The organism is Brachyspira hampsonii 30446, assembly GCF_000316195.1.
Classification (GTDB): Bacteria; Spirochaetota; Brachyspiria; order Brachyspirales; family Brachyspiraceae; genus Brachyspira; species Brachyspira hampsonii_C.
The window spans coordinates 174,634-232,304 of sequence record NZ_JH994111.1; the positions used below are offsets into that span (position 1 = coordinate 174,634).

49 protein-coding genes (1 of these 49 running past the window's edge) are annotated in these 57,671 nt (G+C 27.3%); 36 read left to right on the plus strand and 13 right to left on the minus strand.

Annotation, left to right across the window (positions count from 1 at the left end; translation table 11 throughout):
• Positions 1-847 precede the first annotated feature (847 nt).
• The 8 genes from A966_RS05655 to A966_RS05690 all read left to right on the plus strand — a co-directional run bounded on the left by A966_RS05655 (position 848) and on the right by A966_RS05690 (position 13,765).
• On the plus strand, positions 848-3,856 hold the full coding sequence (locus A966_RS05655; protein WP_008723443.1) for a hypothetical protein: 3,009 nt from the start codon (positions 848-850) through the stop codon (positions 3,854-3,856).
• A gap of 14 nt (positions 3,857-3,870) precedes the next feature.
• The gene (locus A966_RS05660; RefSeq protein WP_008723445.1) at positions 3,871-6,600 is read left to right on the plus strand and encodes a hypothetical protein; all 2,730 of its coding nucleotides are present in this window, start codon (positions 3,871-3,873) and stop codon (positions 6,598-6,600) included.
• Positions 6,601-7,802: 1,202 nt separating this feature from the next.
• Complete coding sequence (locus A966_RS05670) at positions 7,803-8,294, plus strand: hypothetical protein (protein WP_176720003.1); 492 nt, start codon at positions 7,803-7,805, stop codon at positions 8,292-8,294.
• Between the two features lie 44 nt (positions 8,295-8,338).
• Positions 8,339-8,473 (plus strand): hypothetical protein, encoded by a 135-nt coding sequence (locus A966_RS13945; RefSeq protein WP_256093401.1) that lies wholly within the window; start codon positions 8,339-8,341, stop codon positions 8,471-8,473.
• A 141-nt stretch (positions 8,474-8,614) separates the two neighbouring features.
• On the plus strand, positions 8,615-10,663 hold the full coding sequence (locus A966_RS05675) for a hypothetical protein (RefSeq protein WP_008723450.1): 2,049 nt from the start codon (positions 8,615-8,617) through the stop codon (positions 10,661-10,663).
• 22 nt (positions 10,664-10,685) lie between these two features.
• Entirely contained in the window at positions 10,686-11,807 is a 1,122-nt protein-coding gene (locus A966_RS05680; RefSeq protein WP_008723453.1) for a V-type ATP synthase subunit I domain-containing protein, read from the plus strand.
• A 19-nt stretch (positions 11,808-11,826) separates the two neighbouring features.
• Complete coding sequence (locus A966_RS05685) at positions 11,827-12,198, plus strand: hypothetical protein (RefSeq protein WP_008723455.1); 372 nt, start codon at positions 11,827-11,829, stop codon at positions 12,196-12,198.
• Positions 12,199-12,235: 37 nt separating this feature from the next.
• Positions 12,236-13,765 carry an AAA domain-containing protein gene (locus tag A966_RS05690; RefSeq protein ID WP_008723457.1) on the plus strand — a complete coding sequence of 510 codons (1,530 nt, stop codon included), beginning with the start codon at positions 12,236-12,238 and terminating at the stop codon, positions 13,763-13,765.
• An 81-nt stretch (positions 13,766-13,846) separates the two neighbouring features.
• On the opposite strand, the gene A966_RS05695 is transcribed toward A966_RS05690, so the two are convergent.
• On the minus strand, positions 13,847-15,034 hold the full coding sequence (locus A966_RS05695) for an iron-containing alcohol dehydrogenase (RefSeq protein ID WP_008723459.1): 1,188 nt from the start codon (positions 15,032-15,034) through the stop codon (positions 13,847-13,849).
• 218 nt (positions 15,035-15,252) lie between these two features.
• On the opposite strand from A966_RS05695, the gene A966_RS05700 reads away from it, so the two are divergent.
• From A966_RS05700 to A966_RS05750, 11 genes are all read left to right on the plus strand, one after another.
• Entirely contained in the window at positions 15,253-17,271 is a 2,019-nt protein-coding gene (locus A966_RS05700; RefSeq protein WP_008723462.1) for an ankyrin repeat domain-containing protein, read from the plus strand.
• 444 nt (positions 17,272-17,715) lie between these two features.
• Positions 17,716-18,246, plus strand: a complete 531-nt coding sequence (gene hslV, locus A966_RS05705; RefSeq protein ID WP_008723464.1) for an ATP-dependent protease subunit HslV — start codon at positions 17,716-17,718, stop codon at positions 18,244-18,246.
• Between the two features lie 2 nt (positions 18,247-18,248).
• A complete protein-coding gene (gene hslU, locus A966_RS05710; RefSeq protein ID WP_008723466.1) occupies positions 18,249-19,610 on the plus strand; it encodes an ATP-dependent protease ATPase subunit HslU in 1,362 nt (453 codons plus the stop codon).
• A gap of 76 nt (positions 19,611-19,686) precedes the next feature.
• Positions 19,687-20,139, plus strand: coding sequence for a bacteriohemerythrin (locus A966_RS05715; protein ID WP_008723468.1), 453 nt, complete (start codon positions 19,687-19,689; stop codon positions 20,137-20,139).
• An 88-nt stretch (positions 20,140-20,227) separates the two neighbouring features.
• Positions 20,228-22,510 carry an apolipoprotein N-acyltransferase gene (gene lnt / locus A966_RS05720; protein ID WP_039955570.1) on the plus strand — a complete coding sequence of 761 codons (2,283 nt, stop codon included), beginning with the start codon at positions 20,228-20,230 and terminating at the stop codon, positions 22,508-22,510.
• A gap of 34 nt (positions 22,511-22,544) precedes the next feature.
• Positions 22,545-23,717, plus strand: coding sequence for a chemotaxis protein CheB (locus tag A966_RS05725; protein ID WP_008723472.1), 1,173 nt, complete (start codon positions 22,545-22,547; stop codon positions 23,715-23,717).
• Positions 23,714-24,199, plus strand: coding sequence for a hypothetical protein (locus A966_RS05730; protein ID WP_008723474.1), 486 nt, complete (start codon positions 23,714-23,716; stop codon positions 24,197-24,199). The genes A966_RS05725 and A966_RS05730 overlap by 4 nt, the downstream gene beginning before the upstream one ends.
• 15 nt (positions 24,200-24,214) lie before the next feature.
• Positions 24,215-24,628: a hypothetical protein gene (locus tag A966_RS05735; protein WP_008723476.1), complete on the plus strand. Its 414-nt coding sequence runs from the start codon at positions 24,215-24,217 to the stop codon at positions 24,626-24,628.
• 81 nt (positions 24,629-24,709) lie between these two features.
• Positions 24,710-25,564, plus strand: coding sequence for a 4-(cytidine 5'-diphospho)-2-C-methyl-D-erythritol kinase (ispE, locus tag A966_RS05740; RefSeq protein ID WP_008723477.1), 855 nt, complete (start codon positions 24,710-24,712; stop codon positions 25,562-25,564).
• Positions 25,565-25,631: 67 nt separating this feature from the next.
• Positions 25,632-26,618: a hypothetical protein gene (locus A966_RS05745; protein WP_008723479.1), complete on the plus strand. Its 987-nt coding sequence runs from the start codon at positions 25,632-25,634 to the stop codon at positions 26,616-26,618.
• An 18-nt stretch (positions 26,619-26,636) separates the two neighbouring features.
• Positions 26,637-27,482 carry a hypothetical protein gene (locus A966_RS05750; RefSeq protein WP_008723481.1) on the plus strand — a complete coding sequence of 282 codons (846 nt, stop codon included), beginning with the start codon at positions 26,637-26,639 and terminating at the stop codon, positions 27,480-27,482.
• A 3-nt stretch (positions 27,483-27,485) separates the two neighbouring features.
• Here the strand turns inward: A966_RS05750 and A966_RS05755 are convergent, their stop codons facing one another.
• Entirely contained in the window at positions 27,486-28,550 is a 1,065-nt protein-coding gene (locus tag A966_RS05755; protein ID WP_008723483.1) for a mannose-1-phosphate guanylyltransferase, read from the minus strand.
• Between the two features lie 290 nt (positions 28,551-28,840).
• On the opposite strand from A966_RS05755, the gene A966_RS05760 reads away from it, so the two are divergent.
• Positions 28,841-29,449 (plus strand): response regulator, encoded by a 609-nt coding sequence (locus A966_RS05760; protein WP_008723486.1) that lies wholly within the window; start codon positions 28,841-28,843, stop codon positions 29,447-29,449.
• 6 nt (positions 29,450-29,455) lie between these two features.
• On the opposite strand, the gene priA is transcribed toward A966_RS05760, so the two are convergent.
• The 10 genes from priA to A966_RS05810 form a co-directional block, all read right to left on the minus strand.
• Positions 29,456-31,441 carry a replication restart helicase PriA gene (priA, locus tag A966_RS05765; RefSeq protein WP_008723488.1) on the minus strand — a complete coding sequence of 662 codons (1,986 nt, stop codon included), beginning with the start codon at positions 31,439-31,441 and terminating at the stop codon, positions 29,456-29,458.
• Between the two features lie 2 nt (positions 31,442-31,443).
• Positions 31,444-31,809, minus strand: coding sequence for a TraR/DksA family transcriptional regulator (locus A966_RS05770; RefSeq protein WP_008723490.1), 366 nt, complete (start codon positions 31,807-31,809; stop codon positions 31,444-31,446).
• Between the two features lie 41 nt (positions 31,810-31,850).
• Entirely contained in the window at positions 31,851-32,249 is a 399-nt protein-coding gene (gene rpsI / locus A966_RS05775) for a 30S ribosomal protein S9 (protein WP_008723492.1), read from the minus strand.
• Positions 32,250-32,262: 13 nt separating this feature from the next.
• Entirely contained in the window at positions 32,263-32,718 is a 456-nt protein-coding gene (gene rplM / locus A966_RS05780) for a 50S ribosomal protein L13 (RefSeq protein ID WP_008723494.1), read from the minus strand.
• A gap of 134 nt (positions 32,719-32,852) precedes the next feature.
• Entirely contained in the window at positions 32,853-33,104 is a 252-nt protein-coding gene (locus A966_RS05785) for a hypothetical protein (RefSeq protein ID WP_008723496.1), read from the minus strand.
• Between the two features lie 85 nt (positions 33,105-33,189).
• Positions 33,190-34,026: a pantoate--beta-alanine ligase gene (gene panC / locus A966_RS05790; RefSeq protein ID WP_008723497.1), complete on the minus strand. Its 837-nt coding sequence runs from the start codon at positions 34,024-34,026 to the stop codon at positions 33,190-33,192.
• 3 nt (positions 34,027-34,029) lie between these two features.
• Positions 34,030-34,491, minus strand: coding sequence for a hypothetical protein (locus A966_RS05795; protein WP_008723499.1), 462 nt, complete (start codon positions 34,489-34,491; stop codon positions 34,030-34,032).
• Positions 34,492-34,707: 216 nt separating this feature from the next.
• A complete protein-coding gene (locus A966_RS05800; protein ID WP_008723501.1) occupies positions 34,708-37,896 on the minus strand; it encodes an efflux RND transporter permease subunit in 3,189 nt (1,062 codons plus the stop codon).
• 149 nt (positions 37,897-38,045) lie between these two features.
• The gene (locus A966_RS05805) at positions 38,046-39,509 is read right to left on the minus strand and encodes a TolC family protein (protein ID WP_008723503.1); all 1,464 of its coding nucleotides are present in this window, start codon (positions 39,507-39,509) and stop codon (positions 38,046-38,048) included.
• Positions 39,510-39,531: 22 nt separating this feature from the next.
• A complete protein-coding gene (locus tag A966_RS05810; protein WP_232817749.1) occupies positions 39,532-40,194 on the minus strand; it encodes a TetR/AcrR family transcriptional regulator in 663 nt (220 codons plus the stop codon).
• A gap of 358 nt (positions 40,195-40,552) precedes the next feature.
• Between A966_RS05810 and A966_RS05815 the strand changes: the two genes are divergently transcribed.
• The 11 genes from A966_RS05815 (at position 40,553) to A966_RS05865 (ending at position 49,310) form a co-directional block, all read left to right on the plus strand.
• Entirely contained in the window at positions 40,553-40,888 is a 336-nt protein-coding gene (locus tag A966_RS05815) for an STAS domain-containing protein (RefSeq protein WP_008723507.1), read from the plus strand.
• 166 nt (positions 40,889-41,054) lie between these two features.
• Positions 41,055-41,966 (plus strand): F0F1 ATP synthase subunit A, encoded by a 912-nt coding sequence (gene atpB, locus A966_RS05820; protein ID WP_008723509.1) that lies wholly within the window; start codon positions 41,055-41,057, stop codon positions 41,964-41,966.
• Between the two features lie 42 nt (positions 41,967-42,008).
• Positions 42,009-42,230: an ATP synthase F0 subunit C gene (gene atpE / locus A966_RS05825; protein WP_008723511.1), complete on the plus strand. Its 222-nt coding sequence runs from the start codon at positions 42,009-42,011 to the stop codon at positions 42,228-42,230.
• A gap of 26 nt (positions 42,231-42,256) precedes the next feature.
• Positions 42,257-42,760 (plus strand): F0F1 ATP synthase subunit B, encoded by a 504-nt coding sequence (atpF, locus tag A966_RS05830; RefSeq protein ID WP_008723513.1) that lies wholly within the window; start codon positions 42,257-42,259, stop codon positions 42,758-42,760.
• Positions 42,761-42,797: 37 nt separating this feature from the next.
• Positions 42,798-43,346: an ATP synthase F1 subunit delta gene (gene atpH / locus A966_RS05835; protein WP_008723515.1), complete on the plus strand. Its 549-nt coding sequence runs from the start codon at positions 42,798-42,800 to the stop codon at positions 43,344-43,346.
• 25 nt (positions 43,347-43,371) lie between these two features.
• Entirely contained in the window at positions 43,372-44,013 is a 642-nt protein-coding gene (gene atpH / locus A966_RS05840) for an ATP synthase F1 subunit delta (RefSeq protein WP_008723517.1), read from the plus strand.
• 27 nt (positions 44,014-44,040) lie between these two features.
• Complete coding sequence (atpA, locus tag A966_RS05845; RefSeq protein ID WP_008723519.1) at positions 44,041-45,540, plus strand: F0F1 ATP synthase subunit alpha; 1,500 nt, start codon at positions 44,041-44,043, stop codon at positions 45,538-45,540.
• A 4-nt stretch (positions 45,541-45,544) separates the two neighbouring features.
• Positions 45,545-46,378: a beta-1,6-N-acetylglucosaminyltransferase gene (locus A966_RS05850; RefSeq protein WP_008723521.1), complete on the plus strand. Its 834-nt coding sequence runs from the start codon at positions 45,545-45,547 to the stop codon at positions 46,376-46,378.
• A 28-nt stretch (positions 46,379-46,406) separates the two neighbouring features.
• Positions 46,407-47,285 (plus strand): ATP synthase F1 subunit gamma, encoded by an 879-nt coding sequence (atpG, locus tag A966_RS05855; RefSeq protein ID WP_008723523.1) that lies wholly within the window; start codon positions 46,407-46,409, stop codon positions 47,283-47,285.
• A 126-nt stretch (positions 47,286-47,411) separates the two neighbouring features.
• Positions 47,412-48,170, plus strand: a complete 759-nt coding sequence (locus tag A966_RS05860; RefSeq protein ID WP_008723524.1) for an ankyrin repeat domain-containing protein — start codon at positions 47,412-47,414, stop codon at positions 48,168-48,170.
• Between the two features lie 375 nt (positions 48,171-48,545).
• Complete coding sequence (locus tag A966_RS05865; RefSeq protein ID WP_008723527.1) at positions 48,546-49,310, plus strand: ankyrin repeat domain-containing protein; 765 nt, start codon at positions 48,546-48,548, stop codon at positions 49,308-49,310.
• 572 nt (positions 49,311-49,882) lie between these two features.
• On the opposite strand, the gene A966_RS05870 is transcribed toward A966_RS05865, so the two are convergent.
• Positions 49,883-51,145, minus strand: coding sequence for an RNA-splicing ligase RtcB (locus A966_RS05870; RefSeq protein ID WP_008723530.1), 1,263 nt, complete (start codon positions 51,143-51,145; stop codon positions 49,883-49,885).
• Positions 51,146-51,348: 203 nt separating this feature from the next.
• Here A966_RS05870 and A966_RS05875 point away from each other — a divergent pair, with 203 nt between their 5' ends.
• The 5 genes from A966_RS05875 to A966_RS05895 all read left to right on the plus strand — a co-directional run.
• Positions 51,349-52,257: an SPL family radical SAM protein gene (locus A966_RS05875; RefSeq protein ID WP_008723532.1), complete on the plus strand. Its 909-nt coding sequence runs from the start codon at positions 51,349-51,351 to the stop codon at positions 52,255-52,257.
• Positions 52,258-52,426: 169 nt separating this feature from the next.
• The gene (locus A966_RS13570; protein ID WP_176719995.1) at positions 52,427-52,600 is read left to right on the plus strand and encodes a hypothetical protein; all 174 of its coding nucleotides are present in this window, start codon (positions 52,427-52,429) and stop codon (positions 52,598-52,600) included.
• A 45-nt stretch (positions 52,601-52,645) separates the two neighbouring features.
• On the plus strand, positions 52,646-53,443 hold the full coding sequence (locus A966_RS13425; RefSeq protein WP_176719996.1) for a glycosyltransferase: 798 nt from the start codon (positions 52,646-52,648) through the stop codon (positions 53,441-53,443).
• 374 nt (positions 53,444-53,817) lie between these two features.
• Positions 53,818-55,986: a PTS transporter subunit IIABC gene (locus tag A966_RS05890; protein WP_008723533.1), complete on the plus strand. Its 2,169-nt coding sequence runs from the start codon at positions 53,818-53,820 to the stop codon at positions 55,984-55,986.
• 248 nt (positions 55,987-56,234) lie between these two features.
• On the plus strand, positions 56,235-57,671 hold the 5' portion of the coding sequence (locus A966_RS05895) for a methyl-accepting chemotaxis protein (protein WP_008723536.1). Its footprint extends 369 nt past the window's final position; the window shows 1,437 of its 1,806 coding nt (coding positions 1-1,437); it begins with the start codon at positions 56,235-56,237; the stop codon falls past the right edge of the window.

The following is a 57,671-nucleotide window of genomic DNA, read 5'->3' on the forward strand; positions in this document are numbered from 1 at the left end:
GGCTCGATTTTTTTACAGCCAAGGCATAAGACTTGAATAGGGTATCGAGACAAAATTTTTAAACATTCATGGTGTGTTTAATCCCACTTTCCTATATCACCATAAAAAAATCTCGCTTAAATGTGCTGACAACTAAAGTTATCAGCAGCTCGATTTTTTTATCGCCAAGCCAAAGACTTGAATAGGGTATCGAGACCTTTGATGATTTATTTAAATATATAGATGAATCCCGCTTTCCTACATTACCATTATCAATAAAAAATCGCTCGTCAATAATCCATGCCATTCTCTCGAATGTCAGGCACTCGCAATTTTTATCTAGGCACGCAGAGCGCGAGTAGGGTATCGAGACTTAAACAGGTAATAACATTTGAAAGAGAAATCCCGCTTTCCTACATTGCCGAAGGCACGCAGAGCGTAGTAGGGTATCGAGACGCTAGCAGTTAAACATATTGATAATGTTTAATCCCGCTTTCCTACATTACCATTATCAATAAAAAATCGCTCGTTAATAAGCCCCTGCCATTCTCTCGAATGTCAGGCACTCGCAATTTTTTATTTAGGCACGCAGAGCGTAGTAGGGTATCGAGACTGGCTTTTTTTAGCCTTTATATTCTTTTCACATTAATATGTAAATAACATATAAACATGTCAAAGAACTATATACATAATACTATATATTTTTATTTTTGCAAGGATTTTATTAATATACATTTTTTCTGAAATTTTAAAATGTTATATAAAACTTATAAAAATTCTTCTAAAATTATATATTTATGATTTATATTATTGATTTTATCATTTTTATGTATATACTGAAAATACAAGCACATTTTATGGAGATAGTATGGAATATTCTCAAATTCATGATATTAAAGATATTTCTTATTTTATAAGGACAGGTAAAAATAGTTATAAAGTAAAAGTAAAGAAATTATTAACTATACTTGCTACATTTATAATAGAAAATAGTTCTTTTAATAAAGATTCTAAAGATGAAAAAAAATTAGAGGAAAAATATAGTAAGTCAATATATAAAACTCAGTTTGAAACTGTATTTAAATTAAAATATTCAAAATTAGAATGTGCAAGATTAAAATGTACTAAATTAAATTCTAAAGAATGTATGATATGTGATGAAAAAGAAAAATGCAGAAAAAGAGAAGAAGAAAAAAATAATTTTGATAGGGAAGATAAAGAGAATTTAGAAAAAGTGATAAATGCCTCATATAAACAGGCTATTGATTTTATCATGGACTTTAGAAATATTCTTATACATAAAAATGTTAGGGACGATCATTTTGACCATTGTAAATTTAAAGAATTTAATGCAGAATTATTTAATTTCCTAAAATTATGTTTAGATAATGAAATAAATTTAGATGCTAAATATATAGAAAAAATTAAAAAAGAAAATCCAAAATTATCTTTAGAAAAATATAAAAATAAGGATTTATATATAAGAGAAGCATTAAATGTAGACTTTAACGAAATGAAAACATCATTTAAAAATGTACCTTTTGTATATGCTTTAATGATTATAGCTATGTTTACAGAAAAAAAGCATATAAAAGAAATATTAGATTTAATAAAGTTAAAAGGATACATTAATGAATTAGTTTTATCTTTTTCATTAAGAGGCGGATATAAAACACTTGTACCGGGTGTTGAATTTGATGATGATAAATTATATTATAATCAAATAAAATTCAAAGATAAATTTAATAGTGAAGTATTTAATAAATCAGGAAGAATAAAGAAAAATATAAAAGATTTTGATGATAAATATGATACAGTAAATCAAAATAAAAATCAGGCAGATATTTTTTATTTGTATAAAAAGGCTCTTAAATTTTACAGCTACAGCAATAGTTTTCCAAAAATAGTAGAATTGGAAGATATTATCAGAAAAGATAATACAAATAAATTGATAAAAATAAGAAAAGAAAAAATAAATAAAAATGCTAAAAATGAAATAGAAAGAAAAGAAAAAATAGATAAACTAGAAAACTCAAAAGAAGAAATAGAGAAATCTTTAATCAATGTATTTAGAAATGAAGATATCTTTATGAAAGAGGCTTTAAATTTTATTACAGAATATGGTAAGTTTGGAAATTTGAAAAGCTCATTTTTTGAAGATACTTGGTCTATAGTGGGAAATGCTGCTATATGGGCAGTTCCTGTTGATAAATATTATATTGATACTAGAAGAAAAGTAAAGCCTTCTAAAAATGCTGATGGATCTATATACAAAATAGTTTATAATGATATTGATAAAAAAAATATAGATATGATAAAGTATAGTATTAATAAATACAATCTTACAGCTTTGCTTACATCTATAATGATTTCTGATAATGTAATATTTAATAATTTGCAGTCAGCAGCATCTTATTTGCATATAAAAAAAGAATATAAAAATAATAATAAAAAATACAATGTCAGATCATTAGAAGATATTTTAAAAGAAAAAGTAAGTAAATATAGTGTATATCAGAAAACTAAATTTTGTGTAAGGGCTATAAGAAGAGAAATAGTTAAAGATAAACATATACATCAAAGAGATAGTATTGTGCTTCATGATAAGTTAATGATGATTATATCAAAACTTAATGTATATAGTTTTTCATCTCCTTATGAATCAATTAAAAAAGCATTTGACTCTATTCACATAGATATTCCTGATAATATAAAAGCTATACTAAAGATAAATACTCTTGACAGTCTTACTGATGAGTGTATAAAACTTACTGTTAAATTTGCTGAAAATAATAAAAATAAAAGTAAGAATCCTAAAGATGAAACTAACATTTTATATAAAAGCTGGAGTAAATATGCTTTTTCTCCTAATTATTCTATGAATAAAGATAAAAGTGATTATTATAAAGATACAGACAGCACAATTTATGAAGCTTTGAGATGGGATAGTATAAAAGAAACTTTATTTTCAAAAGAATTTAATGATTATAAAACTAGAAAATATGATTTATTATCCATACTATTAAAATATTTTAAATATAAAAATTATACTATTCCTATAATTATTAATTTTTATGAAGAATATAAATCTAAAAATAAAATAAAAAAATTTAGAGATAATGAAATAAGAAATATATTAGCTCAGGAAATGATTCTTGCATTAATTTCTAAGAAATATGCTAATTTGATTGTACATAGAAATAAATATTTAGGAAAAAATACAAGCATTATTTTTGAATATAATAATAGAAGTGTTTTAGACTTTGATTTAGTTTGGGTATTAAAAACACCTATTAGGATTAATATTAGAGATTATTATAAAAAAGATGTGAGAAATGATTTAGAATGGCTGCTTGATCCTCAGAGAATAAATAAATCATCTATGAAAAAAGAAGATTTGGAACTTTCTATATCTAATTCTATAGAGGCATTTAATATTATAGTTCAAGATGAAGTTTTAAAAAATTTTATTAATCCCACAATTACTGAATTAAAAGAAGGAGAAGAGCTTGATGTAATAAAAGTTAAGGAATTGGTGCGTGTATTGATGTGGGCTGCTAAAGAGTTTTTATATTTTATATGTGCTATAGAGTCTCATTTAATTTATAAATGTCATAAAGCGTATGGTTTTGAAAGTATAATAAAGGAAGATGGATATGTAGATTTTAACTCTTTAGTTAACTTTAATAATGATAAAATGACTCCAAAGATATCAGAAACCATAAAAGATGTTAGAAATATGATTTGTCATATGAGAGTAAAAGATGGTACAGATATAACTGCTATAGATTATAAGAGAAGTATTATTATTATTAATCTTGTATTAGAAGCTTTAAAATTAAATGACATTTATAAATCCTATAGTAATATAAAATAAGAAAGGAAATTATAATGCTAAAAAACAATAAGAATCTGATAACTTTTAAAGAAGTTTTTGATAAATTAACTTTTAATAATAAAAAAAAATTAATGGAATTAGTTTATAGTATCAATGATTATAATATAAAGAATAAAATTGCTATTACAAAAAATAAGAAAGGTGATGATTTTAATTATAATATATCTAATCTTAGTTATGATGAAATTACTTATATAAAAAATTATATAGATATGTGTTTTGACAATTGTGATTATATAGAAGATAAGGATTATATAAATGAGTATATAAAAAAAGTAAGTAAGTATATAAAAAAAGTAGTTGATTTTCAAATAAAAAATAATAATGAGGATTTTCCTTTTTTATATTTGCTTTCATTGTTAAAATTATATTCTGATAATTATAAAGATTTATATATATTTATGAATAATATTGGAATACATTATGATATTATTAGATTAATATTTTTTGATATAGAAGTATATGATATTTATATAGATGAAAGCGGGAATATAGATCCTGATTATGAAGAAAAAAAATTATTTGTAGTTGGAGGGTATTATACCAAAAATATAGGATACAATGATTGGAAAGATATGACAAATGCAGTATTAGATGATTTGGAATTAAACTATTTTCCTAATGAATATGATAGGTATACTGATACTTCTAAGAAAAAGAGGATAATTTTTCATAGAAGAGAAATAAAAGACTTTAAGAAAAAAAAGCTGATAACAAAAGATATATTTAAATTTATAAAAGAAAATAAAGGTGAATTAGTATGTATATATGAAAAGAATCCTAATGGCATTGAGTTTACAAAAAATTATTATTTAGATTTAGTTTCAAAATTAATAGTTAATACATTAAATAAAATTTTATCAGATATAGATTTTGATATTAATAAAATGCTTCTTATCATACATATTGCTTCTAGAGGTGATAAAAATGCATCTAATATATATGATTTTATATGTGTTAATAAGTTTTTAGATTATTTGATCAAGAGTAATGTGGGTATTAATCAAATAAAAAAAGAATGGAAATTACATTATGAAGAATATACTAAAAAAAATATTACTATAAGTGAATCTGATATAAAATCAAATGTTTATGAAAGTATAGAAGAATGGAAGATAAAATATTCTGTTGCAAATAAAAATATAGATTATAAATTATTTAATCCTTCTAATGCATTAACTGATAGTAGATTGGTTTTTGCTGATTACTTTTGTAATACTTTTTATAATAATGATGGTTCAGATTCTAAAGAAATTTTTAAAGAGTTTAGTATATATTCAGAAACCAAATACAGTTCATTTGATAAAGATCCTATTGATTTTTATTTTGATAAATATGACTATTATACAATATTAAACAGATATATCTTTTATAAAAAATTAGCATCACATAACAAAATAGGCGATAGAAGAAAAAAATTTGCTGAGAATGACAGCACAAAAATATTGAATTTTTTTAGAGAAGATAAGAAGTTATATAGAAGAGTAAGTTATTTAGTTCATGCTGTAAAAAGTATATTAGATAATTTAGAGATAGAATCCAATAATGAGTTTAAGTATGATAATATATTGGAAAGCTATGATATATTAATTAAGCTATTAGAAAAAATTAAAGAAAATAATTTAAAAGAAAATTTTGTATATAGGAAACTCGATTCTATTATATTTATGATTAATACAGCTAAACTTGCTATTTATAATCATAGTGATAATACAGATAAATCTTTAGAAATGATTGAGATTAATAAAAGTAATATAGAAAATATAGATAATGATTATTTCTTTTTAAGGGAAAAGATACTTTTTGATAATATAAGTATGGTTGCTTTATGGGATTTTTATAAATGCGGCGATATTATTAAAAGTATAGAGAATGTTATTTTTAGTAAAAAATATGACGATGAATTGTATAGAGATGACATAGCAAGACTATATGGTACACTTGGTCAGACATATATTGTTCACTATTATCTTACAGAAGATAAAGAAGATTTGGAGAAAGCTAAAGAATATTTTTCTAAATCTAAAGAGTTGTTTAAAGACGATAAGGAAAATATAGGCAGAGTATATAGTAATTTGATGCTTTATGCTATTACAGCAGGTAATGAAGAAGAGTTTTTAGATTATCTTTATAAATATCTTACAAAAAGAGAAGAAAAGTTTAATAATATTGATTTGTTAATTGAAGAATTAGTTTCCTATATAGATAACAACAATCAGCCTGATAAAAGCGATAAATATTTGATAATAAGGCTTTTAAGATACTGCAAGAATTTTAGTACTGAATACAGCAGAAGAATATCTGATATACTTATAGAAAAAAGCGGCAATTTCTATAATAATAAAGAAAGAAGAAAATCATCAGAGGATGTAGATATAGAAAAAGATTATTGTTTTGTATATTATAAAAGAAAAAAAGAAAAACTATCTTTGTCAAATAGCTATATATTTGTAGAAAATTTACGAGTTAAAATCAAAAAAGGCGATGAAGAAAAAAGGGAAGCTTATTTTCAGCTTATGAGAAAACTTTCCCTATATTTAACGGAGATATTAACAGGAGATGATAGCTATTTTGATAAGGCTGTAAATATATTAAAAGAAATGCTTGAGCTTCCGAATACTGATTATGAGAAAGCGTTTGGAAAGTTTTTGGAAGAAAGTAAGGAATCTGATTTAGATAAACATAAATGGGCTTGTAATTTAAGTAAAAAGTTATATATGTGATATTTTTTTCGTAAAATAGTTTGACTTATTTAAAAAAGTTTATATAATATAGAATATCAAGTCTCTGGTATTTATCCCCAGAGTTTATTTATTATTTTTTGACTTTGTTTTTAGGCTTTTTGCTTAGAAACAGTATTTTGAAATTAAATACAATTATTTAATTTCTGTTTGTTTTACAACTTTTATATAAAATAATAATTTAAACTTTAAGGGGTTAAGTATATCTATTAAAAAATTATTCATTACAGTTTTAATCCCTTAAAATTTTATTGTTATTACTGCTGTATAATTATGTATTTAATATACAGTATAGCTCTTTTACATTATAAATATTGTTTTTTTATTAAAATTAATTTTTTATAGTTTTTTTAATAATTTTTTAATATAATACTTGATATATTTTGTAAATATGCTATTATATGACTTATAAGATAAAGATATTTAGCTACTGCTAAAGTTTGAAAATATCGATTTTTACGACTTTGTCTCTTCTGGTTGTTTAGGAAGAAACAGTATTTACAATTTAATTTTTTTAATGATATTTTTTATAAAACTTAAAAGGAGCTAAATATATATGCCTATTAATTTTTTTTCTAATAAAAGTAATCTCAATACTGTTCACTATATAGTGAGTAGTCTATTAACTTATGATAATAGTATTGCTCAAATAATTAGAGTGAATAAGAATATCAAAAAGAATCATTTTAAAAAATTAAAAAAGAAAAGTAGTTACAGCTATTGGAAACTTAACCATCATATTAAGTTGTTTTCATAATTATTCATAAAGAATATTGTATTTTAATTCTATATAAAAAGGAGTTTTTATGGATAAAAATATAATTTTAATATTAAAGATTGTAAAAGCAGCTGCAGAGGTATTAGTAGAATATTTCAGCAACAAAGAAAGTGTTTAATTAGGAGGTTAATATGTTTGGAAGTATTATTCGTATTTTAGTACCTATCATTACAGTAAAAATAATTACTGAAATTATCAAAAAACGTTAGGTCTAATTATATTTATGGTAAATAAAAAGGAGGGTATATCAAATAATTATTTAAGTTATTTGAGTTGTGTATTTTATATAAATGCAGTTTGGTATAAGGCTATATGTTTAAAGGAGTAATATATGCATAAACAAAATAGTAGGCATACAAAAAACAATAATAAAGGCATTTCAAAAAATAATAGGAGGAAAATAAAAATGTCAAACAATAATTTAAATAATAATATTTCTAATAATGAGTCTATTAATTCAGCAAGAAAATTTAAATATAGTGAGCATCTTGCTAATTTAAATAAGACTATGAATGAGCATCTTAAAAATCTTGAGGAAAATTTAGATAAAAATACTGATTTATGTAGCTGCTGTTGGGGCTTAGGTTATTTACCTGAATCAAAAGACTTAGAAGCAGATATTCAAATTAAAGAGTATGAGAAAAAATTAATCAAAGCATCTGTCATAGTCAAAGATGATAATAAAAATGCAAAACGCAATACTGAGGTAATTTCTGAAACAAGATATTTATATAACGACGGTTCTAACAAAAAGATAGTTCCTGAAGAAAGTGTAGAGGAAGTAAAATCTATAGCTTCTAAAAAAGAAAATACTGATACAAAAGATTATAAACATACAGCTGAAAATACATCGGATAAATTATCAATAAAGACGGTAAGGTTAATAGTAAAAAGTTAAATGAGAATGAAGAGCTTACAAGAAGATTAAAAAATGGTGAAAAGGTGGAAATTAAAGATAAATATGATCAATTTAAAGCACAGTATTTGAATCAGCTTCCTAAAGCATCATTATGCGGAGCAGTATTTTCAGGTATTAGTGCTATATCAAAAGAAGATACTAGAGATGATATGAAATAATTAGCAAATTTTAGTTAATGAAATCGTTAGGAGGGTACTATCAAATAAGCAGTTAATATTTTTTTTAGTTATTTGCAGTCTGTATTTTAGAGTTTTTCTAAAATACAGCATGGTTTTAGCAATATGTTAAAGGAGTAATATATGTATAATCAAGATAATAATAACTATAGACAAAATAATAACTATAAAGGCAGAAATCATAAAAATAGAAAGAATAATAGAAGTAGAAATAGAAAAAATAATGCAAAATATAATAATGTATTTAGAAATAAAAATCTAGAAATTAAAAACTTTGATATTGGCAGTGATTTAACCAATGGCATTATAGAAGATAGTACCCCGCATAAAGATATTTCCGGCAATATGGCGGATTCTATTGGATTGGGAAGAAGTGTAAAATATCAGGATCATCGTAATAATTTAAGTAAAGCTATGAATAATTATACTGAGGCTTTAAAAAAGGTTTCAGATTCAAAAATAAATATGGATCCAAAAAAGCGTATAGGATTTATAGATGAGGTTAAGTTAACTGAATCATATAATGTAAATGCAGCTGAACAATGCAGAGAATATAAAACAGAAGCAAGATTAACTAAACCGGGAGATCCGGAAGCAGATATTATAGTCAGAGATGGTAATACAGAGACAAAATATCAAGTAAAAGATAATGGAAATGCAAAAGTTAATACAGAAGAAATTTCTAAAAAAAGATATTCAGGAGAAGATGGTTCAAATAAAAAGATAGTTCCTGAAGAAAATGTAGATGAAGTAAGAGCAATAGCTTCTAAAAAACAAAATACTGATACAAAAGATTATAAGCATACAGCAGAAAATACATACGACAGATTATCAAGCAAAGATGGTAAAGTTAATAGTGAAAAGTTAAATAGAAATGAAAGTGAAGAGCTTACAAGAAGATTAGAAAATGGAGAAAGAATAGAAGTAAAAAATAAAGATGCTAAATTTAAAGCACAGTATTTGAATCAGCTTCCTAAAGCAGCATTATGCGGAGCATTATTTTCAGGCGGAAGTGCATTTATCGGAGAGTTTGTAAAGTTCTTATCAAATGGGTGTAATTTAACAGAAGATGAGTTTATAGAATCAGCATATAAAGTTCTTACTGCTACTGCTGATGGGGCTGCCAAAAGTGCATTAGGAGTTACTTTTACTTATTTAGGAAATAATATAGGTTCTTCACTACTTGGAAATGCTAATATTGCAGGCGGTATGGCGGTAATGACAATAGATACATTAAAAAGTATGTACAGATTTATTACAGGTAAAATAGATACTGTTGAGCTTATGGGAGAGGTATCTCAGAATTTTGTTTCTATAACATCTACTTCATTAGGTGCTTATGCAGGTTCTCTAGGAGGAAGTGCATTAGCTGGGGTTATAGCTTCTAATATGTCTATGGGTGCCGCTGCAGCAGCTTCATTGGGAGCTTTTGCAAGCATAGCAGGCTCTGTTGTAGGAGGACTAGCCGTTGGAATTACAGTATCTTATCTCATATCAAAAGACAGTCAGGCAGGATTGGAAATAGCAAGAAGAGATATAGAATCAGCTTATCAGACTTTTGCTAAAGACCGTAATTTATATGCTTTAGTAGACGGTGTTGGTACTCAAAGAGATTGGGAGTTTAGTTTCAAGAGTTTAATACCATTCGGAGGAGTTTTTGCTCAGATATCAGAATATTCAGCACGCAAATCCGAACTGAGTAGAATATCTAGTATGTTAGACAGAGAATATCAGAATATAGATGAAGGAAAAAGAAGAGTATTGGAAGATATTAGGCAGAAATATTATGAGGCAAAAACAAGTATAGAAGAAACATTCTACAGCAGTGTAAATACAATGTTTGATAATGATAGAGTTGATTTGACTAATCAGTTAATGGATTATTTGAATCAAAAGAGAACTATATATGCATTAAGGGAGAAAAAATATTTTAATGAAATACAGAAAATAGATGAGAGAAACAGCAAATTAGCATCAGAGATTCAGAAAGATGAATTGTTCTTTAATGAAATAGAAAATCTTACTAATATGATTAAAGATTCTGATATAGAAAATAGGGAAATGATAATAGATGCTATAGCTTATTTAGTATCTGACGAGTGGCTTAAAAGTTTTAAGAGCGATGATGATGAGCTATACAATTTATTATCAGAATATGGATTATTAGACTAATATTTTATAAGGAGTATTATTTATGTATGATTTTATTTTTAATAAGATTTGCAGCTATGGTTTAGAGAAAAAAAGAGAAAAAATTAAAAGAAAGATAGATGATGTAAATGCATATAGAGAACTTGCATTTAAGGATATTTATGATGCTAAAGAAAGGTATAATACTAAATTAAATGAAATAGTAAATTTTCTTAATGGTATTAGAGATGAAGCAGAAATGAATTTTAAGCCAATAGTGCAAGAAGAATTATATGAAGTAGCTGAGATAATAAGAAAATCTTATGACTTGTTATTTAGCATAACAGATTATAATGCCCAAATAAAGATACTTAACTATAAGAAAGATTATCATAGAACAGAAATAAATTTTTTCAAAAGAAGAAGAGAAGAATGTTACAAAGTTATAAAAATATTATCTCTTTCAAAGAAAAAGGATGCAAGATTAAAATGGTTTAATGAAGCTAATGGTACAAATGTTAAAACCATAGATGAACTTAGAGATTTAAGAGGAAGTTATTATAATATTGATTTGTTAATTGATTTATGCGAAAAGGATTTAAAAAACTATAGAAATATTAAAAAACTTAGAGAATATATAAAAATGTCAGATAAAAAGATTCATCTTCTTTATGATAAAGTAAAAGATATTGATGCAAAGATAGAAAAATTGAGAGAAACTATTTTTAACTATACGGAGGATTATTATAAATTGCATAAAGATTATTTAGAGATTATTAATAAAAGATTTAATATAGAAGATGTATTTCCAAGCTACAATATGCTTATTAATAAAGGAGAAGAAGTAAGAAGTATAGCAAATAAAATAAAATTAATAAAAGAAAGCCGTGAACATTATTTTGATAAAAATAATCTTATACAAAGAAATAATATTTCATGTAAGGATTATAATAATATTAATGCAGAATATTTAAGTATAGATAAAAAAATTAAGTATTATAGAAAGGCTTTCTATTTACTAATGCAAAATAGGAGAAATGCTATATCAGATTTATATAATAGCTGTTTTAAAAAAATAGTTAAGTGTAAGAATGGAGGATATTTAGTTATAATCAATGAAAAATATAAAGATTCTAATATATTTATACCAGATTTAAGCAGTGATAAAGAAACAGTAAATAAGTAAAAATACTAAGGAGAGTTTTATGGAATATAAAATAAGAATAAGAAAACAATATTTGACAGGTATTAATAGAATGATAATATTTGCTATTATGAATGGTATTAATAATCCAAGAGAATTATTGAATAATGTTTTTAATATCTTCTACAAATATACGGTTATCAAATGTTTATCTAAACTTATGAATGTACATTTAATTTGTATAAGAGAAACTCCAAATGGAAAAGGTTTTTATTTAAATAAAAATTTTGACGGAGAGTATTGTTCTATAAAATTAGAAAATAATATAAATTTGGGCGGCACTGAAATTGAGGATATAAAAAATATATTTAAAAATAATTCATCAGATAAGAAAATATTGAAGGCATTAGATTTTAAATCTATAAATCTGTAGAAAATAAAGCATAATAATAATTTAAGGAGTAATAATAATGAAATTTTTTGAATATTTAAATAAATGGGAAAATTATTTATCTGAATTGTTGAAAAGATATGAAGATAAAAGCGGAGATTATATCAAATATTTAAGGCAATTAGAAACTATAAAAAATATTAATTCGGCAATTGTTATGTCTGTGGATTTGTTTAATACAATAAAAAATAATTATGAAAATACTTCGTCTAATATAATAGAAGATAATAAAAAAATAAGAAAGCTATCTCCGATACAGGAAATATATAAAAATGGCAGCAATGTATTTAATGTAATAGATAAAGCTGTTAATAGTAAAGAATTATTTTGTTTGATGGGCCCTCCCGGCACAGGAAAAACTACCGCTATTGTAGAAATTATTTTGCAGACTATAAAGCATAATTATAAAGCAAAAATAGCTGTATGTTCTGAAACTCATATTGCTGTGGATAATGCCATAGAAAGACTTAATACTGAAATAGAGAATGGAAATATTAACTGTTCTATTATGAGGTATGAGGAGTTTAAAAATGAGTATGATAATGAAAATTTAAATATATGCTATAAAAATTATATAGATTCTTGGAAAGAAAAATTGGAAAATATTTATAATAAGAGTTTTACAAACAGATTATTTAATGAGTTTGAAGAGCATATTATGAAAAATAGGAAGTATGATAAATATGTATGTGAGAATGCAAATATTATAGGGATAACATGCAATCAAATGGCTAGATTTAAATTAGATGAATTAGATGATATTTATGATTTAATAATTATAGACGAGGTATCAAAAAATACATTGCCTGAGATTTTAATACCTGCTTTATTTGCAAAAAAATTAATATTAGTAGGAGATCCTAATCAGCTTCCGCCTGTTTTTTGTAAAGATGAAATAGAGACTATGAATGATATAGATATGAAGTTACAGGAGGAATTAACAGATAATTCATTAGTAGATAAATTATTCTCAAATGTTGATAGAGAAACAATGTTTGGAATTCTTGATACTCAGTACAGAATGGAGGCAAAAATAGGAGATATTGTAAGTAAGTTTTTCTATAATAATGAATTGAAAAATGGTACAAAATACAGCGATGATGAAAGTATATATTGGCTTGATTATTATACAGATAAGAAATTTCCAATTAACTATGGAGGAGAATTATATAATCCGATAGAAGTTGAGTTAATAAATAATAGTATTGAAAATTCTAATATTGATGCTGATACAACTATAGCAGTTATAACTCCATATAAGAAACAAAAAAGGGAATTAAAAAATGTTATTAATAATAATGATAAATTAAAACATCTAAATATAGAAATAGATACAATAGATGCTTTTCAGGGTAAAGAGGCTGATATAGTTTATTTTAGTGTTGTTAGAAATACAGGATCTACCAGATTTTTTTCTAATATAAAGAGACTTAATGTTGCTGTATCGAGAACGAAAAAGAAATTGTATATGGTTGGAATGTCTAGGTATTGTAATAGAGTTGATATATTGAAGAACATATATTCATCTTCAAAGGTTTTGATTAGATAGAAATATCAGTTAAAGTCAATTTAATTATTAATGTATTTATTGTATAATAATTAAATTGACCATCAATCAAAAAAACAATTATTACACATTAGCCATTTTGAAAATATTATAAACATCTTCTTTATTTAAAGCTCTAAAATGTTTAAACTCAAGTTTACCGTCTTTAATACATCTTCTTGTTAAATCTTCTAAAACTTCTTCGCTTTGCACTCCAATGCCTAATTCTGTAAAGTTAGTAGGCATATTTATTTGTTTAAAATATTCTATTGTTTTTTCTATACCTTTAAGTCCTGTATCATCATCAATATTCCAAACATTTTTGGAGTATTGAATGAATCTTTGCCTTTTATCTTTAAGGCAGTATTTAGCCCAAGAACCCCACATAGTAGAAAGACTTGCCCCATGTGCAACATCAAACTTTGCACTTAATTCATGACCGAATTTATGAACTATAAAATCAAAAGTAAGCCCTAAACCTGTTAAAGTATTATGAGATAAACTTCCGCACCACATAAGCTCGCTCATAGCATCATAATTAGTTTTATCTTTCATGGCTATTAATCCATTTTTAAATATTGTTTTTAAAACTGCTTCAGCAATTGCATCTGTAGTTTGATTATTGTCTCCATTTACAGAGCCTTCACTATCTCCGAAATATCTGTCGAATGTATGCATAAGCATGTCTGATATTCCGCATGCTACTTGATAATATGGCAAAGTAAAAGTGAGGCATGGATTCATTATAGCAAATTTAGGACGATTAAATTCTGTAGGAAGTCCTCTTTTATCGAGAGTTTCTTCATTAGTAAGTACAGCAGAATTGCTGGTTTCACTTCCTGCAGCAGAAATTGTAAGTATGCAGCCTATAGGTATGCTTTTTTCAACATTTTTCACTCTAGTCCAAAAATCCCATATATCAATATCCGGATTAGATGCCCCATGAGCTATTGCTTTGGCTGTATCTATAACGCTTCCGCCTCCTACTGCAAGTATAAAATCTGCATCAAAATCTATTGCTTTTTTTACGCCCTCTCTTGCATGAGAAAGTGTCGGATTAGCTCTTACATTGCCGAATAATTCATATTCTATATTATCATTTTTTAATATATTTTCTACTTTATAAAGAAGTCCGCTTTCTTTTACGCTTTTTGTACCGTATACTACTAATACTCTTTGGCATCCTAATTTTTTTATTTCATTTCCTACAGTATTTTCTGTGTCTTTTCCAAATATTACTTTTGTAGGATTATTATATATAAAACTTTGCATATTTTCTTCCTTTATTATATTAGTATATATGATATTTTGTGCTGGAATAATATTATAATGATTTTAATTTATAATACAATATAAAAATAAAAATACTATAAAAATATTTTCATTTTTTTAATAAAATTTTTTAAATATAATTTTTTTATTATACTTGATATTTATTTATTATCTAATATACTATGAATATTATTTATTTTGAGATTGGAGTATTAAAGGTGAGACATATTAGATTTTTAGTTATACTATTGACTTTTAGTTATTCTATATTCGCATTAACAGCAAATGAAACTAATTTATTTAATGCAATTAATGAAAAAAATTCGGATAATGTATCAAATATATTGAATAACTCTGCGGATATAGATGTAAATGTACTAGATATTGAAGGGTATACTCCTTTACATAGAGCAGTTTATAATAAAGATTTAAATACTGTCAATGTTCTTTTGAAAGATAAAAATATAGATATTAATTCTAAATTAGATATGAAGGTAAGTATAGATGGTTGGTATCTAGGCGGTGCTACACCATTAATATTGGCTTCATATATTGGAGACACTAATATAGTTTCAGCTTTGCTTGAGAATAATGCTGATATTAAGGCTAGAGATAATGTAGACGGCAGTATGGCTATACATATGGCTTCTGCTAATGGTAATAATGATGTAATAATGATGCTCCTTGCTAAAGATTCTTCTACTATAAATGATGTAGATAATAGAGGTAATACTCCATTACATTGGGCTGCTATGAAGGATAAGCCTGAAACTATTAAATTATTAATGGATAATGGGGCAGATATAGAAGCCAAAGATGCAGACGGATGGACACCTTTACATTATGCTGCTGCTTTCTCCTCTCTTCAAACAGTGCAGACACTTGTTGATTTGGGTGCTGACAAAATGAGCAAAACAAAGGACGGAAATGAGCCTGTATATTATGCTAAAGGTGATGATGTTAAGAATTATTTATCAGGAAATGATAATATAGTAAGAGAAGGTACTCCTGAAGATAATTTGCAAGGAGATGAAACTGTAGTAGCTGATAATAATACTGCAGATAATAATACTGAAGAAACAGCAGCAGAAGAAAAAACCGCAGAAGATACAACTGCAGAAGAGACTGAAGTTGCTATTACAGATGTCGAGGTTGTTGATAATAATACAGAAGAGAATGTATATGATGAAGAAGTTATTAATACTGAACTAGATGTTAAACAGCTTGAGCTTTTAGTTGCTGTTAAAAATAATGATATAATAGCCTTAAATACTTTAATAAAAGAGGGGGTTAATCCTAATTTTGCAGATGAAAATGGATATACTCCTTTACATTTAGCGGTTATCAATAATAATTTGGATACAGTAGAAGCCTTACTTAATTATAAAGATATAAATAAAGAAGCAAAACTTCCTTATAAAGCTACTTTGGATAATTGGTATTTAGGCGGAGCTACTCCTTTAATAGTTGCTTCTTATGTAGGTAATGCTGATATAGTTTATACTTTAATAGAAGCAGGATGCGATATAAGGGCTAGAGATGATATAGATGGTGCTATGCCTATACATGTGGCTTCAGCAAATGGAAATGATGATACAGTTATATTATTATTGGAAAAAGATAAAACATTGGTAAATGAAGCTGATAAAAATGGAAATGATACACCATTGCATTGGGCTTCTATGAAAAATAAACCTTCTACAGTTAATATCCTTTTGAAATATGGTGCAGACAGTAAAATACAAAATACAGATGGCAATACAGCACTTCATTATGCTGCTATGTATGCCTCTTCTGATGTTATAAAAAATATAGTTAATGCTGATAAATCAAGTGTTAATATGTCAAATAATGAAAATATGTATCCTATACATTATGCAGCTTTAGAAAATAATGTTGATGCTTTAGTATCATTAGTTCAGGACGGAAAGGCAGATGTTAATATAAAAGATTCTAATAACGATACAGCCTTACATTATGCTGCTGCTTATGGTAATATGGACAGTGTTATGTCATTAGTAGAAAAATGCTATGCTGATAAAACATTAAAAGACAGCGACGGATATACAGCTGCCGATTTAGCTTCAGATAATGGTTATAATAATATAGCTAATTATTTAAAAGGTGCTTCTTATGTACCTGCTGATAACAATCAGGATAATACAGATAATAATGCTCAGGAATTAATATTGCCTGAATACAATAAAAAGCCTAATTTGGATAAAAAATGGTGGTAATTTAATTTTATTATAATTGTGATTTTTAAGGCTTGGAATTTTCAGAAATTTCAAGCCTTTATTTATTGCTTTTAGCAAATTAAACTGTTTTTTTAGGTTAATTATATTTTATAAAGTTTTAATAAATTATTGTATATTTTATCTATAAATAATATACTTGTTTTAAAATTACTTGGCAAGGTTAACTATAAGATTATTTAATTAAAAAATTACAAAATACAATGTTTTACATGTTGTATAAATTGATATTTTAGTATGTAAATATGTATTCTTTTGCTTGTATACGGAACGGCTGTGTGTTTTGTAGGTATAGTCTGCAAAATTAATAAATAAAATTAGTTTTGAAACAAGGCTAATACTAAAAAATAGTATAATAAAATTTGCAATAGAAATAAATATATAATACAATATAAGATAATATATTAATTGAGAGGAATGAAGAATATGTTTAAAGGCACTACAATATGTGCAGTATGCAGAGACGGAGTTACGGCAATAGCTGGAGACGGACAGGTTACATTGGGTGAAACCGTGATGAAGCCTAATGCAGTTAAATTAAGAAAACTATACGGCGGCAAAGTGATATCAGGTTTTGCAGGATCTACTGCCGATGCATTTACATTATTTGAGAAATTTGAAAAAAGACTTCAGGAATTTTCAGGTGATTTAACCAGAGCAGCAGTTGAGCTTGCACGCGAATGGAGAACCGATAAGATGCTTAGGAATTTGCAGGCTTTAATCATAGTAGCAAGCAAAGATAAAATGCTTTTACTTTCAGGTAACGGCGATGTTATAGAAAGTGAAAATAATATATTAGCTATTGGAAGCGGCGGTCAGTATGCTAAGGCGGCTGCTATGGCATTAAGTGAAAATACGGATCTTTCTGCTAAAGAAATAGCTAGAAAATCACTTGAGATAGCTTCTAAAATATGTATATACACTAACAGTAATATTTCTTTGGAGGTAATAGAATAAATATGTCATTTGATGCGAAATTAGAAAGCGAACTTACACCTAGAAAAATAGTAGATGCTTTAGATCAATATATAATAGGTCAGACAGAGGCTAAACGCTCAGTTGCTATAGCTTTAAGAAATAGATATAGAAGAAGACATTTGCCTGAAGATTTAAAAGATGAGGTTGCTCCTAAAAATATCATTCTTATAGGACCTACTGGGGTTGGTAAAACTGAAATAGCCAGAAGACTTGCTAAATTAGTAAATGCTCCTTTTATTAAGGTTGAGGCTACAAAATATACTGAAGTTGGTTATGTGGGAAGAGATGTAGAGAGTATGGTAAGGGATTTAGTTAATGTTGCCATATTCGATTTAAAAACAGCCATGATGAAAGAAGTAGAGAAAGAGGCTACCGAAATAGCATTAGATAAATTAGCTAAATTACTTCTTCCATCTGTAAAAAAAGAAAATGATGAAAATATATCAGAAGAAGAGGCAGAAAAAAAGAAAAATGCCAGAGAACAGATAAAAAAGCGTATAGCTAATGGCGATTTTGATGAAAGTTATGTTGAAATAAAAATATCATCAGGAAATAATAGAATGTTTGGTATAATTCCTGGTATGGGATTTGAAGAAAGCGATATGATTCAGTCTATGGTCGGAAGCATTATGCCTTCAAATAAAAAACATAAACGTTTGAGAGTTAAAGAGGCCAAAAAATACTTAATTAATGAGGCTTCAGAATCTCTTATAGATATGGATAAGATTACCTCTGACGCTTTAAGTCTTACAGAAAATATGGGTATAATATTTTTAGATGAGATAGATAAAATAGCTAGCGGCAATAAAACAGATAGTGCCGATGTAGCTCGTCATGGTGTTCAAAGAGATTTGCTTCCTATAGTTGAAGGTACTACAGTTAATACAAGATATGGTCCTGTAAAAACTGATCATATACTATTTATAGCAGCAGGAGCCTTCCATATAAATAAACCTTCAGATTTGATACCGGAGCTTCAGGGAAGATTTCCTATAAGAGTTGAGTTAAAGGCTTTATCAAAAGATGATTTCAAAGATATACTTGTTAATCCGAAGAATGCGATAACAAAACAGTATCAGGAATTATTGAAAACAGAAGGTGTAACAATAGAATTTGATGAAGAAGCTTTATCAGCTATAGCCGATATAGCATATAATATTAACACAAATGTTGAAAATATAGGTGCCAGAAGGCTTTATACTATTATGGAAAAAGTTTTTGAGGAGATTTCTTTCAGTGCTGATGAACATAAGGGTGAATTTATAAAAATTAATGCCGATAATATAAAAGATGCTATGAAAGACATCGAAGATAATAGAGATATAAGCAGATATATATTATAGTTTTTTTTATTTTAATGTAGATTTTTTTATTATTTTTTATAATATAGTAAATATAATTAAAAATTGGAGTTTATAAATGGATAATAACAATGAACAAGAAAGTACCGTATTTATTAAATGGGTGCCTCTATATGAAACAAGGCATAAGCTTATAGACAGTCAGCATAAAGAGCTTGTTAATATTGTTAATGAACTTTATCTTGCAACTGTTGATAATAGTGCCAATACAAATGAAGCTTTTATTAAAGCTATAAAGAAATGTATAGACTATACTCAGTATCACTTCAAAACAGAAGAAAAAATAATGGATTTGATCAATTATTCGGATGCTGAAAATCATAAGGCTATGCATAAGAGTTTTTATTTGGAAATAGTTGATCAGATTAGAAAATACGAAGAAGGTCAGCCTTTTGTAGCTAATAAGTTTATTAAGTTCTTAAAAGATTGGCTTTTGGAGCATATAGGTTTCCAAGATAAAAAATTTGTAAACGAAATCAAAGAAGTTTTAAAGAAGAAAGAAGGTAATTAATAAAACAGTATTAATATAATTTATAAACATCTGATGTTTATTATTTTTTGTTGGAATAGTATTGTATAAAAAATATAGGATTTGTTAAGTGTCGAAGAGTAACTCATACATAATTGGTGTAATTATATTAAGTATTATTAGTGCTATACTCCTATTTTTGGCGTTTCCCCCGCTTAATTTATTTCCTATGTCTTTTATTGCTTTAGTTCCGCTTAATATTATAATATTTAAAGCAGATAAAATTAGATATTATATAATATCCTCTTTTTTATTTGTATTGATTTTTTTCGGTCTTCTTTTAATGTGGATTACAGCATTTATGTTAAAAGAAACGGAAGCCGTAGTTTCTTTTTTAACTTTATTTACTATATTGTTTTTAATAACATTTTTATTTTATTTTCCGGCTATGCTGTTAAGCGGATTTCTTTCTAAGAAATTGCCGGATTTTCGATTTATTATTATACCGGCTGTATTTACATTTATGGAATATATGAGAAATGTAGGATATCTTGGATTTCCTTGGGGAATAATAGGATATTCGCAATGGAATTTCCTATTATTCATTCAGGCGGCAGATATATTTGGTGTTCTCGGTATTAGTTTTTTTATTTATTTTTCAAATTCTGTAATAGCGCATTATTTGCTTTTTATAGCTGAGAAAGATATAAAAGGAAAACATAAATATAAAAAGCCCTATATTCCCGGTTTAATATTTGCAGTTTCATTTTTATTTATTATTGCTTATGGTGCTATAAAAATAAATCTTGAAGAATCTAATAGGACTTTGCAGCCTAAAACTAGAATAGCATTAATACAGAAATCTTTTGATCCTAATATTTATTGGAATAATATATATACAGGCGAGCCTTATCATAAAAATTCTAAAGGCATACAAGGTTTCGCAGAAAAATTTTTATTAAAGCCTGAGAAATTTAAAAATGAAGAGAAACCGGACGGTGTTACGCAAAATGGTACAATATCTGTAAAAAGAATAGCAAATCTTGCCAGAGATGCCTCTCTTTCAAAGCCGTCTTTAATAGTGTATCCTGAATCTGTTACTTTGGATTCTTATGGTTTTTATATAAATGAATATAGAGATATGTTTAATTATGGTTTTGCTTCTAATTCTATGCATCCTGGAGTATATAATACATATATACTTTATGATATGATTAGATATACTCAAACATATCATTTATTAGGTACTACTATAATAAAAGAATATACTAATGAAGATGCATATAATCCGTATAAATATTATAATGGTATGGAATTCATTAATGATAAAGGTAATGTAATAGGTGAGTATTCTAAAATTAAGCTTGTACCAGGCGGAGAATCATATCCTTTTCAAGATAATGAGTTTTTACTTAATACTTTCCCTTTTAAAAACATAATTAATTTTATGTATTCTCAATTTGACAAGGCTGGTGCTAACAGATGGGACAGAGGTAAAAGTCTTACAGTATTTAGTCATCCCAATGGCTATACTTTTTCTGGGGTTATATGTTTTGAAAGTGCTTTCGGTAATTTTGTGAGAAAATTTGTATATAATGGTGCACAGACTTTAGCCGTTATCACAGAAGATGCTTGGTCTTACAGTGATGAGTCTTTGCTTCAGCATTTTTATATGTCTGTGTTTAGGGCTATAGAAAATAGAAGGGATATTGTTCATAATGGTAATTCTGGTGTTACAGGACATATATCAAGTACAGGAAAAATAATTTCAACGCTTCCTTTTTGGAAACCAGATTATATGATTGCCAATGTAGCTCTTAATGATAAAATTACTATATACACTAGATTCGGCGAATGGTTTGTATATCTTTGCATTATATCTATTATTTTGTTTGTATTATCAGCTACAACAAAAACTTTAATGGAATTAAAAGAAATTATTAAAAAACGTTTCTTTTTGAAAAAGTCTGATGAAGATGAGGCTGTATTTGCGGTGATTCCTTCTGCTAAGAAGGTTGATGAATATATTAATAATGATAATAATTATGATTTGCCTAGTTTAGATGATTTAGATGATATTGTAAGCAGTAAAAATAAAGTTCATAAGCCTGATGCAGCAGCGGAAAAAAAATATTCTGATAAATTAGATAACAATAAAAATATTAAAAAAAATGATGTTATAGAAGATGTTCATCAAAATAAAGAAAATAAAAAAGACAGCAGTAATAAAAAAATGGATCTGTTTTCTGATAATACTGTAAATTATTCTAAAGAGATGACTGATATAATAAATAATTCAAAAAGCTACAGTATATTTGAAAACGATAAATATACATCAGAAATATCTTCAGCTTTAACTAAAATCATAGAAGAAAATGATGAAAGGTTTAGCAGTAAGGATACAAAAAAGTAATAATTTGAAATAAAGGGGATTAAGGTATTTATATATGTTGGGGGCGGTCAGAATACTTATAGCTGAGGATTCTAAAACGGTTAGTGCATTATTAAATAATGTATTATCCAATCATTATAGAATAGAAGTTGTAAGTGTTGTGAATAACGGCATAGATGCATATAAATCTATAGTATCTATAAAGCCTGATTTTGTTGTTATGAATATAGATTTACCCCTAATGGGCGGAATAGAATTATTGAAGCTGCTGAAAAAAGAGAATATACAAACTAATATTTTGGTTATGAGTTCTTTGGCACAGAATAAAGATTTATCATCTAGGGCTTTAGATTTAGGGGCTTTGGATATAATATATAAGCCTAGAAATATAACAGCAGATTTCATTAGAGAAAATATACTTAGTGTAATCTTGGAGTCTAAAAGAAATAATTCTTCAGTCTCTAATTCTGCTTTTGATTATAATTCTACTATTTTAAATAGCAATATGAAAAGAGCCGTTGAGGCATCAGATGATGAAAAAACATATATGGATAAATTTGATGATAATGTCAAAATAATTCCGTATAATCAAAAGCAAGTGGCAACAGCTTTAAGTATATCTTTTAGGAAGCCTTTTAAAGCTCCTCTTTTAGTGGCAATAGGCATATCTACAGGAGGTCCCAGAGCTCTTAGAATAATGCTTCCGAGTTTTCCTAAAGATTTTCCTCTGCCCATATTAATATCGCAGCATATACCTAAAGAATTTTCATCTTCTCTTATTTCTAGTTTGCAGGATATATCCAATATTAGAATTAAAGAGGCTCAGGTAGATGAGGAGATATTACCGTCTATTGTATATATATCTCCGGGTGATAAAAATATGGGTATATATATGGATAGCAAAGGAAAATTGAGAATTAAATTTTATCCTGACCCTGATAAAAAATTTGTTTATACCCCATGCGTAGATTATTTATTTAATACTATTGATGAGGTTTTAAAAGATAAGGCCATTGCTATTATAATGACAGGTATGGGAAATGACGGCACTAGCGGTATGACTAAATTATATAATGATAATAATTTAACTATAGCTCAGGATAAATTAAGCTGCACAGTATATGGTATGCCTAGGAGTGCTATAGAAAGTAAAATTGTACATGTGGTATTATCACTTTATGATATTACCGAATTTTTAGTACAGTATTTGAGAGGTAAACTTAAATGAAGAATATTTTTATTTTAGCTATTATATTGATAATTTTTGCATCTTCTTGTAAAAAAGAATATGGTACTGAATACTCTATATATGAATATGAAAAATATATATCTAAACTTATAGCAAATAGAGATACATTGGAGTTTACTGCTAATTTTCTTCAAAGTTTAGATGAAAATATAATTAATACTTTGAATGAAATGACTTTAGTATATGAGCTTACACCTGCTAATATTATAGAATCTATAAAAAATAGAGGTGCTTTATATCAAAGAATATTTTCAGATAATGATGATTCTCTTTGCAATTATTTACCTAAAGACGGCGGATATTATGATGTTAGTGTAACTTATAAAAAATATAAGGATGTTATGCTGGCTCAGATTGAGTATCCTTCTTTTAATAAGATATCTGAAAACTCTATTGAATTTGTTGCAATATATTTTAATGATAAATGGAATTTGATTACTGTCAATTTCCTTAATATTTGAAAATAGGATTTTTTAATGAAAAGAATTTTGATTACATCAATTATTGTATTATTTATATTAGTATCATGCTTGGAAGATTTAGACAGTGTTAGAAAAGAATCTTTATTTGCATTTTATGATAATATGAAAAACGAAATATTAAATGATAATATAAATTGGATAGAAAAAAATTCTGATATAGAAAATATAGAAAACATTAAAAATATCATATTAGATGACAGCGATTCTATAAAAAAATTGCTCTCTTCTTCAAATAAGGAATATTCAGTTACTATAAATTATACAATAGGAGATAATGCCAATAAAGCGAGTGGATATTATATTATAAGAAATACTGAATTTTCACCTACATACTATTATATAAGACTTGTGAATAATTCAAATAAATGGAAAATAGAATCCATAGATAAACTTCCTTTAATAAAATAAAATATTTATTTTTAGTTATTTGCAAAAAATATTAAATATACTAAAATAAAAACAATAAGTTTTATTTTAAGGAAAATATATATGCCTACAATAAAAGCTCCATGCAAGATAAATATTTCTCTTGATATAACTTCAAAAAGAGAAGACGGATATCATTTGATAGAATCTTTATTTCATACAGTAAGTTTATATGATATTATCACAATTGAAAAATCTGATGAATATAATATTACAACAAGCGGTAAGTTTGCATTAGAAGATGATAAAGAAGAAAATATTGTAACAAAAATATTTAATCATTTCAAAAAAAATATGGATCTTAATAATAATTATAATATACATATAGAAAAAAATATACCAACCGGAGCAGGACTTGGAGGAGGATCATCTGATGCTGCTAATATCATTAAGTTTTTTTTATCCGAATTAAATATTAATATCAATGATAAGCTAATAGAATCTTTTTCTTCATTTGGTGCTGATATTCCTTTTTTTATAAATGGAGGCTGTGCTTGGGTTTCAGGTATTGGTGAGAAAATAAAGAATTATGATTTTATACTTCCATATAATATTATTTTAATTTATCCTAATATACATGTATCTACTAAATTAGCTTATTCAAAATTTACTTATGATGATTTTAATAAATCGGATTTATTTTATATAAAGAATATGCTTGATAATAAAGATATTAATTTTGAAAAAATAGTTTCAAAAACATATAATGTATTTGAGAAGAATGTTTTTAATTTGGAAAAAAGAATAGAAGAGATAAAAAATAAAGCAGAGGATATAATTAAAAGAAAGGTAACTATGAGCGGTTCTGGTTCTTCGCTTTTTGCTTTATATAAGAATGATGATGCTGTAATTGAAGAAGATTTTAAAAAGTTAAAAAATGAACTTGATATGGACATATATATATTAAGTTTGATTTAATTGTATTTAATGTTTTTTATGTTATAATTTTGCTTGTTATAAAAATTAAAAGAGAACATTATAAAAGATGGTAAAAAAAGTATTTATTATATTATTGATATATTCTTCTGTATTTTTTGCAGCTGATTTATCATCAAAGCATTCATTATCAGTTTTAGAAACTAGCAGTACAAGATCAAAGGGTATGATGGGAGCAGACTTTTTAATAGGTAATGATTCATCTTCTTTATTCAAAAACTCTTCATCTTTGATGGGAGTGCTTAGAGACAGTGTCAATTTAAATTATACTATTACATCTAATCCTCAAAATGATTATATATTCAATGCTTCTTATGCTCATATAGGAGGTTCTTATGCTGTAGGGGTTGGTTTTGCTGGAGAAATAAATAAAGTCTATTCTTATGATAGCTTGGGTTTTAAGAAGAATGATATATATAACGGACTTTATTTAATAAATGTTGGTGCTACTTATGCTATTAATGAAAGTTCTTTTATAGGGGCAAATATTAAAAGTGTAGTTAATAATAGCGGAAAAGATAATAATTTTGGAATGTTTTTTGATGTATCATATATGCAGTCTTTATTTACGCCTAATTTTAAACTTGGTGTTGGAATTAGGAATTTCGGATTTTATGATAATGTATTTGCCAAAACAGATACTGATATAACAGCTTCTTTAGCATACACTAAAAGCGACGGAAGTTTTGCGGTATCAGGACAATATACAATATCGGTGCCTTCTGTAAGTCATGAATTATCTATTGGACTTGAAGCTATGATAATAGATTTTAATAAATTGGGATTATTTAAACAAAAAACTGCATGGTATGATGATTTGCCTGAAAGCATATTAGATGCTCCGGATTTTGTACAAAAAAGACTTTCTCAGCAACTTCCAAGCGGTGTTTTGGCTAGATTTGGGGTAGGTACTAAAGGGGTTTCTTTGGGATTGTCGCTATATTTGGATTTATTCAGGCTTGATTATGCTATTAGTTTTGATAATTTTAGTAAGGATAATATTTCTCATGATATAGGCATGAGTTTTATGTTTTAATTTAGGTTTAATTATTTTATGGCTATATGTAAACAAAAAATATCTAATACGGAAAATTGCCCTAGAGAAGAATATAAAGATGGTTTATGCATTATACATCATAACAGTAATGATAAACCTGAAGGACTTTTCAGAAGAATAATAAGAGATGATATATATAGAGGGTTTTATAATTTCTCTTATATGATTAGTTATGACGGATTTAATTTTGAGGGCTTGAAAATTGAAAAAAATTCTAACATGCTTTTTACCAACTCTTTATTTTACGGACCTTTTCAAATGAGGAATTTTAATTTATTCGGTTCTTTAGATTTTACAGACAGCAATTTTGAAAGCGGACTTTTTATTACAATGTCTAATGTTTATAAGGAAATTATTATAAAAAACTCTAAGATAAATATTGATTTTAATATGTCATTATCTAATTTGCATTCTATTGATATTGATAATATAACAGCTGACTGTAATTTTTCTATTGCTAATTCAGATATAATTGATAAACTGTCATTTAATCATATTCATTTTAAAAATAATTTCAGTATGCTTAATGCAAGTTTGCAGGGAGAGTCTAGTTTTGAAAATATTATTATAGACGGAGATGCTGATTTTAGAAATATGGTATTTTATAAATCTTTAAAATTTGAAAATGTTGAAATAAAAGGTAAAACTATACCTTATGAAATTATAGAAAATGAAAAAATAGAATTTGTAAATGTTCTAATAAACGGCAGGGTTATAGAAGACAATCAAAAAGAGAAAAAAGAAAAAGAGAAAAAAGAATCTCAATTAGAAAAAATCAAAGAAGCAAAGGATAAAATGTATAAAGAAACTTTGCTTAATAATAAATATTCTAAAAGAAAATAAATATCAAAGTAAATCTCTTTTATCTTTTAATTCCTCTTTTTCCCTTATATCCTTTAATATACCTTTAATTTTTGAATCATTATTATTCGGATAAATTAAAAGAACTCCGTCAGATTTTACTATAGTTAAATTATCAACTCCGTCTATTGCTATAAAAGTGTCATTATCATCATTAATTATGATATTGCCTTTTGCTTCTTTAGCATATACATTTCCAATTATTACATTATTGTTATTATCTTTATTATGTATTCTTCCAAGTGCTGAAAAAGCTCCCAGATCGTCCCAAAAGAATCTTGATTTTATGCATTTAATATTTTTTAATTTTTCCATTATTCCAAAGTCAAAAGATATTTTATCTATTGTTTTGAATATATCTTCCTTTTGACTATCATTTTCAGCTTCTAAAGTTTTTAGAGTTTTATTGTATGTATCAGGCATTAATTCTTTTATTGAATTAAGTATATTATCTATAGACCATATAAACATTCCGCTGTTCCATAAATAATTACCTTCTTCTAAGAATTTGCATGCATTTTCATAATTAGGTTTTTCTACAAATCTATCAACATCATATACATCATCTTTAATATTATCTTTTATTTTTATATATCCGTATCCGGTTTCTGCTCTGTTTGGATTTATTCCTACTACTACAACTTCATTAGTATTTTCGCTTACTTCAATAGCATTTTCAATAGACTTAATAAATAAATCTTCATTTTTTATGATAGGATCTGCTGGAATCACTGCAATGATAGCATTTCCTATTTTTTCTTTTATATAAATGGCTCCTAATGCAATGGCTGCTGCTGTATCTCTTCCTATTGGTTCATATATTATATTTTTGAAAGAAGGCATATATTTGCTGAATACATCTTTATATCTTTTTCCTGTGATTATAAAAATATTATCTTCACTAGTAATTTTTAATGCTCTGTCTATAGTTTGTTCTATAAGAGATTTGTTTTCTATAATAGTTAAAAATTGTTTTGGCTTGTTTTCTCTGCTTAGAGGCCATAACCTTTCTCCTATTCCTCCTGCCATTATAAGTACAGCTTTTTTCATATATTATATTCCTTTGAATAAAAGTTATCTTATATAGTACCTTATTATATATATAATTAAATAAAAAACAATAATATTGTAAAAAAAGCATTTACATTTTATACATTAAAATAAAAAAAATATATTTTTTGTAAAAAATGTAGTTCTTGTATATCATTAATAAATATGAATATATTAATATTAAATATAATTTTGATATTTTTATTTGACAAAAATTTCATTATGTATTATCTTTATTGTGTAATGGGAGATTTTTTATTTTTCTTTAATTTTTAAATTTGAGAGGTTATATGATTAATACTGAAGAGTTAATATATGATGACGATGATATGCTGTCGCCTATAGATGCTGCGAAAATAGTTGGGGTGTCGAGAACTACTGTTAACTATTGGGTTAGACATTATGGGTTAAAAGCGGATGTTACCCCAGGTAAAAGATATAAAATCCGTTATGCCGATTTAAAGGCTTTTCTGGCTTTCAATAATAAAGAGAAAAGAATTAAATTAAAAAGAAAACAGTCAAAATATAAGATTGCCATAATTGAGCCTATGGAAATTACAAGGAAAAATTATCTTGAATGGCTTAAAGATGATTATGATGTTACATGCATATCTAATTTGGTATCGCCTTTAAAGGAGTTAAAAAAGATTTCGCCTGATGTAATTTTAATGGATATTAATTTATCAGATGACAAAGACTATTTTTATATAATAGATGAAATCAAGAAAGAACTTTCTTTAAGAATATCATTAATTATTATTATAACAAAGAGATATAATGAAGATGATGTTGTAAACGGACTTGAAAAGGGTGCTTGTGATTATGTAAAAAAGCCTGTAGGGCAAAATGAGTTAAAAGCAAGAATTAAAAATGCCATTAGATTTTATGTGGATGTGTAAATATTATTAAAGCATGTTTATGGGGTCTATATCTATTTCTATATAATTTCCTTTTTGGGTTATGAAAGTATTTTTTAATTTATAGAAGAAATCTTTCAGTAAAGAATGAGACGGTGTTTTTATAAGTATATTCCATCTGTAATATTTATTTAATTTACTTATTGCACATGCAGCTGCTCCTAGTATTATTATTTTATCGGAATGATTATAAGTTTCCATTCTAAGCATATCTGCTATTTTATTTGCATCATTTTCTACTTTTTTTTCATCTATTCCTCTTATTACTAATCTTATGAGTCTTGAAAATGGTGGATAATTTAAAGGTGCTTTTCTATTTTCTATTTCTTTATTATAAAAAGATATATAATCATGATTTTTGGCACATTCTATACTATAGTGATTAGGAGAATAAGTTTGAATGTACACTATTCCGTTTTTTTCTCCTCTTCCACTTCTTCCGGCAACTTGAGTAATGAGATTAAAAGTTCTCTCAGCACTTCTAAAATCCGGTATATGAAGCGACATATCTGCTAAAAGTACACCTACTAGAGTAACATTAGGAAAATCAAGCCCTTTAGCTATCATCTGAGTTCCTACAAGTATATCTATTTCACCGTCAGAAAATCTTTTAAATATTTTTTCATAGTTTTTTGTGCCTCCTACAGTATCCTGATCCATTCTCTCTACCGCAGCATTTGGAAAAAGTATATTTAAATGTTCTTCTACTTTTTCAGTACCGCTTCCTATACGCTCAAAATGTCCTATTTTACATTCATCACAAAGCTCATCTAAATATTGAGTGTATCCGCAGTAATGACACATAACAACATTCTTCTTTTTATGATAAGTAAGAGATACGGAACAATTAGGGCATTCTAAAACTCTTTGACAATATGAACAAGCAACAACAGGAGCATATCCTTTACGATTAAGAAATAGTATTATCTGTTCTTTTTTCTCTAATTTTCTATTTATTTCTTCCGCCAATTTTTGAGTAATCATAGGAAAAGCATCTGCTCTTTTTTCTTTTTTCAAATCTAATATTTTAACTTCAGGCATATTAACAGAAGCCGCTCTTTTTTTTAGGCTTAAAAGTTCTATTTTGCCTATAGAAGCATAATAAAAACTTTCTATAGAAGGAGTAGCACTTCCCAAAAGTAATGTAGCATTTTCCTGCGATTTTCTATAAAAAGCCACCTGCCTTGCATGGTATCTTGGTGTATCTCCGGCTTTATAACTTGTTTCATGTTCTTCATCTATAACAATTATACCTAAATTTGGAGTAGGGGAGAATATTGCACTTCTTGCTCCTATAACAATTTTTATTTCATCTTTTTTTATCATCTGCCAATATCTGTATTTAGAATTAGGCGATAATTTACTGTGAAGTACAGCTATTTTTCCTTCAAATCTTTCAGCAAATCTTTTTATAGTTTGAGGCGTGAGGGATATTTCAGGAAGTATAACTATAGCCTGCTTTCCCATATCAACAACTTTTTTTATAGCCTGCAGATAAACTTCTGTTTTTCCGCTTCCTGTTACACCATGAAGTAAAAAAGTTTTTGAAGTTTTTGATTCTATACTTTCATTTATTTTTTTTAATACAATTTCTTGTTCATCATTGAGTTTTAAATATGGTTTTTGTTTTGCGGGTATTGGTTTAGCTTTCTTTTCTTTTTTGGCGGGGGTTCCTACAGGAAGTGCCGCAAATAAGGCTTCTCCGAAAGATGAATGATAATAATTACTCATCCATTTAGCTAATTTGAATTCTTTATCTGAACATATTGGTTCAAGATCAATTCTAGCTTTGATAGGATATATTTTATAGTTACCGTCTATAGTTTCAACTTCTTCTACAACAATACCCTTATTATTTTTTCCTTTAATAGGAGCTACAACTCTACATCCTACCAAGCTATCATTAATCTCGTCTGGTTTTTTGTATGTAAGTATTTTATCTATAGGGAGATTGAAAACAACTTTAACATACATTATTACATTTTTTCACGACGCTTTTTGTCTTCATATTTAGACATGCAGTTTACACATCTTAAAGTATAAGGCAAAGCAGTTAATCTTTCCTCATTAATTTCTTCTTTACAATCTATACATTTACCATAAGTACCGTCTTCTATTCTCTTAAGTGCATTATTAAGCATATCTAACTTATCTTTTTCTTTTTGAGAGAAATTCATTAGATTTTGTTTCTCATAAGCCTGAAATGCTATATCTACCATATCACCATGAGAATCATCTTTAAGAGCTTCATAAGTTTCATTTCCGCTCAATAATTCATCTAAAGTTTTTCTCTTTTCTTCTAATAGTAAATCTTTAAATTTTTTTAACTTTTTAGCAGTCATTATACAAACCTTTAGTAATAGTAACCCAATAAAAAGATAGTTTAGCGTTTTGAGAATTGGAAACGCTTTCTAGCACCTGATCTTCCATATTTCTTACGCTCAACTACACGAGAATCTCTAGTAAGAAATCCATTTCTTTTTAAAGTAGTTCTGAAATCTTGGCTTTCACCTACCAAAGCTTTAGCTATACCATGTCTAACAGCATCAGCCTGAGCAGAAACACCGCCACCATGAACATTAGCAAATACATCATATTTTCCAAAATTACCTGTTACTTTCAAAGCATCTTCTACTACTTTAAGAAGTGCTGCTCTATTGCAGAAGTATTCAGCATAATTTTTTCCATTTATTAAAATTTTGCCGCTGCCTAAAGTTATACGAACTCTTGCATTAGCTGTTTTTCTTTTTCCAGTAAAAATAGTTAATTGTTTAGCTGCCATTTTTCTCTCCTAATTATATATTTACTACAGTAGGTTTATTAGCTTCATGCGGATGCTCACTTCCTGCATATACTTTTAATTTTTTAAGATGAAGTCTTCCCAATGGGTTATGAGAAAGCATACCTTTTACAGCTATTTTTACCATTCTTTCAGGATTTTTTTCTAATAATTCGCCGTAGCTTATAGATTTTATACCGCCAGGATAACCTGTATGTCTATAGTGGATTTTTCCTTTCTTTTTATTTCCTGTTAGAACTATATCTTTAGCATTGATAATAATTACATAATCACCATTATCTAAGTTGTAGGCATAGTCTACTTTATGTTTTCCTTTAAGCATATAAGCTGCTCTGCTTGCTACTCTTCCTAATGACTTACCTTTGGCATCTATTATTAGCCAATTTTGCTTTATATCTTTTTGTGATAAAACGTAAGTATTATTTTTTGTTTTTAATGTTTTTTTATCCATAAAATACACACCTTGATTTAACGTTTTAAAAAATTTGGTAGTTTTAATCTTAAAAATGTAACGGTGCGTAATTATAACATAATTATATTGTAAAGTCAAATTTTATTTATAAAATATATTATTATTTATTTTGATTATTTTTTTATATTTTTAATTATTTTAAGTATATCATCAACACCGACTATATTGACTATTTTTATAATTTTTTCCAAATCACTTCTATCTACTTTTTTTAATAAATCAAGATATTTTTTATCCTTTATATCAATTATTTTAGATATATCTTTTATTTTTATCATTTTGATAATTTCTATTAACCTATCTTTTCCTATTATATTTACAATATTTATTATATTACTAATATTATCTTTGGCTTTGTTAAACATATTTGTCATTCTCTTTTTATATATATTATAATATAATATACTGCTTATTTCAATATATATGTGTTGTTTAATGCTATATTGTTTATTATTTTAAAGGCATATTATCTAATAATCTAGTAGCACCGCAATAAGCTGATATAAGTATTATTGAGTTTTTTGATGCTGTTTCCATGCTCATTAGAGTTTCCTTATCTACTATATAAGCATATTCTAGTTTAAGCATTTTATGAGTTTTTATATTATTTTTTATTATATCTAATAAATATGATGATTTAGTTCCGCCTTTTTTAAACTCTTCTCTTGCTTCTCTAAGAAGTTTGTATATTATAGAAGCTTCTTCTTTTTCTCTTTCGCTTAATAGACTATTTAAACTGCTTAAAGCAAGCATATTTTCATCTCTTACTATAGGAATAGTTTTTAATGCTATATTGTAATTTAAATCCTTTATCATTTTTTTTATTATAAATACTTGCTGATAATCATATTCTGTGAAATATACATAAGTAGGAGATATTATATTAAATATCTTAGCCATTATTGTAACCATTCCTCTATAGTATATAGGTCTTGAAATTATATTGAATTTGCTGTTTTCTATATTTATATGAGTAGCATAATCATCAGGAATCATCTCTTCAACAGAGGGCAAAAATAAAACATTTACCTGATATTCTTCTAAAAATTTTTTATCTTTATCCAAATCCTGAGGATATCTTTCTATATCTTCTACCTTTATAAATTGAAGCGGATTAATAAATATACTTACAATTACAATAGAACATTCTTTTTTTGCTTTTTTTATTAAGGCAGCATGTCCTTCATGCAAAGCTCCCATAGTAGGTATTAAAGCTATAGAGTTGCTTTTATTATCATTAATAAATTTATATGCACTTTTTATATTTTTTAATATAGTTAAAGACATATATTAATCCGTTTTTTTATTCATTTTATCATGATTTGTTGCCGGCTCATAGAAATATAAAGCAAGTATTGTTTGAAGCGGAAACATTATAACAGCTTCAATAAACATGCTGAATCGTCTAATCGTAAATATTATATCTTTTTTAAGTACAAATACATTCAGTATATAAAGTATTTTACTAACAGCAAATGCTAAAAATAATAATATTATCAAAAAATAAGGCAATGTATTTGGAGCAGGAAGTATAGTAATATATTTAGGTGTTTCATTATTATTGGAATTAACTATAAAAAGATATATCCCAAAAAGATATACAAAAGTAAAAAATATGTCTAATGCAATTGTAACTATTGCCGCATTTTTATATGATATTTCCGGATAAAGTAAAGTTCCGCATGAACGGCATTGTTTAGCATATTTATCATTAACTGTTTTACAAGATTTGCATTTAATAGTCTTAGCCATAATTTTATAACAGCTCCTTAATTTAATCAGCTTAAGTGTATTAATTTTTTATTAATAATAATATTTATAAATAGCAAAATTGTCAACTATTATAATAATTAATTATAAAATTATAAAAAATTTATTTTGAAATCAAACTATAATAATAAAGCTAATAGAAGCTTTTTATTTTCTATTAGCTTTATTAATTATTTTAAGTACAAGTATTTATTAGTATCAGGCAGTAGTTACAGTAGTAGTAATCTCCTCTGAAGGATTTTTTGTAGGAGGAATTTTTATTAATCTCAAGTCAAACATAATCATAAACATACAAGGCAAGAATATGAGAGTAAGAAGTGAAGCAAATAAAAGCCCATAAGCTAATGCCATAACTATAGGAATAATAATATCAGCTCTTCCTCCTATACCATATACAGTAGGTAAAAGTCCTACAACTGTAGTAACTGTAGTTAAGAATACAGGACGAAGACGCTGCTTAGCTCCGTCAACAATAGCTTTGGCAACACCTTTTTTACCGCCTTCTACACCTTCATCTATGATTTTGTTAATAAGGTCAACAAGTATAATACCATTGTTTACTACAACACCCGCCAAACCAATAATACCAACAACACCCATAAATGATAAAGGCATTCTGTGTATGGCAAAACCTAACAATACCCCAATTAAACCAAATGGAATAATTATCATTATCATAATAGGCTGTATGAATCTGTTTAACTGTAATAGTAATACAATATATACGAATATGAATGCCATAGCAAAACTGAATATTAATTGTTTTATGGCTTTCATAGTTTCTTTAGCTTCACCGCCAAACTCTAGTTTTAATCCTCTGTACTGTCTGCTGAAATCTTTGAATCTTTCACTTACTGCGGCCATAACCTGCTGAGAAGTATTTTTTCCATATTCTATACCTGCTGTTATAGTTATTGTTCTCTGACCATTATAGTGTTTTAATGTTGCAAGTCCGTCGGCAATTTCTACATCCGCTAGGTTATGAAGATAAATAAGTCTTCCGCTTGTATTTGGTATTAGAAGATTAGTGAGGTATTGAATATCATAAGTATAAGGATCATCAAATACTACTCTGAAGTTTAATTTATTTTCAAGTTCCTGTATATATGTAGCTTCAGTACCATAGTATGCTGTTCTTACTTCATTAGCAACACCAGCAACATTAACACCAAGTTCTGCTATTTTATCATAATCAAACATTACTCTTAATTCTTCTTTACCAACTTTATCATCATCATCAATATTGATAACACCCGGTACAGTAGCTAAAAACTCTTTTATCTCATCTTTAGCTTTTTTAGCAAGTTCAGTATTGTTTCCTACTATTTTTATGTCTACAGGATCTCCAGGGTCAATACTTCCTTTTGTATTCATACTAAATATAGGAACAGTTTGTCTTATATCAGTTTTATCTAGTTCGGCATTTATTAAAGCAACAAGCTCATCAGCAGTTCTGCTTCTTTCAGCGGCAGGTACTAAATAAACCATAATACCAGCCAAACTTCCTTTTTCCTCAGATACCACCTCTTGGTCAACCTGCTTTCCTACAAGTGAGTATAAAGCAATAAGCTCTTCTGGTTTTACTACACTTGCAACAACATCTTCTATTTTTGCAATCTCTTTTGTAGTAGCTTCTTTAGTGGTTCCTGTAGGCATTTCTATATTGATAACTATAGTATCAGCACTTGTATCGTATATAAGTACGAAGTTTTTAAAGCTGCTTTGTGCCAAGAATATTGAGGCTATTAATAATGCTACGAAAGCACCTATTACAATATATCTTATATGAATTAATTTTTCTAGTATAGCACCAAAAGGTATTTTCATTTTATCGAATAAAGCATCTTTGTCAAAATCAAGAGGGTTTTTGAATTTGCTTTTCTTTTTAGGTTTGTATGATTTATATTTATCTTCTTTATCTTGTAATTGGTTAGGCAAAAGCAAAGTAGCCTGAAGCATACTAACAACAAGAGTAAATATAACTATTCTTGGGAAAAGGTTTAATATTTTACCCATCATACCGCTTATTGTAAGCATAGGGAAGAATGCCGCAACTGTTGTAAGAGTAGAAGCCACCATAGGCATAACAACATCGCTTACAGCAAGTCTAGTTGCTTCAAGTCCCTTATACCCAGCCTGTTTGAAGTTGAATATATTTTCGGATACTACTATTGAGTTGTCTACTATCATACCAAGTACTGTAATAATGGCAGCTAATGACATAGTATTGAATGTTATTCCGGTTACCTGCATGTAAATAAAACATGAGAACATAGTAATAATCATACCCAAACTTGTAAACATAGCACTTTTAAAATCTAGGAATATAATCAAAGTTATGAAGATGATTATAAATCCTTGAATAAGGTTTGAACTAACAATGCTTAAAAGAGATTTTATTGTTCTTGAGTTATCACCCATAACAGATACTTGAATATTATCTGGTATTAAGTCAGCATTATCTTTTAAATATTGGTTTACAGTTTCAATAGTTTTAAGAATGTCAGCATTTTCATTTTTTACAATAGAAAGAGAATATCCGGAAGCTCTATTAACTCTCATAAGAGTAGTTTTATCTTCAAAACCAGATTCCACATGTCCTATATCGCTTACTCTTACTCTCTGACCATTAAAAGTAGATCTTATTATAACATTGCTTGCTTCCATAGGGTCTTGAAACTCTCCGTAAGTTACAACAGTTTGCTCTTTTCCTCCGGATTCCATATCTCCGCCTGTAGCTCTTACATTTCTTATGCTGAGTGCATTTACAACATCGCTCAATGCTATATAATTTTTTGTCATTTTTATAGGGTCTATATAAACTTTAATTTCAGGATCAGTTCTTCCTTCTACTCTAACTTCGCCGACACCTTCAAGTCTTACTAATTCATTTTCAAGCGTTTGGCTTACATCAAATAATTCTCTCTCATCGCCTTCCATACCCTCTTTAAAGTGAACAGCTAATGTATATATGGACATTTTATTAGGGTTCAAGTCATAAGTTGTAACCTCTTCAACATCCTCTGACAAGTCTGGAACATTCTGCATTTGTCTGAATATTTCATCTTTAACAGGCTGTCTGTCCGGAAGAGTTTCATCTAATGTTACTAATATTATGGCAACATTTTCAATGATTGTTGTCTCATATTCATCTATACCGGATATTCCCTGCAATTCTTCTTCTATAGGTATAACAGCATTCTGCTCTACATCAAGAGGAGTAGCTCCGGGGTATGTTACCGCTATAAGCATCATATCCAAATCAGTTGATGGAATAGATTCTTTTCTTAAATTAAAATAGTAATATCCCCCTACAAACAATATTGCCATTACTATTATATTTACAAGCATAGTTTTTTTTGCAAAAAATACTATAATTTTTTCCATATATCTGTGCATCTCCTATTTTTGTTTTGTTTATGTAAACTAAAAAATTAAAGATTTAATCATTCTAGAGGCTAATAATTTAATTAACCTCTAAAATGATTTTTATATATATTCCTCTAAATCTTTATCAATTATCTAATAAAAATATTTTATTCATAATCAATTGCAAGTAAAGCTCTGTAATCGAATATAGTTGTTATAAACTCATACTGAAGATTTAAAAGCTCTGTCTGCGTAGCAACTAAGTCCAATCTTGATGTAAGCAGATCATCAATTTCCAAACGCCCCTGATCCAGCTTTTGAAGCTGAGTTGCTATTCTTGAATTAATAGCTCTTATCTGCATTTGCTTACTTGCTATTAAATTCTTATAAGCATTAAATCTTGAAATATATGTTTGTAATTGAGCGTTAAAATCTTTTTCTAATTGATCGTACTGAGCTATGATTCCGTATAGAGAATTTTCAGCCATTTGATACTGAGCTTTATTTGCTCTGTTTCCTATAGGATATGAGAACTGTACTCCTGCAAAAAAGTCCACATTTGTCATACTCCCAAAAGACTGAAAATAACCGTCGCTGTTTGGGCTAATACCATTCAAACTAACGCTTCCTACAATATCTAAATTAGGCAAAGTTCCATTTTTCATAGCTTCTAAAGTATATTCAGCTCTTATTTTTGACTGATATGCAATTTGTCCGTTTACACTATCAGCAAAAGGAACTGCCTCCATCTGCATATTGCTTCCTAAATCTAAATAAGCGTCCCAAGTGGTATGATCTGGTTTTATATTAGTTACCGGCATAAAGAACCCCACAGTTGCTAAAAGGCTTTCTAAATAAACCTGATTCTGAGCATAATAATCGCTGTATAGCATAGTCTGAGTTCTTGCATTTTGATAATCATCATTATCTATAAGTCCGTTATTATATCTGTCTCTCATCTGATTTTCAAATCTTTTTGCAGTGATGTACATGCTTCTGTAGTATGCAAGAAGTTTTTCATACATTATCCATTGATAATAAATTTTCTGATATGAAACTATAACGCTTGCATCATCTAATTTTCTTTGAAGTTTCGCTATAGCAAGAGCATATTCAGCATCTTTTATTGGATATTTATCTAAAGTACCAAAAAAATTTCTTAAAAGCGGCTGAGTAACTTGTATTGTAAGCGAAGGCACATAATTATTAAAATCAACTGCCTGAGAGCTATTAGGACTATACAGTTTACCGCCTATGAATGAATTATGTGTTAAATTAACAGACCAAGTAGTGCCGCTGTATGGTATTAAAGATCCAATACCAATTCCCGCCTGTATACCTACTGCTTCCACTGATTGGCCTACTGATGTTGAATTAGTGCCACTTGATGAACTTCCGTATTTACCTACCGCACCAAGTTTGGCAGATAAATTAACATCACCTGTACTTTTAGCACTAAGCAAATTCATCTCAGCATTAGTTTCTGTAACAGCATTTATTTTTAACTCTGGAATTTGATCTCTTATAGTTTCCATATATGCAGCATAAGTTAATGTATTAGTCTGACAATATAAAATATTAACTGTAAAAAACATTAATAAAAATATTATAAACTCTATTTTAATTTTCATTACCACTCCTTATTACAATAATCTATATGTCGATTTTCCAATTTTTAAGGTTTTCAAAACTATATTTACTTCCAAGTAGATATAATATACTTTTACACAAATTATCAATTAAATTATTCAAATTAATCTCTAAACTTCTATTTTGTTCTACATTATCCCTATAATAATATAATTTTCTATCAAAATCATAATATTTAGTTAATATTAATTCAGTTCCTATACCTGCTATAGTTACTATTATTTGCATATATATATCATTCTGATCAACTTCCGGCATAAAATATTTTTCTTCTATTTTTCTATCTATAAATAAAAATAATTCAGTAAGCCAAAAATATAGATTAACATCCTGATTTATATTTTTTTTAAGTTTTTCAAATCTTTTTTTATCATTAAAAAAAATCGGCTGAAGTTCAAACATTATTTTCCCAAATTCGCTTGCTGTCATAAAAAAAAATTTTTTAAAATATTCAAATAATCCAAATATAACTTTTTCAGGTTCGCAATCGTATTTTTCTATGATGTTTTTAGGATTTACATTTGTTTTCTTACTATTAAGCAATGAAATAACAATATCATCTATATTTGAATAGTATTTGTAAACACCCCCTTGACTTAACTGTGATTCCTTAACAATATCTTTCATTGTAACACTATAAGCAGGTTTTCTTAAAAAAACTCGCATAGCTGCCTCTAGTATTATCTTCCTCTTATTCTCAAAATATTCCTGATTAACCTTTGGCATGTTTTTTTTTGATGTTCACCTCATATTTGAAAAATTAATATGAAAAATAAAAACGATACTAGTGTCATTTTTATTTGTGAAATACATATTATTACAATTATTTTTTATTGTCAATATATTTTGTATATAAAAATTTACAGTTTTTATATGCAATTTTATAAATCAGATAAAAAACATAGCTTGTATTGTACATTTTGTACATAAAATATTTGTAATTGACTATTGTAAATATTTATATTTAGTTTAATATTGATATATAAAATAACTTCAATATAACTATAAATGGAGTTTTGCTATCATGGAAGTAAATGTTAAAGAATTAGAAAATAATACTGTAATATTAAAATTAGATGGAGACATTGATGTTTATAGTTCATCTGATTTGAAAGACTTTATTTTTTCACAAATAGAGTTTGGGGCTAAAAAGATAATAATAGATATGGAAGATGTTTATTATATAGACAGCAGCGGAATAGGAGTATTTATTTCTGCTCTTGGAAAATTTAAGAAGGTAAATGGTAAAATATGTTTTATAAAGGTTACAGATCCTGTTAAAAAAGTGTTTGAACTTACTAAAATTAATAGTTTTTTCCCTGTATTTACTACAGAAACTGAAGCTTTGGATAATTTCTGATTTATTTAAATTATTAATATAAATTAAATTTAAGTAAATTATAAAAAATGAATAATAATAGTTGATTTTTTATTTAATAGTTATAAAATTACTAGAAATTAGAATTTATATAATAAATATTTTTATCATTTTTATGAAATTTGTGTACAAGGTAGTAATTTTTATTATGATTAAAAAATTATTTTTGCTTAGGAAAGTTTTTATATTAACTTTGATATTAAGCTGTGTATTTTCTTCTAATATTCTCTATAGTGCTGAAAATATCAATGATTATATAATGGAAGAGATAACCGATAACACAGAACATCCATTTTATACAATACCAATAAAATTTGGAAAATATGTTGATTTTGATTTTAAGATAACCAAACATATAATATTGGTAACTTTAGCGGGTATTTTATCTGTATGCAGCATGAAATATCTATCTCATAAGTTAAAAAGACCTTTTAGAAGACCTACATATTTACAAAGTATATTAGAAGGTTTAATCGATTATATGAATAAAGATGTTATAGGTGCTACTTTAGGAGAAGAAGGTAAGAAATATGTGCCTTTCTGCCTTACAATATTTTTATTTGTATTATTTTCTAATATATTAGGGCTTATTCCGGCATCTATAAAAGTTCCTACACAAGATGGGCAGCATGCTTATATTGCTGGAGGACTTGGTGCTAATATAGGATTTACAGCTGCTATAGCATTGATTGTATTTATAGTGTATATTTTTGCTGGTATAAGGAAGAAAGGTATAATAAAATATTGGACTGGTTTGGTGCCTAAAGGACTTCCTATACCTCTTATACCTATAATATGGGTATTGGAATTTATTACATTATTTAATAGAGCTTTTGCTCTTGCTATTCGTTTATTTGCCAACATCACAGGCGGACACATAATGATGATAGTTATACCGTACTTAATTATTATGTCAGGTACTTTATTGGTTTCGCCTTTCGCAGTATTGTTTTTAGGTTTTATATATGTACTTGAAATGTTTGTATCTGTTTTACAAGCTTATATATTCTCATTATTATCAGCAGTTTATATAGGGATTGCTATTAGTGATGAGCATTAATTTATAGATTAATAAAATTTTAAATAAAAGGAGAAGAAAAAAATGGAACTTTCTATATTAGGAGCAGCAATAGGAGCAGGACTTGCTGCTATAGGAGTTGGTTTAGGAATAGGTTTTATAGGTTCTAGAGCAGTAGAAGGTATTGCTAGACAGCCGGAAGTTTCCGGAAAAATACAGACAGCTATGCTTATAGCGGCAGCACTTATAGAAGGTGTTGGACTTTTTGCTTTGGTTATTTGTATCCTTGCATTATTTACAAAATAATTAAATAAAAATATTTTGGGGGTATTATGGCACTTTTAAAAATAGATCCTGGAATTATTATTTGGACTTGGATCACATTTTTACTAGTTCTTGCTATATTAGGTGCTTCTACTTGGAAAATAATATTAAAGGGATTAAATGCCCGTGCTGATAAGATCCAAGAGGATTTGGAAGAAGCTGAAAAAACCAGAGAAAATGCTAAAAAATCTTTGGCAGCATATAGAGAACAAATTGATAATGCTAAAACTGAGGCTAGTTCTATTATAGAAAATGCCAGAGTTGAAGCAAATAGGATTAGAGATAAAATTATTAATAATGCCAGAGAGGAGGCTGAAGTTAATAAAAATAAAATTATGTCTGAAATAGACAGATCTAAAGAAGAAGCTATGAATAGTGTGAAAAAACAGGCACTTGATATTGCTGTTGTTATGGCAGAAACTATTCTTAAAAGAAATATTAATAAAGAAGATAATCAGGCTTTGATTAATGAATTTATTAGTAATGTAAACAAAGAAAATGGTGAAAAATAAATCATGATATTTAAGATTTTAGGAAGTGAATAATCTTATGAAAGAAAGTGATAAATTGCAAATATTAAAACCTACAGCTAATGCTATATTTGATATAGCCAGAGAGCTTGGAATGATCAAAGAGATATATAATGAACTTTCTGAATGTTCAAAATTATTTCAGGATATTGACATTAAAAAATATTTTTTTGACAGATCAATTTCTGAAAAGAATAAAAAAGAATTAATAGATAAGAGATTAAAACCAATACTTTCTAAAGAAACTTATGCTTTTGTATCTATATTAACAGAACATAATAGTATAGATGTACTGCCTGATATTGTTGCTTTATATAAAGAGATAGCAGATGATTATAACAATATAGTGAGAGTTCGTATTATTACAGCAGGCACTATTGATGATAATACGGTAAAAGATATTATTCAAACGGTTAAATGTTTTTCTAATAATGAAATATCTTATGAAACAGTGATTGATGAAAATATTATAGGCGGAATAATAGTGTATATTGGCTCTGTAGTTTATGATTATAGTATAAAAAATCAGATAGATTTATTGCATAATAAATTTACTTATGGTAATTAATTAAACATTGTAGGAGTTATATAATATGGATTCTATTGCTGAAAGTATTTTAAGTGATCTCAAAAAAGAAGTGCTTAAAGAGATTACGAAAGAAAAGGCAAATAGATTTAGCCGTATTGTAAAAAGTGATTCTAGTGCTAAAAATTATGCTAAGGCTATGTTTGATATTGCTTCAGATATAGGTAAAATAGAAACTATTAAAAGTGATTTGGATATTGTTTATTCTTCTTTACTTGCAGATAATGATATATATGATTTCTTTAAATCTAATTTTATAGATGTACATTTAAGAATGGGTATATTAAAAAAAATATATGCAGATAATATTTCAGAAGAAACATTTAATCTTATTGCTATCCTAATGGAAAGAGATATGATCAATATTTTATTTGCCATAATAGTGGAATATGAAAACTTATGTAATGAATACTATAATATAATCATAGTTAAAATTACAGCTGCATCAAATATCTCTGATACAGAAGATATGAATAAACTTAAAGAGCATATTAAAGGCATAATTTTGGATAAAGAAATACATTTTACTTTTGATATAGATGAAAATATAATAGGCGGTATTGTGATAGAGATAGAAGATATTGTGTATGACTATAGTATCAGAAGGCTGCTTACGGAATTAAAATCTTCTATTTCTGAAATTAATTGATATATTTTTATATTTTGAGGATTTTTTATGAATATAAAAGCTAGTGAAATTGCAGCAGTTCTTAAAGAGGAAATTAAGAATTATAAAGCTGATTTTACTCCTAATGAAGTTGGAGTAGTTGTAGAAGTTGGAGACGGCATAGCGAGAATTATTGGGCTTCCACATGTTATGGCTAATGAGATGATACTTTTTGAATGCGGTTCTGTAGGTATTGCTTTTAACTTGGAAGAAGAAACCATTGGTGCTATAGTTTTGGGTGATTATTACGGTATTAAAGAGGGAAGTAAAGTCAGCAGACTTAAAAGAATATTAGAAGTACCTGTAGGAGAAGCTCTTTTAGGAAGAGTTGTTAATCCTTTGGGAGTTCCTATAGACGGACATGGAGAAGTTACTACTGATAAAAGAAGGGTGATAGAGTTTCCGGCTCCGGGTATTGCTGATAGGCAGGCGGTAAAACAGCCGCTTCAAACAGGAATTAAGGCTATTGACTCTATGACTCCTGTAGGAAGAGGACAAAGACAGCTTATTATTGGCGACAGAGGTACAGGTAAAACTTCTATTGCTCTTGATGCTATAATCAATCAAAAAGGAACAGGGGTTATATGTGTATATGTAGCTATAGGGCAAAAGGCTTCTACTGTTGCCGGTGTTGTTGATACATTAAGACAGCATGGGGCATTAGATTATACCATAGTAGTTGCTGCTACTGCAGCTGATTCTGCTCCGCTTCTTTATATAGCTCCTTATGCAGGATGTGCTATGGCAGAGTACTTCATGTATGAACAGAAAAAAGACACATTAATTATATACGATGACTTAACTAAACAGGCTAATGCATACAGGCAGATATCATTACTTTTAAGAAGACCTCCTGGAAGGGAAGCTTTTCCGGGCGATGTATTCTATTTGCATTCAAGACTTCTTGAGAGAGCAGCTAAACTTAGTGATGAATTAGGAGGCGGTTCTTTAACAGCTCTTCCTATAATAGAAACTCAGGATAATGAGGTATCTGCTTATATTCCTACGAATGTTATTTCTATTACTGACGGACAGATATATTTGCTTACTAGTTTGTTTATGAGCGGTGTTCGTCCTGCTATAGATGTAGGTATATCAGTTTCTCGTGTAGGAGGTAATGCTCAGACTAAGGCTATGAAAAAGGTTGCCGGTACTTTGAGGTTGGATCTTGCTTCTTACAGATCTTTAGAGGCTTTCTCTCAGCTTGGTATTGGGCTTGATAAGGCTACTTTGGCACAGCTTGACAGAGGTGCTAAAATGGTTGAGTTATTAAAACAGAAACAGTGCAGTCCTATGCCTTTTGAAGAACAGGTTATTGTTATATTTGCAGCTACTAAAGGCTTTTTAGATAATATTGAAGTTGATAGAGTTCATGAATTTGAATGGAGGCTCATTCAGTATATTAAAGCCGATAAGCCTAGTGTACTTGATAATATCAGAGAGAAAAAGGATATAGAAGATATGGACGAACTTTATAATGTTATAGAAGAGTTTAAGTCTAAATTCTAAATATATGAGTAAAATTTGTTTTTTAATATTAGCACATAAAAATCATAATCAATTATTAAGACTAATTAATCATCTTAAAAAAGATTTTGATATTTATGTGCATATAGATAAAAGAGCTAATTTAAATATAAAAAGTTTTGATAATGTTAAAGTTTATAAAAAAATTAAAACTTATCATGGCGGAGTAAGTTTAGTTATAGCGACATTATTTTTAATTAGAGAGGCTCATAAAAATAATTATGACAGGTATATTTTTATAAGCGGACAGGATATTCCTTTAAAAACTAATAAAGAAATTATTGATTTTTTTGATGAAAATAAAGATAAGGAATTTACTTCATTTGAAAATATTAGAAATTACGAGGATATGTATAAAGAAATGTCATTTAGACTTAATGCTTATAATTTTGGTAAAATATACAGAAAGTTATTAAGCAGAAGATTTAGAGAGGCTATATCTAATATTTCTTTTATCAAAAGAACAACACCTGAAAATATATACTATGGTTCTCAGTGGTGGAATTTAACTAATAATGCTATTAAATATATACTTGAATATGTAGAAAAAAATCCTGAATACTTAAAAAGATTTAATTATACTTGGGGAAGTGATGAGTTTTTTTTTCAGTCTATATTAATGAGCAGTAAATTCAAAGATAATTGTGTAAATGATTGTTTAAGGTATCTTATATGGGGGGTAGGGACCCCTATAAATTTGCAGATGAAAGATTATGAAAAATTAAAAAATAATATTAAAGACAATTTATTTGCCCGTAAGTTTGATGAAAATATTGATAATGATATAATTGATAGATTATATAAAGATTTAGAAAGTTGAAAAATTCTAATAATTTGGAGTTTTTATTATGGCAGAGAAACTTAATGTATTAAAATCAAGAATTAAAGCTATATCAAGCACACATAAAATAACAAAAACTATGGATATGATAGCAAGATCTAGAACAGCTAAAATACTTGCAGTAGAGCAGGGCATGCGTCCTTTTACTCAAAAACTCAACAGAATAGTAGAGGATCTTTCGCATTCTGATATGGATCATGTGCATCCGCTTCTTGCTCCTAAAAAGAAAATAAAAAATATTATACTTTTTGTTGTAACTTCAAGCAGAGGATTATGCGGTTCGTATAATACTAAAATTTTTGATGAAGCTATGGAGAGAATCAGGCATCATCATAGACATGGAAGGGAAGTTCAGCTTCATGTACTTGGTAAAAAGGGCGAGGCATATTTTGAAAAGCAGGGCATACCAATAGCCAGAAAATATCCTCGTATAGATGAAGAGTCTACTTTTGATGATTGTGCTACAGTAGTTCAGCGTTTCATGCATGAATATGCAGTTGATAATGCTTCTAGGGTAGAGGTTATATATACTAGGTATTATACCAGAGTTGTACATATACCTAAAATTAAAAGTTTGATTCCTATGATACCCGATGAAGAGGATATTGAGGGACATAAAATTAAGAAAAAATTAGAATATGTAATAGAGCCTAATGTAGAAGATGTACTTAAAGAAGTTGTACCTATGGCTATAAAAACATATTTCTATTTTATGCTTACAAGTTCATTTTTGTCAGAGAATGCCGAACGCTCTATTGCTATGAGAAATGCTACTGACAATGCTGAGAGATTATTGACAGACCTTAAAAATAAAGCTAACAGAGCAAGACAGGAACATATTACTAATGAGCTTCTTGATATTATAGGCGGTTCTGAGGCTATATAATTTATTTTTGATAATAGAAAATTAATACCATTCATATATTTTATGAGTGGTATTTTTTTATTTTTAATTCTTTAATCATTATGCTATAATATTTCAAATTGTATTAATTACTATATTGCTGTGTTTATGAAAAGAATAAAAGTGTTAGAAACTATATTTTTAATTTCTTTATTATCAATTATTTCTATTATATCATGCAAGAAAAAAGAAGAGGTTAGTATAAGTAATAATTCTGTGTATGTGAGTAATCCAGATAATATTTATCATAAAACTTATACTAATGTTGTAAAGATACAGGGTAAATTTGTTAATATGAACTCTTCCATCTCCTATGCTGATAGAGAAGAAGGAGAATACAGTGAAGACTATGATATATTTGAAGCTATAGAAAATCATAGCTTAAAGAGAGTACAGGAATTAATAGAAGAAGGTGAAGATATAAATCAAACTTATAGCGGTGAGAGAAAATATAGCGATTTTTTCAATGATTATTATTATCTTGACGGAGCTACTCCTTTAATGTTTGCTATATTTTATAGAGATTTGGGTATAATGAAATATTTGCTTGATAAAGGTGCTGATCCTTATACTAAAGATGATTACCCTTACAATTGGAATGCCTTTTTATGGGCTTGCGTTGTTGGAAATGTTGATGTAATAAAAATGATTGTAAAGTTTTATCCTGATTTAATTAATTCTACACATGTCTATGATGAAAACGGACTTCATATGGCTGCTTTGAATAATAATACAGAGGTATTTGAATATTTAGTTAGGGATTTAGGTATTGATATAAACAGTACAGATGAGGACGGTGCTGGAGTTTTGTATTATGCTGAAAAAGATGAGGCTATAGATAAGTTAAAAGAACTTGGTGCCAAATAATATAAATTGTGTAATACATTAATATATTTTTAAGATGAATAAACTATAAAATAGCTAGAGCCTTAAAGCGAGATTTTTTAATTTTTTGATGAAGCAATTTTTTATTAATAATCTATAAAAAATTGTGAGCGTTTTAAGATGAGTAGATTAAAAAATCGAGCGTCTAGCAATATCATTGCTAGAGCCTTAAAGCGAGATTTTTTAATTTTTTAATGAGGAAATTTTTTATTAATAATCTATAAAAAATTGTGAGCGTCTAGCAAATTCATTTGCTAGACTCAATTAGCGAACAATTTTTTATTAATAATAATAGAAAATAATTTGCTTTTATTGTATAATACTTCACAAATTATTAATTACTATACGGCGGTGTTTATGAAAAGAATAAAAGTGTTAAAAACTATATTGTTAATTTCTTTATTATCAATTATTTTTATTATATCATGCAAGAAAAAAGAAGAGGCTAGTGTAAGCATAAGCAATAATTCTGTGTATGTAAGTAATCCAGATAATATTTATCATAAAACTTATACTAATGTTGTAAAGATACAGGGTAAATATGTTAGTATGAATTCTGCTTTTTCTTACGGCAATAGAAAAGAAGGAGAATACAGCGAGGACTATGATATATTTGAGGCTATAGAAAATCATAGTTTAAAAAGAGTACAGGAATTAATAGAAGATGGCGGAGATATTGATGAGTCTTATTATGGAGATGATAGCATATACAGCGATTTTATGAATGACAGCTATTCTGCTAATGGTGCTACACCTTTGATATTTGCCGTATTTTACAGAGATTTGGGTATAATGAAATATTTACTTGATAATGGGGCAGACCCTTATGTAAAAGATGATGACGGCTGGAATGCTTTTTTATGGGCTTGCGGTACAGGAAATGTTGATGTTATAAAAATGCTTGTGCAGTATGATCCTGATGTGGTAAACTCTAAAAATATTTATGATGCAAATGGGCTTCATATGGCTGCTTTGAATGACAATGTAGAAGTGTTTGAATATTTGGTTAGGGATTTGGGTATGGATATAAATAGTACAGATGAGGACGGAGACGGAGTTTTATATTATGCTTCTGAAGATGAAGCTATAGAAAAGTTAAAAGAATTAGGTGCAGAGGAATGATTTTTAGTAATAAATGAGTTATTTTATAAAAATTGTGAGCATCTGGAAAGTTTACTTTTATAATATTTTTTAATAATGAATATAACGCACGGTGAATAGGCTTTTATCTATCAATTCATTATATTTTTTATTTTCTATAATTTTATAAATAAAATTCTTCGTGCGTTGTGTAAGCAATAAATTTAAATAAATCTAGGGTGGGCAGCAGAAATAACAGTGTAGAGTTAAAAATAAAATGAGACAAAAATAGCAGATTAAAATTATAAGCCTAAAGGGTGGGGAGTGAAAATAAGTTTTAAAACTTAATTTACATACCCCGCCCTTTATTCTTTATAACTTTATCAAAAAATTTAACTTTAATTATATTTATTAATATACTTAGAAATTTTAGCACCCGCCCAAGCTTTTATTAGGTTTTAAATTTTGTTTAACTAAATAAAAAATATAGTAATAGCTTTTATCTGCACTCATTTTTAAGAATGCTCTCAGGAATATAAGTATATTGATACTTTTTATAATACTCAGTAAATATTTGTCTAAAAATTAAATATTATTTTTTTATATTTTTATTTTTAAGATGCTTTTATATTGAGTACAGGTTTTAATCTGTCTATTATATCTGCTGTAGGCATTATTGATTTTTCTATTTCCTTTGAATCTTTATATGCCTGAGGAGCTTCATCTAAAGTATTTTTTGATATGCTGCTTGAATAAATACCCTTCATGGATTCTATAAAATCTTTCATGTCTATTTGTTTTCTTGCCTGCATTCTTGAAAGCACTCTTCCTGCCCCATGAGGTGCTGAAAAATTCCAATCCTCATTGCTTTTTCCTTCACATATTAGTATACCGTCACGCATGTTAAAAGGAATTATCATTTTTTCTTTCTTATAACTTCTTATAGCACCTTTTCTTATTATAAAATCTTCAAAATCTATAAAATTATGTATAGATGAAAAAGTATCTTCTAATTTTATATTAAGAGAATCTTTTATAATATTAAGCATAGCCTCTCGGTTGATTTTGGCATAATACTGAGCTATTACCATATCAATACAGTATTCAAACATAGCCTTACCATATATATAATCTCCGCTTCTTACTATTTCATTATACTCATTATATTCTTTTGTTGTTTTATCATTAGCATTATTCACACTATTTAAAAAATCTTTTGCTTCTTCTATTCTTTTTTTATTTTTTCTTACATGATATTCGCATACCATTGTTCCGAAATTTCTTGATCCTGAATGTATAGTGAGAAAGTAATCATTATTTATGGAGCTTCCTATTTCTATAAAATGATTTCCTCCTCCTAATGTTCCTATAGAGTTATGAAACTTTTCTAAATCCATTTCTATTCTCTGGCATAATTTTTCTATATAGTCATTATCTATTTCAAAGAGTGCAAAGTCTGTATTATATCTTTTATTATAAGCAATTATAAAATTTCTCATAATTTCATTTAATTCTTTGACATTAAAAAATGAATAATTACTTTTTTTATGAGTTTTAATACCCATAGGAATATTTTGTTTGATAGTTTTATCAATTTTTTCAAGCTCAATATTTTTTATATTATCATTTAATTTTGAAGTAAGCATTCCGCAGCCTATATCAACACCTATATGAAAAGGATTAACTCTGTCAGTCAAAGGCATCGTAAAACCTATTACTATACCCTTTCCAACATGAGTGTCAGGCATTATTCTAACTTTTACATTTTCGCTTGCTTTTTCATTTAAAATATTATAAATCAAAGAATAAGACTCTTCATCAATATTATCAGTAAATATTTTGCAGTCTTTATTGTATTTTCCTTTTAACTCTATCATGAAAGTATACTCCTTTCTTTAACCATTAATAATATTATAAATTATTATAATGTTATTAATTGTAATTTATATTATATATTAGAAATTTTGAACTTTGTAAAATTTTATTTTTATTTAATAAACCATACTTGATAAAAATATTAATATACAGTATTATATATAAATACAATGTTTTAATATATTATTATAGAGAGATGAATTATATGATTAAATATAGAGAGATTAACTGCAAATCGGCTTTAAATAAAATAGACAATGAATATGGATTTTGCTATGATTTAAATATTTACAGAGGCTGTCTTCATAAATGCTATTATTGTTTTGCCGTGTATTCTCATAAATATATTAATTCAAAAGATTTTTTCGGAGAAATATTTGTAAAAAAGAATATTGCAGAAGTATTAGAAAAAGAATTATCATCAAGAAATTGGAAGAGAGATATCATTAATCTAGGAAGTGTTACAGACAATTATCAGGAAGCGGAAAAAGATTATAAACTTATGAGAGATGTTTTAAAACTCTTAATAAGATATAAAACACCAATGTGTATATCCACAAAAAGCGATTTGATATTGAGAGATTTTGATTTGATAGATGAGCTTTCAAGTATAGTACCTGTAAGAATAGCAACTACCATAACAGCATTAGATGAGAAATTATCTTCTTTAATAGAGCCTAATGTTATAAGCCCAGAGAGAAGATTAAATATATTAAAAGAGTTTAAAAAAACTAAGGCTATAACGGCAGTTCATACTATGCCTGTCATGCCTTTTATTACAGAAAATCAAGTAGAAAATATTTTTAAAAAAGTAAAAGAATATAATATAGACTATTGTGCGACAGATGTACTTAAATTAAGAGGCGAATGCAGAAAGATATATCTAAACTTTGTTAGGCGTACATTTCCAGAGCATTATAAAAAATATTTGTACATTTACGGAAATGACGGACTTTTAAAAGATGAATACAAAGAAAAATTATACTCAAAAATAGAGGCATTAGAAGAAAAATATAATATAACTTACAAGACTAAAGAAGAACTTAATACAGAAGACAGTGTTTATAATAGATACAAAAATAAAGTGCTGGAAGAAGAGCCTAGTTTGTTTTAAGATATATTGTATTTTTATATGTTATTGTTATAATAGTTAAACATTATTTTATAGGAATTATTATGTACAGATTGACTAAAAAATATTTTATAAAAGTTATAAACTCTATACTGTTATATAAAATAGTGGTGTCGATTTTTGTATTTAACTTAGGAATAGGAGTTTATAAGTGAATAAAGTAATGAATATATGTTTAATTTCAGACGATAAATTTGTAGAGTATATTGCTACATTAATAGTTTCAATATTAAAAAACTCTTCTGAAAATGATAATTTTTGCTTTCATATTATTGAAGATGGTATTGTAGAAGAAAATAAAAATAAATTATTGATGCTTAAATAGATTAAAGATTTTGAAATAAAGTTTTATAAGCCAAATTATGATAATGTGGAAAAATATAAAAAATGGCAGGAAACATTCAAAAAAAATGGTGATCCAGTATGGCATTACAGTGTTTTTATTAAATTGGATATTCCAATTATATTAAAAGATTTAGATAATGTATTATTTATAGATGCTGATTCTATAGTTTTAGGCAGTCTTGATTATATATTTGACATAGATATATCTAATTGCTCTTTTGTTTCTCAAATTTCATATTTTAAATACTTAAAAAAATTGTATCCAAATTTATATAAGTATATGTTAGATATAGGTTATAAAAAACCTGAATATGATTATATATTTGGTCAGGTATTATTTTTTAATATAAAAAGAATAAAAGAAATATTTACTGAAGAATCTTACTATAATAAAATTGATGAATGTATAGATAAATATATTAATTTAATACATACAGAAGAGCATATATTTTTATATTTATTTAAAGAAAACAATGTTTATTTGGATTTAAAAACAGATTTAAATAATGGTACAGAGAAAATTATAATTTCAGGGTATTTTGCTGGAGATGGCAAGCCATTAAATTATGGATTTAATGGAGAAATAAATGAATATTATTATAAGTTTTGGGAATATTTTTCTTTAACTCCTTTTTTCAAAGAAAATACTATAAAATATATGGAAATATTATCTATCAATAGAACTAGAATGGCTTTATGCAAAATAGTTGATAAAATGGTATGGATTATACCTTTCAAAAAGATGAGAGATAAAATAAGAAAAAATATTATTAAAGATATAGATGAAATTATGAAAAATATGAGTAATATTAAAATTATATAAAGGCATAATTTTTAATTATAACTATACTCAAAATAGAAGTATTAGAATAAAAATCCAATATCACATATAAGACTAAAGAAGAACTTAACACAGAAGACAGTGTTTATAATAGGTACAAGAATAAAGTTATGGAAGAATAGCATAGTTTGTTTTAAATGTTATTAAATAAAATATTAAATTTCTATAATGGAATAAATATAGATATATTATTAATTTCAAAAATTATTGACAAAAATATATACAATTATAAAAAAATTTATTATACTTATAATAAGAATTGATGTTTATATGTGATATTAGTATACATAATACTTTATTTTATCATGTCTCATATTCTTATCAAAAAATATATTTTATACTATGGAGTTCTTTATATGAAGGATAAAATTTTCGGTGTACTGCAAAGGGTAGGAAGATCGTTCATGCTTCCTATAGCTGTACTTCCTGTAGCAGGTTTGTTTTTAGGTATAGGTAGTTCATTAACAAATACTACAATGCTCGAAACCTATAATTTAATGGGTATTTTGGGTCCGGGTACAATAGCTTATGATATATTATCAGTATTAAGCGAGGCGGGTAATATAATATTTGGAAACCTCCCTATTATATTTGCTATGAGTGTAGCTATAGGTATGGCAAAAAAAGAGAAAGAGGTTGCTGCTTTATCTGGAGCTATAGCATTTTTTGTAATGCATGCTTCTATAGGTAAAATGATAACAGTTATGGGCGGAGCTGATAAATTATTGGCTGGTTCTACTGCAAATGTTGTAGGTATACTATCACTTCAAATGGGTGTATTCGGCGGTATTATAGTAGGTCTTGGAGTAGCTGCTTTGCATAACAAATATTATAATATAGAGCTTCCTCAAGTATTGTCATTTTTTGGCGGTACAAGATTTGTTCCTATAATATCTTCTATAGTATTTTTGGTAGTAGGTATATTGATGTACTATGTATGGCCTCCTGTACAGGTTGTTATGAATAAATTAGGTGATTTAATAGCCGGTTCTGGTTATATAGGTACTTTATTCTATGGTATAATAGAAAGAGCATTAATACCTTTCGGACTTCACCATGTATTCTATACTCCATTATGGCAGACTTCTTTAGGCGGTACTATGATGATAGACGGCAATTTGGTAGAAGGTGCTCAGAACATATTCTTTGCTCAGTTAGGTTCTCCTACAACAACAGCATTTAGTGTTGAAGCTACTCGTTTTATGACAGGTAAATTCCCATTTATGATATTTGGTTTGCCTGGTGCTGCTTTGGCTATGTATAGAACTTCAAGACCTGAGAAAAAACAGGTAGTAGGTGCTTTGCTTTTTTCTGCTGCCCTAACAGCTATGCTTACAGGTATTACTGAACCTATAGAGTTTACATTTATATTTGTAGCTCCTATATTCTATGCTATTCACTGTGTACTTGCTGGTGTATCTTTCATGCTTATGCATATACTCCATGTTACAGTAGGTATGACATTCTCAGGCGGTTTCATAGACTTATTATTATTTGGTATAATACAAGGTAATGCTAAAACTAATTGGATATGGATAGTAATAGTTGGTGCAGTTTATTTCTTTGTTTACTATTTCTTATTCTCTGCTTTGATTAAAAAATTCGATTGGAAAACACCTGGAAGAGAACCAGATACAGAAGAACCTAAACTATATAGAAGATCTGATGTTGAAGCTGCTAAAAATGCTGGAAAAGAAGGCGAAGCATCTCCAGCTTCACAATATGAAGAAGCTCCATTAATAACAGCCGGACTTGGCGGAAAGAAAAATATAAGCGATGTAGATTGCTGTGCTACAAGACTTCGTATAACTGTATTTGATGCTTCTAAAGTTGATGACGCTTTATTAAAACAAAGCGGTGCTGCTGGCATTATTAAAAAAGGTAATGGTATACAGGTAATATACGGTCCTAAAGTTACTGTAATAAAATCAAGACTTGAAGATTATCTTCATGATCCTATAAGCGATGAAGAAGTATCTGTTAATACAGCAAATACTGCAGCAGAAACAGTCAAACAGGAAGAAAAGAAAGAAGAAAATAAAAAATCTGAAAATAAAGCATCATCTTCTTCAGTTGATAAGGTTTATTCTCCTATAAAAGGCAACATAATAAAATTAGAAAGCGTTAAAGATGAGGCATTCTCAAGCGGTGCTATGGGTAAAGGTATAGCCATTGAACCTACAGAAGGAAAAGTGTATGCTCCTTATGATGGTATTATAGAAACAGCTTTCCCAACAAAACATGCTATAGGTTTAACTTCTGATAATGGAATTGAATTACTTATACATGTTGGTATGGATACTGTACAATTGGGCGGTGCTTACTTTATTTCACATATAGAAGAAGGTCAAAAAGTTAAGAAAGGTGATTTATTATTAGAATTTGATATTGAAAAAATAAGAGGAGCTGGATATCCTACACTTACTCCTGTTATAGTTACAAATTCTGATGATTATACAGAAGTTACTGCCGTTAATGTACATTCTATTAATGTAGGCGATGATCTAATTGAAGTAAAAAAATAAAAAATAAATAATAAAAAATAAATAATATGATAATTAGGGGAGTTATTAATTTAGCTCTCCTATTTTTTATTTTATTTTTTTTATTGCATTTTTTTTATTTTATTATTATATTATTTAATATAAATTTTTTTATTATTAATTAATAATATTTGATATTGTTACAGAGAAATGCTGACTTATTATAATTGAAGATAAAAAAGTTTAATCATAATTTATATCTAATAATTAAAATATTTGGAGAATTATTTATGAATGATAATAAAAAAAAGTATATATTAATGCTTAAATTTTTACTTCCATTTGCTATTTTTATACTAGTTATAGTTATGGCTTTGCTTTCATATTTCATTCCTAGATATAAAAAAGAATTTTCTGCTGAGATAGAATCAAATATGTATAAAAATGAGACATCAGTTACTACTTGGCTTAATTATTTCTATTCACAAATAGAAGTTTTAGCATCATATTGTACTTATGAAACTGATTATACTCAAATGCTTAATTCTTTTAAAAAGTTGGAAGGTATGAAAGATGAAATAAAGAATATACATTTTAGCGGTACAGTGTCATATAAAGACGGAGGATTATTAGTAATAGTATATGGTGATAATATAGAAGGTTTTGACCAAACTACTAGAGAATGGTATACAGAAGCTAAGAAAGATCCTTCTACAATATTTATTAGCTCTCCATATATAGATGCTGAAAGTAAAGAAACAGTCATAACTATATCCAAAGGCGTAACATTAAATGGTGCTTTTATAGGCGTAATTGGTATAGATATATCTTTTAAGAAAATATCTGAGCTTTTGCTTAGTAATAGCGATAGCAAATACTATATATCATTAGAAGATGGTCAGTTCGTTACATATTCTGATAACTCTTTGCTTTTTAATAAACAAAGAACTATATATACAGAGCTTAATGCTCCTAGGCTTAATGGTTCAGATTATGCTTTTAATATTGGTAAATCTACATGGACAGCTGTATATGATATACCAAATACTCCTTGGATTTTAGTTGGAAATGGAAGTGCATCTAGTCTTAATAATAAAATTACTACACTTTCTATTATAATGGTTGTGGTTGCTATCGGATTTTTATTAATTGAGTTTATACTTGTTATGCTGAATGTTACACCATTATCTCAGACATTAGACAGAGCTATAGATGTTATTAAAAATATGACAGATAAGCATTTTAATGCTGTTTTTGAGGATAAATTATTAAAAAAATCTGACCAGACAGGTGTTTTAGTTAATTCTATACAGAATATGCAGAAATCTCTTGGAAACTCTATACATTCTTTACAGGAATCTTTGAATTTCATTAATAATGAAATAGATACTGTTTCAGATGGAAGTACAAATTTATCTGACCGAACTAATACTCAGGCTTCTTCGCTTGAAGAACTATCTAGCTTAATAGAATCTTTATCAGCATCACTTGATGAAACAAATATTCAGTCTAATGATGCTAAAGATATGAGTGTAAAAGTGGCAGATGCTACTAAAATAGGAGTAGAATCCTCTTCAGAAATTATAAGCAGTATGAGTGAGATATCTGAATCTAGTAAAAAAATATCAGAGATGACAAAACTTATACAGTCTATTGCCTTTCAGACAAATATATTAGCATTGAATGCAGCGGTTGAGGCAGCAAGAGCTGGTGAGCAAGGTAAAGGT

Excerpts from the sequence above, each read along its gene's own strand:
- A966_RS05860 (WP_008723524.1), top strand. The coding sequence starts at position 47,412 with ATGAAAAGAATAAAAGTGTTAGAAACTATATTTTTAATTTCTTTATTA.
- A966_RS05695 (WP_008723459.1), bottom strand. The coding sequence starts at position 15,034 with ATGCAAAGTTTTATATATAATAATCCTACAAAAGTAATATTTGGAAAA.
- rpsI (WP_008723492.1), bottom strand. The coding sequence starts at position 32,249 with ATGGCAGCTAAACAATTAACTATTTTTACTGGAAAAAGAAAAACAGCT.
- A966_RS05670 (WP_176720003.1), top strand. The coding sequence starts at position 7,803 with ATGTCAAACAATAATTTAAATAATAATATTTCTAATAATGAGTCTATT.
- panC (WP_008723497.1), bottom strand. The coding sequence starts at position 34,026 with ATGTCTTTAACTATATTAAAAAATATAAAAAGTGCATATAAATTTATT.
- A966_RS05675 (WP_008723450.1), top strand. The coding sequence starts at position 8,615 with ATGTATAATCAAGATAATAATAACTATAGACAAAATAATAACTATAAA.
- atpF (WP_008723513.1), top strand. The coding sequence starts at position 42,257 with ATGGCACTTTTAAAAATAGATCCTGGAATTATTATTTGGACTTGGATC.
- ispE (WP_008723477.1), top strand. The coding sequence starts at position 24,710 with ATGCCTACAATAAAAGCTCCATGCAAGATAAATATTTCTCTTGATATA.
- hslV (WP_008723464.1), top strand. The coding sequence starts at position 17,716 with ATGTTTAAAGGCACTACAATATGTGCAGTATGCAGAGACGGAGTTACG.
- A966_RS05690 (WP_008723457.1), top strand. The coding sequence starts at position 12,236 with ATGAAATTTTTTGAATATTTAAATAAATGGGAAAATTATTTATCTGAA.
- hslU (WP_008723466.1), top strand. The coding sequence starts at position 18,249 with ATGTCATTTGATGCGAAATTAGAAAGCGAACTTACACCTAGAAAAATA.
- A966_RS05735 (WP_008723476.1), top strand. The coding sequence starts at position 24,215 with ATGAAAAGAATTTTGATTACATCAATTATTGTATTATTTATATTAGTA.
- A966_RS05715 (WP_008723468.1), top strand. The coding sequence starts at position 19,687 with ATGGATAATAACAATGAACAAGAAAGTACCGTATTTATTAAATGGGTG.
- atpB (WP_008723509.1), top strand. The coding sequence starts at position 41,055 with ATGATTAAAAAATTATTTTTGCTTAGGAAAGTTTTTATATTAACTTTG.
- A966_RS05755 (WP_008723483.1), bottom strand. The coding sequence starts at position 28,550 with ATGAAAAAAGCTGTACTTATAATGGCAGGAGGAATAGGAGAAAGGTTA.
- A966_RS05730 (WP_008723474.1), top strand. The coding sequence starts at position 23,714 with ATGAAGAATATTTTTATTTTAGCTATTATATTGATAATTTTTGCATCT.
- atpA (WP_008723519.1), top strand. The coding sequence starts at position 44,041 with ATGAATATAAAAGCTAGTGAAATTGCAGCAGTTCTTAAAGAGGAAATT.
- A966_RS05770 (WP_008723490.1), bottom strand. The coding sequence starts at position 31,809 with ATGACTGCTAAAAAGTTAAAAAAATTTAAAGATTTACTATTAGAAGAA.
- A966_RS05750 (WP_008723481.1), top strand. The coding sequence starts at position 26,637 with ATGGCTATATGTAAACAAAAAATATCTAATACGGAAAATTGCCCTAGA.
- A966_RS05655 (WP_008723443.1), top strand. The coding sequence starts at position 848 with ATGGAATATTCTCAAATTCATGATATTAAAGATATTTCTTATTTTATA.
- A966_RS05760 (WP_008723486.1), top strand. The coding sequence starts at position 28,841 with ATGATTAATACTGAAGAGTTAATATATGATGACGATGATATGCTGTCG.
- A966_RS05725 (WP_008723472.1), top strand. The coding sequence starts at position 22,545 with ATGTTGGGGGCGGTCAGAATACTTATAGCTGAGGATTCTAAAACGGTT.
- A966_RS05875 (WP_008723532.1), top strand. The coding sequence starts at position 51,349 with ATGATTAAATATAGAGAGATTAACTGCAAATCGGCTTTAAATAAAATA.
- A966_RS05680 (WP_008723453.1), top strand. The coding sequence starts at position 10,686 with ATGTATGATTTTATTTTTAATAAGATTTGCAGCTATGGTTTAGAGAAA.
- A966_RS05810 (WP_232817749.1), bottom strand. The coding sequence starts at position 40,194 with ATGCGAGTTTTTTTAAGAAAACCTGCTTATAGTGTTACAATGAAAGAT.
- A966_RS05795 (WP_008723499.1), bottom strand. The coding sequence starts at position 34,491 with ATGGCTAAGACTATTAAATGCAAATCTTGTAAAACAGTTAATGATAAA.
- priA (WP_008723488.1), bottom strand. The coding sequence starts at position 31,441 with ATGTATGTTAAAGTTGTTTTCAATCTCCCTATAGATAAAATACTTACA.
- A966_RS05685 (WP_008723455.1), top strand. The coding sequence starts at position 11,827 with ATGGAATATAAAATAAGAATAAGAAAACAATATTTGACAGGTATTAAT.
- atpH (WP_008723515.1), top strand. The coding sequence starts at position 42,798 with ATGAAAGAAAGTGATAAATTGCAAATATTAAAACCTACAGCTAATGCT.
- A966_RS05815 (WP_008723507.1), top strand. The coding sequence starts at position 40,553 with ATGGAAGTAAATGTTAAAGAATTAGAAAATAATACTGTAATATTAAAA.
- A966_RS05865 (WP_008723527.1), top strand. The coding sequence starts at position 48,546 with ATGAAAAGAATAAAAGTGTTAAAAACTATATTGTTAATTTCTTTATTA.
- atpG (WP_008723523.1), top strand. The coding sequence starts at position 46,407 with ATGGCAGAGAAACTTAATGTATTAAAATCAAGAATTAAAGCTATATCA.
- A966_RS05805 (WP_008723503.1), bottom strand. The coding sequence starts at position 39,509 with ATGAAAATTAAAATAGAGTTTATAATATTTTTATTAATGTTTTTTACA.
- A966_RS05870 (WP_008723530.1), bottom strand. The coding sequence starts at position 51,145 with ATGATAGAGTTAAAAGGAAAATACAATAAAGACTGCAAAATATTTACT.
- atpE (WP_008723511.1), top strand. The coding sequence starts at position 42,009 with ATGGAACTTTCTATATTAGGAGCAGCAATAGGAGCAGGACTTGCTGCT.
- A966_RS05890 (WP_008723533.1), top strand. The coding sequence starts at position 53,818 with ATGAAGGATAAAATTTTCGGTGTACTGCAAAGGGTAGGAAGATCGTTC.
- atpH (WP_008723517.1), top strand. The coding sequence starts at position 43,372 with ATGGATTCTATTGCTGAAAGTATTTTAAGTGATCTCAAAAAAGAAGTG.
- A966_RS05660 (WP_008723445.1), top strand. The coding sequence starts at position 3,871 with ATGCTAAAAAACAATAAGAATCTGATAACTTTTAAAGAAGTTTTTGAT.
- rplM (WP_008723494.1), bottom strand. The coding sequence starts at position 32,718 with ATGGATAAAAAAACATTAAAAACAAAAAATAATACTTACGTTTTATCA.
- A966_RS05745 (WP_008723479.1), top strand. The coding sequence starts at position 25,632 with ATGGTAAAAAAAGTATTTATTATATTATTGATATATTCTTCTGTATTT.
- A966_RS05850 (WP_008723521.1), top strand. The coding sequence starts at position 45,545 with ATGAGTAAAATTTGTTTTTTAATATTAGCACATAAAAATCATAATCAA.
- A966_RS05800 (WP_008723501.1), bottom strand. The coding sequence starts at position 37,896 with ATGGAAAAAATTATAGTATTTTTTGCAAAAAAAACTATGCTTGTAAAT.
- A966_RS05785 (WP_008723496.1), bottom strand. The coding sequence starts at position 33,104 with ATGTTTAACAAAGCCAAAGATAATATTAGTAATATAATAAATATTGTA.